Source organism: Sphingobium sp. AP49, assembly GCF_000281715.2.
GTDB lineage: Bacteria > Pseudomonadota > Alphaproteobacteria > Sphingomonadales > Sphingomonadaceae > Sphingobium.
Genome location: NZ_CP124576.1, coordinates 3,021,544 through 3,077,281 on the forward strand (window position 1 = coordinate 3,021,544; position 55,738 = coordinate 3,077,281).

At 65.0% G+C, this 55,738-nt stretch carries 57 protein-coding genes (2 of these 57 running past the window's edge); 24 read left to right on the plus strand and 33 right to left on the minus strand.

Going from position 1 to position 55,738, the window contains the following annotated elements; genetic code table 11:
* Together PMI04_RS14390 and PMI04_RS14395 are read left to right on the plus strand one after the other, a co-directional pair.
* Nucleotides 1-620 carry the 3' portion of a tRNA (guanine(46)-N(7))-methyltransferase TrmB gene (locus tag PMI04_RS14390; protein WP_007706927.1) on the plus strand. Its footprint begins 76 nt before the window's first position, so only the last 620 of its 696 coding nucleotides appear in the window; the start codon falls outside the window, past its left edge; its stop codon occupies nt 618-620.
* Nucleotides 621-748: 128 nt separating this feature from the next.
* Nucleotides 749-1,957: an integrase family protein gene (locus tag PMI04_RS14395; RefSeq protein WP_007706928.1), complete on the plus strand. Its 1,209-nt coding sequence runs from the start codon at nt 749-751 to the stop codon at nt 1,955-1,957.
* Between the two features lie 73 nt (nt 1,958-2,030).
* On the opposite strand, the gene PMI04_RS14400 is transcribed toward PMI04_RS14395, so the two are convergent.
* The 3 genes from PMI04_RS14400 to PMI04_RS14410 all read right to left on the minus strand — a co-directional run bounded on the left by PMI04_RS14400 (nt 2,031) and on the right by PMI04_RS14410 (nt 4,740).
* Nucleotides 2,031-2,174 (minus strand): hypothetical protein, encoded by a 144-nt coding sequence (locus PMI04_RS14400; protein WP_157178090.1) that lies wholly within the window; start codon nt 2,172-2,174, stop codon nt 2,031-2,033.
* A gap of 125 nt (nt 2,175-2,299) precedes the next feature.
* Complete coding sequence (gene add / locus PMI04_RS14405) at nt 2,300-3,451, minus strand: adenosine deaminase (RefSeq protein ID WP_007706930.1); 1,152 nt, start codon at nt 3,449-3,451, stop codon at nt 2,300-2,302.
* The gene (locus PMI04_RS14410) at nt 3,451-4,740 is read right to left on the minus strand and encodes an NtaA/DmoA family FMN-dependent monooxygenase (protein WP_007706931.1); all 1,290 of its coding nucleotides are present in this window, start codon (nt 4,738-4,740) and stop codon (nt 3,451-3,453) included. Before PMI04_RS14410 ends, add begins: the two co-directional genes overlap by 1 nt.
* A 253-nt stretch (nt 4,741-4,993) precedes the next feature.
* Here PMI04_RS14410 and PMI04_RS14415 point away from each other — a divergent pair, with 253 nt between their 5' ends.
* Complete coding sequence (locus tag PMI04_RS14415; protein ID WP_007706932.1) at nt 4,994-5,827, plus strand: AraC family transcriptional regulator; 834 nt, start codon at nt 4,994-4,996, stop codon at nt 5,825-5,827.
* Nucleotides 5,828-6,019: 192 nt separating this feature from the next.
* Here PMI04_RS14415 and PMI04_RS14420 read toward each other — a convergent pair whose 3' ends face one another.
* The gene (locus tag PMI04_RS14420; RefSeq protein WP_007706934.1) at nt 6,020-7,141 is read right to left on the minus strand and encodes an NADH:flavin oxidoreductase; all 1,122 of its coding nucleotides are present in this window, start codon (nt 7,139-7,141) and stop codon (nt 6,020-6,022) included.
* Between the two features lie 102 nt (nt 7,142-7,243).
* On the opposite strand from PMI04_RS14420, the gene PMI04_RS14425 reads away from it, so the two are divergent.
* Both PMI04_RS14425 and PMI04_RS14430 read left to right on the plus strand, forming a co-directional pair.
* Nucleotides 7,244-7,654: a helix-turn-helix domain-containing protein gene (locus tag PMI04_RS14425; protein ID WP_007706940.1), complete on the plus strand. Its 411-nt coding sequence runs from the start codon at nt 7,244-7,246 to the stop codon at nt 7,652-7,654.
* Nucleotides 7,655-7,769: 115 nt separating this feature from the next.
* Nucleotides 7,770-9,197 carry an aldehyde dehydrogenase family protein gene (locus PMI04_RS14430; RefSeq protein ID WP_007706943.1) on the plus strand — a complete coding sequence of 476 codons (1,428 nt, stop codon included), beginning with the start codon at nt 7,770-7,772 and terminating at the stop codon, nt 9,195-9,197.
* Nucleotides 9,198-9,294: 97 nt separating this feature from the next.
* Here PMI04_RS14430 and PMI04_RS14435 read toward each other — a convergent pair whose 3' ends face one another.
* Nucleotides 9,295-10,191: an NAD(P)H-binding protein gene (locus PMI04_RS14435; RefSeq protein ID WP_037485685.1), complete on the minus strand. Its 897-nt coding sequence runs from the start codon at nt 10,189-10,191 to the stop codon at nt 9,295-9,297.
* Nucleotides 10,192-10,250: 59 nt separating this feature from the next.
* Here PMI04_RS14435 and PMI04_RS14440 point away from each other — a divergent pair, with 59 nt between their 5' ends.
* The 14 genes from PMI04_RS14440 (at nt 10,251) to PMI04_RS14505 (ending at nt 26,203) form a co-directional block, all read left to right on the plus strand.
* Nucleotides 10,251-10,838, plus strand: a complete 588-nt coding sequence (locus PMI04_RS14440; protein ID WP_007706949.1) for a TetR/AcrR family transcriptional regulator — start codon at nt 10,251-10,253, stop codon at nt 10,836-10,838.
* A 386-nt stretch (nt 10,839-11,224) separates the two neighbouring features.
* Nucleotides 11,225-11,686 (plus strand): nuclear transport factor 2 family protein, encoded by a 462-nt coding sequence (locus PMI04_RS14445; RefSeq protein ID WP_007706952.1) that lies wholly within the window; start codon nt 11,225-11,227, stop codon nt 11,684-11,686.
* A 398-nt stretch (nt 11,687-12,084) separates the two neighbouring features.
* Nucleotides 12,085-13,134, plus strand: a complete 1,050-nt coding sequence (locus PMI04_RS14450; protein ID WP_157178091.1) for an SEL1-like repeat protein — start codon at nt 12,085-12,087, stop codon at nt 13,132-13,134.
* Nucleotides 13,135-13,142: 8 nt separating this feature from the next.
* Nucleotides 13,143-15,485, plus strand: a complete 2,343-nt coding sequence (locus PMI04_RS14455) for a TonB-dependent siderophore receptor (RefSeq protein WP_007706959.1) — start codon at nt 13,143-13,145, stop codon at nt 15,483-15,485.
* Between the two features lie 7 nt (nt 15,486-15,492).
* Nucleotides 15,493-16,176 carry a Fe2+-dependent dioxygenase gene (locus PMI04_RS14460; RefSeq protein WP_007706968.1) on the plus strand — a complete coding sequence of 228 codons (684 nt, stop codon included), beginning with the start codon at nt 15,493-15,495 and terminating at the stop codon, nt 16,174-16,176.
* A gap of 158 nt (nt 16,177-16,334) precedes the next feature.
* On the plus strand, nt 16,335-16,994 hold the full coding sequence (locus PMI04_RS14465) for a TonB family protein (RefSeq protein WP_052028042.1): 660 nt from the start codon (nt 16,335-16,337) through the stop codon (nt 16,992-16,994).
* Between the two features lie 212 nt (nt 16,995-17,206).
* On the plus strand, nt 17,207-17,959 hold the full coding sequence (locus PMI04_RS14470; protein WP_202947601.1) for a helix-turn-helix transcriptional regulator: 753 nt from the start codon (nt 17,207-17,209) through the stop codon (nt 17,957-17,959).
* A gap of 124 nt (nt 17,960-18,083) precedes the next feature.
* A complete protein-coding gene (locus tag PMI04_RS14475; protein ID WP_202947602.1) occupies nt 18,084-18,518 on the plus strand; it encodes a hypothetical protein in 435 nt (144 codons plus the stop codon).
* A 312-nt stretch (nt 18,519-18,830) separates the two neighbouring features.
* Nucleotides 18,831-19,253: a hypothetical protein gene (locus PMI04_RS14480; RefSeq protein ID WP_007706975.1), complete on the plus strand. Its 423-nt coding sequence runs from the start codon at nt 18,831-18,833 to the stop codon at nt 19,251-19,253.
* Complete coding sequence (locus PMI04_RS14485) at nt 19,246-20,325, plus strand: efflux RND transporter periplasmic adaptor subunit (protein WP_007706977.1); 1,080 nt, start codon at nt 19,246-19,248, stop codon at nt 20,323-20,325. The genes PMI04_RS14480 and PMI04_RS14485 overlap by 8 nt, the downstream gene beginning before the upstream one ends.
* Before the next feature lie 13 nt (nt 20,326-20,338).
* Nucleotides 20,339-23,428, plus strand: a complete 3,090-nt coding sequence (locus PMI04_RS14490; RefSeq protein WP_007706979.1) for an efflux RND transporter permease subunit — start codon at nt 20,339-20,341, stop codon at nt 23,426-23,428.
* Complete coding sequence (locus PMI04_RS14495; protein WP_007706981.1) at nt 23,421-24,932, plus strand: TolC family protein; 1,512 nt, start codon at nt 23,421-23,423, stop codon at nt 24,930-24,932. Before PMI04_RS14490 ends, PMI04_RS14495 begins: the two co-directional genes overlap by 8 nt.
* Nucleotides 24,933-24,940: 8 nt before the next feature.
* Nucleotides 24,941-25,849, plus strand: coding sequence for a LysR family transcriptional regulator (locus tag PMI04_RS14500; protein WP_081490994.1), 909 nt, complete (start codon nt 24,941-24,943; stop codon nt 25,847-25,849).
* 45 nt (nt 25,850-25,894) lie between these two features.
* Complete coding sequence (locus PMI04_RS14505) at nt 25,895-26,203, plus strand: hypothetical protein (protein WP_007706986.1); 309 nt, start codon at nt 25,895-25,897, stop codon at nt 26,201-26,203.
* 15 nt (nt 26,204-26,218) lie between these two features.
* Here PMI04_RS14505 and PMI04_RS14510 read toward each other — a convergent pair whose 3' ends face one another.
* The 24 genes from PMI04_RS14510 to PMI04_RS14625 form a co-directional block, all read right to left on the minus strand.
* A complete protein-coding gene (locus PMI04_RS14510; RefSeq protein WP_007706988.1) occupies nt 26,219-26,443 on the minus strand; it encodes a DUF2274 domain-containing protein in 225 nt (74 codons plus the stop codon).
* A complete protein-coding gene (locus tag PMI04_RS14515; protein ID WP_007706993.1) occupies nt 26,440-27,660 on the minus strand; it encodes a TrbI/VirB10 family protein in 1,221 nt (406 codons plus the stop codon). The genes PMI04_RS14510 and PMI04_RS14515 overlap by 4 nt, the downstream gene beginning before the upstream one ends.
* Entirely contained in the window at nt 27,657-28,673 is a 1,017-nt protein-coding gene (trbG, locus tag PMI04_RS14520) for a P-type conjugative transfer protein TrbG (protein WP_007706996.1), read from the minus strand. The genes PMI04_RS14515 and trbG overlap by 4 nt, the downstream gene beginning before the upstream one ends.
* Nucleotides 28,670-29,353, minus strand: a complete 684-nt coding sequence (gene trbF / locus PMI04_RS14525) for a conjugal transfer protein TrbF (RefSeq protein WP_007706999.1) — start codon at nt 29,351-29,353, stop codon at nt 28,670-28,672. Before trbF ends, trbG begins: the two co-directional genes overlap by 4 nt.
* A 3-nt stretch (nt 29,354-29,356) precedes the next feature.
* A complete protein-coding gene (trbL, locus tag PMI04_RS14530; RefSeq protein WP_283184789.1) occupies nt 29,357-30,667 on the minus strand; it encodes a P-type conjugative transfer protein TrbL in 1,311 nt (436 codons plus the stop codon).
* Between the two features lies 1 nt (nt 30,668).
* Nucleotides 30,669-30,971, minus strand: a complete 303-nt coding sequence (gene trbK-alt, locus PMI04_RS14535; protein WP_007708498.1) for a putative entry exclusion protein TrbK-alt — start codon at nt 30,969-30,971, stop codon at nt 30,669-30,671.
* Between the two features lie 5 nt (nt 30,972-30,976).
* Complete coding sequence (gene trbJ, locus PMI04_RS14540) at nt 30,977-31,735, minus strand: P-type conjugative transfer protein TrbJ (RefSeq protein ID WP_007708496.1); 759 nt, start codon at nt 31,733-31,735, stop codon at nt 30,977-30,979.
* Nucleotides 31,732-34,221 carry a conjugal transfer protein TrbE gene (trbE, locus tag PMI04_RS14545; RefSeq protein ID WP_007708495.1) on the minus strand — a complete coding sequence of 830 codons (2,490 nt, stop codon included), beginning with the start codon at nt 34,219-34,221 and terminating at the stop codon, nt 31,732-31,734. The genes trbJ and trbE overlap by 4 nt, the downstream gene beginning before the upstream one ends.
* Nucleotides 34,218-34,499 (minus strand): VirB3 family type IV secretion system protein, encoded by a 282-nt coding sequence (locus PMI04_RS14550; RefSeq protein WP_007708494.1) that lies wholly within the window; start codon nt 34,497-34,499, stop codon nt 34,218-34,220. The genes trbE and PMI04_RS14550 overlap by 4 nt, the downstream gene beginning before the upstream one ends.
* Nucleotides 34,496-34,831, minus strand: a complete 336-nt coding sequence (locus tag PMI04_RS14555; RefSeq protein WP_007708493.1) for a TrbC/VirB2 family protein — start codon at nt 34,829-34,831, stop codon at nt 34,496-34,498. The genes PMI04_RS14550 and PMI04_RS14555 overlap by 4 nt, the downstream gene beginning before the upstream one ends.
* Nucleotides 34,828-35,814: a P-type conjugative transfer ATPase TrbB gene (trbB, locus tag PMI04_RS14560; protein WP_007708492.1), complete on the minus strand. Its 987-nt coding sequence runs from the start codon at nt 35,812-35,814 to the stop codon at nt 34,828-34,830. Before trbB ends, PMI04_RS14555 begins: the two co-directional genes overlap by 4 nt.
* A 300-nt stretch (nt 35,815-36,114) precedes the next feature.
* Complete coding sequence (locus PMI04_RS14565) at nt 36,115-36,582, minus strand: GNAT family N-acetyltransferase (protein WP_037486060.1); 468 nt, start codon at nt 36,580-36,582, stop codon at nt 36,115-36,117.
* Between the two features lie 12 nt (nt 36,583-36,594).
* Nucleotides 36,595-37,278: an O-methyltransferase gene (locus PMI04_RS14570; RefSeq protein ID WP_238535899.1), complete on the minus strand. Its 684-nt coding sequence runs from the start codon at nt 37,276-37,278 to the stop codon at nt 36,595-36,597.
* 128 nt (nt 37,279-37,406) lie between these two features.
* Nucleotides 37,407-37,832, minus strand: a complete 426-nt coding sequence (locus tag PMI04_RS14575; RefSeq protein WP_007708489.1) for a CopG family transcriptional regulator — start codon at nt 37,830-37,832, stop codon at nt 37,407-37,409.
* A gap of 9 nt (nt 37,833-37,841) precedes the next feature.
* Nucleotides 37,842-39,815 carry a conjugal transfer protein TraG gene (locus tag PMI04_RS14580; RefSeq protein ID WP_007708488.1) on the minus strand — a complete coding sequence of 658 codons (1,974 nt, stop codon included), beginning with the start codon at nt 39,813-39,815 and terminating at the stop codon, nt 37,842-37,844.
* Nucleotides 39,816-39,830: 15 nt separating this feature from the next.
* Entirely contained in the window at nt 39,831-41,591 is a 1,761-nt protein-coding gene (locus tag PMI04_RS14585) for a DUF3363 domain-containing protein (protein WP_037486058.1), read from the minus strand.
* A 238-nt stretch (nt 41,592-41,829) separates the two neighbouring features.
* The gene (locus tag PMI04_RS14590; RefSeq protein WP_202947607.1) at nt 41,830-42,522 is read right to left on the minus strand and encodes a lytic transglycosylase domain-containing protein; all 693 of its coding nucleotides are present in this window, start codon (nt 42,520-42,522) and stop codon (nt 41,830-41,832) included.
* Nucleotides 42,523-42,745: 223 nt separating this feature from the next.
* Nucleotides 42,746-43,084: a DUF736 domain-containing protein gene (locus tag PMI04_RS14595; RefSeq protein ID WP_037486067.1), complete on the minus strand. Its 339-nt coding sequence runs from the start codon at nt 43,082-43,084 to the stop codon at nt 42,746-42,748.
* Nucleotides 43,085-43,116: 32 nt separating this feature from the next.
* A complete protein-coding gene (locus tag PMI04_RS14600; protein WP_007708479.1) occupies nt 43,117-43,662 on the minus strand; it encodes a S26 family signal peptidase in 546 nt (181 codons plus the stop codon).
* The gene (locus tag PMI04_RS14605) at nt 43,659-44,165 is read right to left on the minus strand and encodes a DUF2840 domain-containing protein (protein WP_007708477.1); all 507 of its coding nucleotides are present in this window, start codon (nt 44,163-44,165) and stop codon (nt 43,659-43,661) included. Before PMI04_RS14605 ends, PMI04_RS14600 begins: the two co-directional genes overlap by 4 nt.
* Nucleotides 44,162-44,428: a helix-turn-helix domain-containing protein gene (locus PMI04_RS14610; protein ID WP_283184790.1), complete on the minus strand. Its 267-nt coding sequence runs from the start codon at nt 44,426-44,428 to the stop codon at nt 44,162-44,164. Before PMI04_RS14610 ends, PMI04_RS14605 begins: the two co-directional genes overlap by 4 nt.
* A 130-nt stretch (nt 44,429-44,558) precedes the next feature.
* Entirely contained in the window at nt 44,559-45,008 is a 450-nt protein-coding gene (locus PMI04_RS14615; protein ID WP_238535995.1) for a DUF2285 domain-containing protein, read from the minus strand.
* 112 nt (nt 45,009-45,120) lie between these two features.
* Nucleotides 45,121-45,342: a DUF6499 domain-containing protein gene (locus PMI04_RS14620; protein ID WP_007713717.1), complete on the minus strand. Its 222-nt coding sequence runs from the start codon at nt 45,340-45,342 to the stop codon at nt 45,121-45,123.
* Nucleotides 45,343-45,489: 147 nt separating this feature from the next.
* Nucleotides 45,490-45,762 carry a DUF2285 domain-containing protein gene (locus PMI04_RS14625; RefSeq protein WP_007713719.1) on the minus strand — a complete coding sequence of 91 codons (273 nt, stop codon included), beginning with the start codon at nt 45,760-45,762 and terminating at the stop codon, nt 45,490-45,492.
* Between the two features lie 169 nt (nt 45,763-45,931).
* Here PMI04_RS14625 and PMI04_RS14630 point away from each other — a divergent pair, with 169 nt between their 5' ends.
* Nucleotides 45,932-46,174 carry a helix-turn-helix transcriptional regulator gene (locus PMI04_RS14630; RefSeq protein ID WP_007713722.1) on the plus strand — a complete coding sequence of 81 codons (243 nt, stop codon included), beginning with the start codon at nt 45,932-45,934 and terminating at the stop codon, nt 46,172-46,174.
* Nucleotides 46,175-46,315: 141 nt separating this feature from the next.
* Here PMI04_RS14630 and PMI04_RS14635 read toward each other — a convergent pair whose 3' ends face one another.
* The 3 genes from PMI04_RS14635 to PMI04_RS14645 all read right to left on the minus strand — a co-directional run bounded on the left by PMI04_RS14635 (nt 46,316) and on the right by PMI04_RS14645 (nt 50,438).
* Entirely contained in the window at nt 46,316-47,161 is an 846-nt protein-coding gene (locus PMI04_RS14635) for a DUF932 domain-containing protein (RefSeq protein ID WP_007713724.1), read from the minus strand.
* Nucleotides 47,162-47,454: 293 nt separating this feature from the next.
* A complete protein-coding gene (locus PMI04_RS14640) occupies nt 47,455-47,754 on the minus strand; it encodes a DUF736 domain-containing protein (protein WP_007713727.1) in 300 nt (99 codons plus the stop codon).
* Nucleotides 47,755-48,410: 656 nt separating this feature from the next.
* Nucleotides 48,411-50,438 carry a ParB/RepB/Spo0J family partition protein gene (locus tag PMI04_RS14645; RefSeq protein ID WP_007713729.1) on the minus strand — a complete coding sequence of 676 codons (2,028 nt, stop codon included), beginning with the start codon at nt 50,436-50,438 and terminating at the stop codon, nt 48,411-48,413.
* A 579-nt stretch (nt 50,439-51,017) separates the two neighbouring features.
* Between PMI04_RS14645 and PMI04_RS14650 the strand changes: the two genes are divergently transcribed.
* The 4 genes from PMI04_RS14650 (at nt 51,018) to PMI04_RS14665 (ending at nt 54,720) form a co-directional block, all read left to right on the plus strand.
* Nucleotides 51,018-51,626, plus strand: coding sequence for a type IV toxin-antitoxin system AbiEi family antitoxin domain-containing protein (locus tag PMI04_RS14650; RefSeq protein WP_007706639.1), 609 nt, complete (start codon nt 51,018-51,020; stop codon nt 51,624-51,626).
* Nucleotides 51,623-52,537 (plus strand): nucleotidyl transferase AbiEii/AbiGii toxin family protein, encoded by a 915-nt coding sequence (locus PMI04_RS14655; RefSeq protein WP_007706637.1) that lies wholly within the window; start codon nt 51,623-51,625, stop codon nt 52,535-52,537. The genes PMI04_RS14650 and PMI04_RS14655 overlap by 4 nt, the downstream gene beginning before the upstream one ends.
* 113 nt (nt 52,538-52,650) lie before the next feature.
* A complete protein-coding gene (locus PMI04_RS14660; RefSeq protein WP_007706625.1) occupies nt 52,651-53,433 on the plus strand; it encodes a phage Gp37/Gp68 family protein in 783 nt (260 codons plus the stop codon).
* 33 nt (nt 53,434-53,466) lie between these two features.
* Nucleotides 53,467-54,720: a three-Cys-motif partner protein TcmP gene (locus tag PMI04_RS14665; protein WP_007706622.1), complete on the plus strand. Its 1,254-nt coding sequence runs from the start codon at nt 53,467-53,469 to the stop codon at nt 54,718-54,720.
* 287 nt (nt 54,721-55,007) lie between these two features.
* Here the strand turns inward: PMI04_RS14665 and PMI04_RS14670 are convergent, their stop codons facing one another.
* Nucleotides 55,008-55,738, minus strand: partial view of an HNH endonuclease signature motif containing protein gene (locus PMI04_RS14670; protein WP_007706619.1) — the 3' portion only. The gene runs 136 nt beyond the window's last position; only the last 731 of its 867 coding nucleotides appear in the window; the start codon falls outside the window, past its right edge — the gene reads right to left on this strand; its stop codon occupies nt 55,008-55,010.

Below are 55,738 nucleotides of genomic sequence, written 5' to 3' on the forward strand. Positions count from 1 at the left end.
AGGGGCAGCAGGAACTGGTCGACACGCTGCTGCCTGCCGTATCGGTGCCCGAAGAAGGTCCGGTCACGGCAGCCGACCTGTTCGGCTACGACCGCCCGCTCCATTTCGAGATCGGCTTCGGCGGCGGCGAGCATCTGGCCTATCGCGCCGACATGCTGCCCGACCATGGCTTCATCGGCTGTGAACCCTTTCTCAACGGCGTGGTCCAGGCGCTCGGCCATATCCGCGACGGCGCGCTCGGCAATGTCCGCCTGCACATGGGCGATGCCCTCGATGTGCTGTCGCGCATCCCCGACGGATCGCTCAGCTTCGTCTATCTGCTCCATCCCGATCCCTGGCCCAAGGCGCGCCATGCCAAGCGCCGGATGATGAACCCCGGCCCGGTCGCCATGATCGCGAAGAAGCTCAAGCCCGGCGGCGAGTTCCGTTTCGGCACCGATCATCCCGTCTATCTGCGCTGGGCGCTGATGGTGATGAACGGCCATCCCGATTTCGACTGGCTGGCCAGCGAGCCACAGGATTTCCTCACCCGGCCGGGCGGCTGGCCCCAGACCCGCTACGAGGCCAAGGCCCGCAGCCTGGGCCATGAGGTCTGGTACTTCCGCTACCGGCGGATTTAGATCAGTAGCTTGCCGAACAGAATGATTATTTTTCAGTGTGTTATTCCGAAACGCGCCGCCACCTGCCGCCGCCCGTTTCCGTTCCGGTGATTGCCCGGTGATTACTTTTTTGGTACATGAGGTTCGTCATGGCGACCGGAAAAATCACCAAGCGAACCCTCGACGCTCTCCAGGCAGGCGCTGTTACCGGCTTCCTTTGGGATGACGAACTGAAGGGGTTCGGAGCGAAGATCACCGCGGGCGGCTCTGCGTCCTATGTAGTCCAGTATCGGATGGGTGGCCGCGAGGCGAAGACGCGTCGCTACACGATCGGCGGTCATGGCTCGCCATGGACGCCTTTCACTGCGCGCGAGGAGGCGACGAGACTTCTCCGCCTCGTCGCCCAAGGGATCGATCCCGTCGAATCGGACAAGCAGCGGCGGCGCGAGGCTGTCGATCTTGCCTTTTCCAATTACGCCGACCGTTTCGCGGCGGACTGCAAAGGAAAAGGTTGGTCGACGCTCGTAACTCGATCACTTCACCTACACGTCAAGCCCGTCTTGCGGGACAAAGCGCTTCCGACAATCACGCGCATTGATGTGGTGGCCGTGTTCGATCGCATGCCGGCTGACCAAGCCGCCAATCGTCGCAACGTGTTTGCCGTGCTGAGGCGCCTGTTCCGATGGGCGGTGAGCCGCGGCGATATCGACAGAAGCCCGATGGAGGGCATGGAAACGCCGAAAGCGGTTAAGGCTCGCGAGCGCTGGCTGAGTGACAGCGAGTTGGCGAGGGTCTGGATTCAGGCCGCCGAATGCCATCGGTGCTTCGGCCCCATCGTTCGGCTCCTTATCGTTACTGGTCAGCGGCGAGAAGAGATCGGTGGTCTACATTGGCATGAATTGGACCGTTCGGAACGTGAGATGCGGCTGTCCGGTGATCGGACGAAGAACGGCGAGCCGACGACCATACCCCTCAATGACCTCGCGGTGTCCGAACTCGACAAAGTGGCCGGGCGCGAAAAGTGGCCAACTCGCGGCAGAGTTTTTCCAACGGCGACTGGGGCCGCGTTTACGGCCTATCATAAGGGCAAGACGAAGCTCGATAAGCTGCTTTCAAAGGATGGCGGCACACCGATGCCGCCTTGGCGCCTCCACGACCTCAGGCGAAGTTTGGCAACTGGGTTCCAGAGATTGGGCGTTCGGTTTGAGGTGACCGAAGCGGTTCTCAATCACGTCGGCGGCTCGCGATCTGGAGTGGCAGGCATCTACCAACGCCATGATTGGAAGCCGGAAAAGCGAGAAGCATTGATAACTTGGAATGGCCATCTTTCCAAAGCCATCGAAGAGACGGCCGCCTAGTTTTACTCGGGTTCCATTCAATCCCTGCAAAGGTTCGAATCTTTCTTGCCCCGCTAACCTCGCCGATTTCGCTCTATGATCCGATCTTGCCGCCGATCACCGCATAACGCCGTGCGGTGTAGCGAACCGCCGTTTCCACGCTATTGCCCGATACCTGCGCAACCCAAACGGCGATCAAGCAGGCCTCGATCAGCATACGCCGATCCGGTACGGACATGATCGGTTGCATCGCAATCGATCATAATTGATTTCACGTGTTTGCCGGCAAGGCGGTACGAAATGGCGACCTCAGCGTAAAACTTCTCGAACCGCCGCAGCCTAACATTCTCGGTGGAGGGGGGATCAGCGCACTCCTGCAGGCCTCTTGGCGAGATCGAGATCGGATTGCCTTAAATAGCGCTTTAGCCGAAGCGCGTATGCGCGCCGTTGGGCGGGCTCGATCCATGAGATGGCAAAGCTGTTGCGAGCAAGCTGGGCCAGATGAGCGCGATCCATGCCGGTGGTCTGTTGCACGCGTAACATGAGATCACCCACGTAGAGACTGCGCTTCATTCCCGGATCATCGGAATTCACCGTGACCAGCAAGCCTTTGTCCAACAGCCGGGCGATCGCGCCTGCCCGGTATTCCATCCGACCGGGAATGTCCGCGTAGAACAGGGTCGCGGCACCAGTCAGGCCGATCTTGCGACGGCGCACTTCTTCAACGAGCGCTGGATCGTTCAGAACGTTGAGGCCGTGGTCGATCCTTTCAACCCCCAGCAGCTTGATGACGCTCCAGTGATGCGCCACCGTATTTGGCTGATCCACATCGCAGTGCGAGGTGAGGTGCAGGCCCAACTCGCGGGCGCGCGCGTAGACGGCCTGGAACTTCGCCGGAAAGTCGTCGACCTCCGGATTGTCAAGCCCGACGCCGATTATCAGCGAACCTAACCAGGGTCTGCTCTCTTCCAGAACCTGCGCCGCCTGATCAGCTGGGCGGTCGCGCAGGAACGAGAGGATGAAGCGGGCGTCCAGTCCCAATTCGCGGCTGGCATCCTCGCGGGCGCGGGCAAGGCCCCCGTAGAGTGTGGCCAGCGAGACGCCGCGTGCCTGATGGAGCTGAGGGTCGACGTAGACCTCCGCATGGACGACGCCCTGTGAACGGGCCTTGCGGAAATAGGCTAAAGCGACGTCGTGGAAATCACGCTCGGTCTGCATGACGCCGACCAGTTCCTCGTAGATCTGGATGAAACTGCTCAGATCGTTCGCATCGCGCAGGCGGGAGCGCACATCCTCCGGGGTGGCGTAGCGGGTGGCGATGCCGTTGCGCCGCGCCATTTCGAGGTAAAGCTCAGGCTCCATCGTCCCTTCGAGGTGGACGTGCAGTTCCGCCTTGGGCAATCCCATGATGAAGGCGCGGTCGGCGCTTTCGCCTGTCTCGTCGGCAGCGAGGGTGGGCCGCGGCGCGATAACCAGGAGCGACAGGACCACAGCGGCAAGCCATCCGCGCACCATCAGAATTCTCCCAGATGGCTGCGCAGCGTGGTGCCGGCATAGCGTGAACGGACCTGGCCGCGCTGCTGGAGCACGGGCACCAGATCGTCGACTATCCGTCCGACGATCGCGGGGGTCAGCGGGCCGGCGATGAGGAAACCGTCGCCGCCGACCTCTTCCATAACGGCCGCCATCTCGTCGGCCACTTGCGCGGCGGTGCCGACCATGGGCGTATCGGGCGTCTGGCGTGCCATGCGCAGCGCCATCTCCCGGATCGTCGCGCCGCCGCTGCGCAGCCAGTCGAGCGTGCCGCGGCTGCCGTTCGTGTTCACTTCGGCGGGCAGCGGCTCGTCGAGATCGTAAACTGCGAGGTCGATGCCGGTAATCGCACTGATCTGGGCTACCCACGCCTCGACCCTGTTGGCGGGCATGTCGGCCATGGCGGCGCGCACTTCTCGGGCCTCGGCTTCGTCGCGGCAGATATGGGGAAACGCAACAGCCATGACTTTGACCTCTTCGGGATCGCGTCCTTCTTCCGCCGCGAGGCGCCGAATTTCATCACGGAATGCCTTGATGGCGGGGGGATAGTTGACGGGCGTGAGCACGATATCAGCATGCCGCGCCGCGAACCGGCGGCCCTTTGGGGACGCGCCGGCCTGGGCAAGGACGGGCCTTCCCTGCGGCGAGGGTGGAACGTTCAGCGGCCCCTTCACCGAATAGTAGGCGCCGGAGAAGTCCACTTCGTGCACTTTGGTATGGTCGGCGAACACGCCGCTGGCCGTGTCCGCGACGACGGCTCCGGGCTCCCATGAGTCCCACAGGCGCTTGCACAGCCGGACGTATTCGTCGGCGATGTCGTAGCGCTCGTCATGTTCCGGCAGGCCGGCCATGCCGAAGTTGAGAGCCGCCCGCTCGCTGGACGACGTGACCACGTTCCAGCCGACACGCCCGCCGGTCAGCAGGTCCAATGTCTGCACCTGACGTGCCAGCAGGAACGGCGGGTAGAAGCTGGTGGTCAGCGTGGGAATGATGCCGATGCGCGAGGTCGCTGCCGCCATCAGCCCGGCCATGACAGCAGGGTCGAACTTGGGCGCGTGGATAGCTTCGCGCAAATACACCTCGCGGCTTGCCCCGTAGGTATCGGGAATAGCGCTGAGGTCTTCGAGGAGGATGAAATCGAAGCAGGCCTCCTCCAGCCTTTTCGCCATGTCCTGGTGGAGATGGGGGTCGGCCCAGCCATAATTCGGGTCGAACTCGGCCGATCCCCATCCCTGCACCGCTTCGTAAAGAAACCAACCCAGATGAAACATCGCAATCCTCTTATGCCTAGGGGCCCACTTCGTGAAATTCCTGTCCTTCCATGTTATCGGGCGACACCCAGCAGCAGAATGCCTAGGGGTCATCCGACTTGCCCCAGGTTCCGGCCCCGCGAAAAATCCCGCGTCGGGGGGCTCGCTATTCTTCGCAACGGATCGTTCGAGATTTACGGCTGGACAATAAGCATGTCTGTCCGCGATGCGCATGGTTCCGCCCCGACTGGCCTGATGAACGGCGAGGAGTGTCATGGATCTGTTCGTCCAGCGTAATAGGTTCGCCTTCCACGAAGGGTATAGCGATGGTGACCCATACCGCGCGTCCTACCGAGCCCGGCGCGCGGAAGTCTCCATCATCCTGGAAGGGGCCGTATTGTTCGTCGAGGACGGCCGGCCGCGGACGGTCGAGGCACCGGCGCTGACGTGCCAGACCTACGAGCGCGAACTCGAAGTCATCCCGGCAGTCGGCAGGCGCACCCGCACGATGTGGTGCCACTTTCCGCCGCATCGCCTGAGCGCGGCCGACTGGAACTTCCTGCGCGGCCTCCCTTCGACGATGCCGATAGTGGAGAGTCTCAGTGCGATGTTCCGCGGGGCGACACCGTTGCTCCAGTCGATCGGCGAAGCAAGCGCCGGCCAGGCCCAGGTCGAGGCGGCCAGCGATGGCCGCACGATGGTGCGCGACGCGCTTGGAGCAGCGATCTTCGCCGAATACATCCGCTGCGCGTCCGAAATGGGAAATGCGAGAAAGGCTTTGCCCCAAGCCGTTCGGGACGTTCGGTACGCCATCGACGAGCGCTATGGCGAGACGTGGGATCTTGATCGCCTCGCGACCGTCGCGCAGCTCAATCCGAAATACCTGATCGCGCTGTTTCGGCGCCACCTCGACGAAACGCCGATTGCGTACCTGTGGCGCAAGCGCGCTGAGTCCGGCCATTCGATGCTGCGCCAGACCCGCCTGAGTGTAGAGGAGATCGCCTTTCAGTGCGGGTATCAGAGCGTCGCGCACTTCTCCCGCACGATCAAGCAGCGCTACGGCGCGCCGCCCCGCGATATCCGCGCCGGTACGTCGCCCGACGGCTAGGTAGTCACGCCCCAGGATTTTGCGAAGGCGTCCAGCCGTGCCAGGTAGGGGCGGCGCTCCTCCGGCGAAATCCACGCTGCGTTAAGACCACAGGTATTCGTTGCTAGCTCGACGAACGCTTGAATCCGCACAGAGAATGGTGGCCAAAGCTGTAGCGGGCGGAGATGCTCACCTCCGCCCGCCATGCCTGCATTACACCAGTTCGGCGAGCGAAGCGGCATCGAACCCCTTCAAGGCCGCATGATCGCCTTGTTCCACCTTTGCCGCCCATAGTGGGTCGCTCAGCAGCACGCGGCCCACAGCAATCAGGTCGAACTCGTCCCGCTCCATGCGCTCGACAAGACGATCTAGACTGGCCGAAGTCGAATCCTTGCCAACGAAGGCGCTGCTGGTGACGTCGTTGTCGAGGCCCACCGACCCCACGCCGATCGTTGCGGCGCCCGTGACCTTCTTGGCCCAGCCCGCGCCATTGAGGCCGTTCTCACCGTCGATCTCCGGGAACTCCGGCTCCCAGAAGCGGCGCTGCGAGACGTGCAGGACATCGACGCCCGCCTCGACCAGCGGCCGCAGCCAGTTTTCCATTTCGGCCGGCGTAGCGGCGAGGCGTACAGTGAGATCCTGCTGCTTCCACTGGCTGACCCGCATGATGATCGGGAAATCAGGCCCCACTGCTTCGCGCACCGCGCCCACGATTTCGACCGCAAAGCGCGAACGGTCCTTGATCGTCAGCCCGCCGTAACGGTCGGTGCGCTGATTGGTGCCCGCCCAGAAGAACTGATCGATGAGATAGCCGTGGGCGCCGTGGATCTCGACCGTGTCGAACCCGAGCCGCTTGGCGTCCGCTGCCGCCTTGGCAAAGGCCACGACCGTATCGGCGATGTCTTCCTCGCTCATGGCGATGCCGCGCGGATCGCCCGGGGAATCGAGACCGGACGGGCTCTCGACCGGTGCGTCTGGCTCCCAGCCATTGATGTAGCGCGCCGCCCCAGTGTGCCAGATTTGCGGGCCCATGCGGCCCCCCGCATCATGGACAGCCTCGATGACATTCTTCCATCCGGCCAGCGCCTGATCACCGTGAAACAACGGGATACCCGCATCGTTGCGCGATGCCGGACGGTCGACCACCGTCCCCTCCGACAGGATCAGCCCAACATGGCCTTGCGCCCGCCGGCGATAATAGGCGGCGCTATCTGATCCGGGAATGCCTTCCGGAGAGAACAGGCGCGTCATCGGCGCCATGACGATGCGGTTCTTCAATTCGAGTGACCGGACAGAGAAAGGACGGAACAAGCTGCTGGTATCGGGATGAGGCATGACATTGACTCCATTTCGAACTATGAAGCACTTAAGTATATCTTGTAGACCTAGCGTCAATCAGGCACCTCAAGTCGCCTTGGTATATCGAAGGAAACCAGCATGCTTGAAATCGAACCCCTCTGCTTCTCGTCCGAATGCCCAAGCCGGGCATTGTTCGATCAGATTGCTGACAAATGGTCGATGATGGTGATCGCCGTGCTCGACGACGGGCCGCAGCGGTTCAACGCCATCCGTCGCCGGCTGCAGGGCGTCACGCAGAAGGCGCTGACCCAGAGCCTTCGCCGGATGGAGCGCAACGGCCTGATCGCGCGCGAGGTTATCTCGCTCTCGCCGGTCGCGGTGCAGTATCAGATCACGCCGCTGGGGCGCACCTTGCAGCAGCCGTTCCGGGCGCTGCACGAATGGACGCTGGAGAAGCTGCCAGAGGTCGATGCTGCAAGGCAAGCCTTCGATGCGATGAATGGCCGACAGATGCCGCAGGATGGCGAGCGAGCCAGAGCGGCTGCATAGGCTGGGATGGCCGGTCTGGTATCTCCGGCCCTACCAGCGCACTTCAAAGTGCCTGATTGACGCCAGGTTTACAAGTTATACCTAAAGCTCCATCAACAACTGATGGAGCTTTTCTATGCGTGACAATCTTCAATTCTACATCGCCGGTTCGTGGGTACAGCCTGCAAGCGACTCGGTGGTGGACGTCATCAACCCGGCGGACGAAACCGTCGTCGGCCGGGTCGCTTTGGGCGATGTCAGCGACGTCGATAAAGCCGTCACCGCTGCTCGCAAGGCGTTCGAGACCTATTCGCAGACCTCGGTCGAGGAGCGCATCGCGCTTTTTGATCGGATCATCGCCGCTTATGAAAAGCGCGCGGGCGACCTCGCGCTGGCCGTGACCGAGGAAATGGGTGCCCCGCAATGGCTGTCCGAGCAGTTGCAGGTCACCTCTGGCCTCGCCCATTTTCAGATAGCGCGCGCTTCGCTTGCGTCCTACCGCTTCGATGAGCCGCTCGGCACGAGCGAAGTCGTGCGCGAGCCCATCGGCGTCTGCGCGCTGATTACCCCGTGGAATTGGCCGCTAAACCTCATTGGCGCCAAGGTCGCGCCGGCGCTGGCCGCTGGATGCACCATGGTGCTGAAGCCTTCCGAGATCGCGCCCTTCTCCGGCACGATCCTGGCCGAGATCCTGCATGAGGCTGGCGTGCCAAAGGGTGTCTTCAATCTTGTGCATGGCAATGGCCAGGTCGTCGGCAACGCCCTCACCAGCCATCCGGAGGTCGATCTCGTGTCCTTCACCGGTTCTACCGCTGCCGGGATCGAGGTCGCACGTAGCGGCGCCCTGACCGTCAAGCGGGTGCACCAGGAACTGGGCGGAAAATCGCCAAATATCATCCTGCGTAGCACCGATCTTGCTTCAGCGGTCGAAGGCGGCGTGGCGCAGATGATGCTGAATAGCGGCCAGTCGTGCAGCGCGCCGTCACGCATGCTGGTGCATGTCGATCAACTCGCCGAAGCGATCGACTATGCCCGTGCGGCCGCCGCAACCTGGTCGGTCGGAGACCCGTCTTCCAACGCAAAGATGGGGCCGGTGGCGTCGGAGGCGCAGTGGAACAAGATCCAGCGCCTTATCCAGTCCGGGCTCGACGAAGGCGCAACGCTGGTCACCGGTGGCCTGGGCCGTCCCGATGGTCTCGATAAAGGCTATTACGTACGGCCCACCGTCCTTGCCAATGTGCGCAACGACATGACCGTGGCGCGTGAGGAAATCTTCGGTCCGGTGCTGGTGATCATCGCTTATTCCGACGAGGAGGAAGCTGTGAGGATCGCCAATGACACGATCTATGGGCTTGCTGCCTATGTTCAGGGCGAGCGGAACGAGGCCGAAGCCACCGCACGCCGCCTGCGTGCCGGGCAAGTCTACCTCAATAACGTCAGCCTGGATCTGGCTGCCCCATTCGGCGGCTACAAGCAGTCGGGCAACGGGCGTGAGTGGGGGCCGATGGCCATCGGCGAATTCCTCGAAATCAAGGCCATTATCGGCTTCCGTGACGCCGCCTGATGTCAGACACGCTCTGACATACATGACCGCGGGGCTGGATCAACCAGCCCCGCGGCAATCAATTAGTCTCCCATGCGGCGCATCGGACACATGGTAATCAGCCCTTCCGAAAGGCCGCGATGTTCTCGCTCAGCCATGCGCCAACCGATCGCGGTGCCTTGCCGGTCAGGTCTTCGAAGGTCGCCGTGGTTTCGGCCAGCACTGACTCCCTGAACAATCGGTCGATACCGAGCAGGACATCGGCAACCAGCTCGCTTATCCCTGCCTCCGTCAAAACCGCGCGCTGCTCGTCCGGCGTGCGGTGGTGATAAGTGACACTTCTGCCGAGGATATGTGAAAGTTCGTAGGCAACCTCCGGCATGCTGATCGCGGCAGGCCCAGTCAGATGATAGGCGCGCTGGGATCCCGCATGACTCGTATCGAGCAGCGCGATACGCGCCGTGTCCGCGACATCGCGCGTATCGATCAGATTGACGCAGCCGTTACCGGCAGCGCCACCCCACGTGCCCGCTGCGACGGGACCGGCTGCCCGCGCCAATATATCGACGAAGGAAGACGGGCGCAGGATCGTGTAGCCAATGTCATGATGCGCGAGATGCGCCTCGATCTGCATGTGCCAGTCAAAGGGATGCAGTCTCGATGCAGGACCCATCACCGACAGCTTCACGATGTGCGACACGCCCGCTGCGACCGCCGCATCGATCAGGGCGATCTCATTCTCCACCTGCTGCGCCGACGTGCCATGCGCCAGAAACAGCCGGTCGGCACCGCGCAGCGCGTCCGACAGGGAAGACGGCTTACCGAAATCCACCGCCGCCAGAGACAGGCCTTCTCGCAATCGGGCGGGATCGGCGTTGCGGGTCAGCGCCACGATATCGACGTCGTCGTCGCGCAAAGCTGAAATCAATGCGGTGCCGACGCGCCCGGTGGCTCCTGCGATCGCGATACGGGGCACTGTTCCCTCACTGGCCTCATTACTGGAAAGACTGGACATAGCGACCCATTGGCCTCATCTTGGAACGATCGGTCCAACATGTCAAGGCAAGGATCAAAGTGAGCGGAAAACCGCAATTCGACGACAATATGGTCATCAATGCTGCTATGGGTGTTTTCTGGCGGCGAGGGTTTGTCGCATCGTCGATGGACGAACTGACGACGGCAATGGGCCTGTCCCGGTCGAGCCTCTACAAGCGGTTCCGAGACAAGGGCGGTCTGTATCAGGAGGTGTTGGCCACCTACACGGATCGCGTCCTGCGGCGGATGGGCGATGTTCACGCGGACAGCCGGCGAGCACAGCTTGAGGCGATGCTGCTTGAGTTTGTTCGGGAGGATGTCGATACGGCAAAACCCGCTGGGTGCATGCTCGCCCGGGCCTGTGCCGAAATGATGGACCTACCGGAGAGTGGACAGGCCGTCGCCCTAGAAGGGCTGGCCGGGCAGCGAGCGATCCTCCGCGAGATACTCAGTGCTGCCGCCGCGAACGGAGAGCTTCGTTCGACCGCGGACATCGATGCGTTGGCCTGGCATTTTCTCGGGGTGCTGCAGGCGATCAGGAACTTGCCGCAGGCAGGCGCTACCGCAGCCGATCTGCGAAAGATGATTGCGGCGGCCATGACTGCATGGCCGCAGGAGAAAGGCTGAGCCATAGCCCACGCCCTGTCGAGCTGGTGGCAGCCATCAACCACCTTAGCGTCGCAGCCCCGATGTATCGCCCGATGTTAATTTCATCGCGATCAGCCCCGTGCCCAACGAGATTGTCTCATTCGGCAAGGGGGAGCTTCAATTGGCGGATGGCACACTTCGTCGGATGACGCCGGAATTGCCTGTGCGGCCCGAATATCTGGCGACATTGAGCGATATAATGACAGCATCGGTTAATCCCTATCTCCACGGTCCTGATAAGCCACGCCGATCGCATCGATACCGCTGTCGTCGACCCGCTTCAGACGAGGTCGGCAACAAGCTGAAACTCTGGACAGGGCTTACCATCGATGGCGGCTCTTCGATCGTAGGATAAGGAGATGACGATGACGGAACGTACCAGCCTGCCGACACCGCTTAAGATACTCTTCGGCAATATCTCGGCAAAGAACAGCCCTGCGCATATCCGCTGGGCGCTTAAGGAATATGGGGATTTAATGTCCCAGGGGAATGCGCAGGGCATCGTCGATCTGTTCGCGCCCGATGGCGTTCTTCTCGACCCCGTGGGTTCCCAGGAGCGGCGTGGCAAGGATTTGTTTGATTTCTACCAAGGGTCATTCGACGCGATGGGCGGGTTCATCGAAATGCGTCTCGATGGCGAGGTGCGCATCGCGGGTGACTATGGCGCGGCAGCTTACATCGCGCGGATGACTATCGACGGGCAGGACGTGATGGTCGAGACGCTTGACGTGATGAAGTTCGATGAGAACGGCAAGTTCGCTTCGACGCATGCATATTGGGGACCGCCGAACGTCAAGGCCGGCCGTAAGCCCGAAAAGCTGCGATGAAGGCGCCGATCATCAGGCTGTTGGGCGTCTGGCGGCACGAACAAGAATCTGAGGTTGTGAATTAGGTCATCGTCAACGCAAAGAAGCCTTCCGGTCAGATCGTAACGGGCGCCCGGCAGGCATATCGGCGACAGATTTTCGGCTCAAGACGATCGGCATCGTGTTGACCGCCAAAGCCTGCCGGGCACCCGCCAGGGCGCCTCGAGTGAACGATCGTGTTGGGCGCCCCGCGCCCTAGCCACAGTCGGATTGGCGGCATTGTGAGATATAATGGCGGTATCGCGCAATCGCTATCTCTACGCCGCAGTTATGACAACTATTGCGAGGCAATAGCAGAGTGCTTGCCTCGCAATAGGGGGCTTTTGAATGCCGCGTGATGCCTTTGCTGCCATAGCCCGATGCCGGGCCGCCGGTCCTGCAGAACGAGCAAGCAGAGAGGGCGCCGAATGAGCACCTTCATGCCAGTTGCACGCATTCTGTTCAAGCGGCTGACGCTCGACACAGATCGCTTGCAGGCACGCCTTGCCCGCAATCCACGCGAGGCGGCTCATGCTATCGGGGACGCCGCCAAGCGCAGTTCCGTCGCCGCCCAGCTCGTGCTTGGTCAGATCCTGCTCGATGGACGCGGTACTCCCCGCAACCCGGAGGCCGCGCTGACATGGTTCGCACGCGCCGCCCACAGCGGCAATGCCGAAGCCCGCAACATGGTTGGGCGCTGCCATGAGAAGGGTTGGGGCGTGCCCCAGAATTATGTCGAAGCCGCCCGCCATTTCGAGAAAGCGACTCAGCTCGGCCATGTTTGGGCTAAGGTCAACCTTGCCCAAATCCTGATGCGGCTCGGCGATCCAGCGGACCGGCCTCGGGCCTTCAACCTTCTCCGCGAGGCTGCCCACGCTGGCAATCTCAAGGCGATCAATTCGGTCGCACGCTTTCTGGAGGAAGGCTGGGTCGGTCCCGCCGATCCGGCCGGTGCCGCGCGGTTATACCGGATCGCCGCCGCGAAAGGCGACCATTGGGCACAATTCAACCTCGCGACCCTGCTGATGCGGGCTGACGAGCGCGAGCGAGCCATCATCCTGTTCACCCAAGCGATCCTTGCCAGCGATACTGGGTTCCGTCGCCGGATCGCACCGCTGCTGCTGGAGCATCCCGACCTCGATCTGCGACGGCTCGGGCTCGATGCGCTCGCGCGCTGTGCCGTTGCTGGCGATGCCGATGACCAATATCGCTACGCAATCGCGCTCAAAGGCGGCGCTGCCGGCGTTCCAGATCCCCGCCAGGCCGCCCCGTGGTTCCGCCGGGCAGCCGACCAAGGCCATGCCGAGGCGATTGTCCGCTGCCGCCGGATGGCGGTGATACGCGACACCTTGCGCCGCCAGATCCGGAGCATTCTGCATCCGGGGGCCAGTCGCATTCCGGCGACGCCCCTCCTCCAGCCTCTGAGGTGAATCGACCAATGACGACCCAAGCTCCATCCCGCGCCCCTGCTGGCCCTCTCCGTCCGGTCATAGCGGCATCCAGCCTGTCGGCGAGCCTCGCCACCGGCCTGATGCTGCTCGGGGCGGGTAAGGCGGAGGCGCAGGAGACGCCCCAACCCAAATCGGCCGACGAGCCGATCCAGCTCGGTCCCGTGAGGGTCAACGCGGATGACGAGGGCGACGCCGGGCCGAATGTGCTGAGCCACCGAACGCAAATTGACCGCCTGCCGGACGACATCCAGGGCACGCCGCAGACGATCACCGTGATCCCTCAGGTTATCATCCAGCAGCAGCAGGCCACGACGCTCGATCAGGTGCTCAAATATGTGCCCGGCGTCACGGTGGCGACCGGCGAAGGGGGCGGCGGCATGAACGGCGACGCCTTTCGCATCCGCGGCTTCGATGCCAAGGGCGACATCTATATCGATGGCCTGAGGGATTTCGGCGCCTATGTGCGCGACGATTTCGCGACCGAAAATGTCCAGGTGTTCAAAGGCTCATCCTCGGAAGCTTTCGGCAATGGCACTACCGGCGGCGCGATCAACCTGCAGAGCAAGGTTGCGCATCTCGGCGACAGCTATGGCGTGCAGGTGACGGCGGGCAGTGGGCCGCAGGGGCGCATGGTCGCCGATGTGAACAAACAGCTGAATGCCACGACGGCGCTGCGCGTCGTTGGCATGTGGCATGACCAGGACATCGTCGACCGCGATCATGTCTATTCGAAGCGTTGGGGCGTGCTGGGATCGCTCGGCCTGGGCCTCGGCACCGATCAGACGCTGACGATCACCTACATGCACCAGCACGGCAATCGCCGACCCGACATGGGCGCACCGATCCCCATGCGATCGGACGGCCAGACATCCTATCCAGTCACCGAATATGGCGCGCCCCGATCGAACTTCTACGGCAAGGAAACCGACAAGGACATCACCAACGTCAATATCCTAACGCTACGCTATCACAAGGAGATCGGCGACTGGCTGACGATCTCCAACGACACCCGTTATGCGCGCTACACTCGCCGCATGGTGTTCACGCCAACCATGTGCGACGATGGCGTCAATTCCTTTTTCTACGATCCTACCGGCGCCCTTGGCGGCGCATCCTATCGCTGCGCGAGCGATGCCGTCGCCGGCAATCTGAACACCGCTTATGGTGTCTGGCCGGTGTATGGGGTCACGCAGAAAAGCAATGGCGGGGAGAATATTACCACGGCGACCGCGCGCTTCAACACGGGCGCGCTACGGCACGAACTGGTGGCCGGGGTGGACGTCTATTATCAGCACAACATATTCGGCAGTCTTGATGGAAACATGGCGCGTGCCGGTGGCACGCTGCTCAATCCGCGCTTCGAAAATCCTGCAGGGTTTGAAATCAGCGGGCCGAGCACCAACCGGACGCGCGCCCGGAGCTGGAACATCGGGCTGTTCGCCAGCGATCATGTCTGGCTGACCGATCAACTCTCTATCCTCGCCGGCCTGCGCTGGGACAGCTACCATGCGAAATCCGCAAGCTGGGACGCGACCACCAACGGTTTCGGCGCGTGGACCGAGAGCACCACCCATTTCCTCAGCCCGAAGGCCTCGCTGATCTGGGAGCCGACGCCCCATCAGAGCTATTATGTGAGCTACGCTCGCTCGTTCACGCCAGCCGGCGCAAACCCGACTTTTCAGGGCATCGTATCACCAAGTCAGCCGAACCTGGACCCCGACAAGAACCGCACGTTCGAGATCGGCGGCAAGTGGGGCTTCCTCAATGACCGGCTCGGGGCGACAGCGGCGCTGTTCCGCACCATCAAGAACCGTGGAAGCTACAGTGATCCGGTCACCGGCGCCTCGTTCACCGCCGGCGAGAAGGACCGCGTCCAGGGGATCGAGCTGAGCCTTACCGGCGCCATCACCCCGGCCTGGGACGTTCAGGCGTCCTATACCTATATGGACAGCAAGATCCTCGCCTTCACGCCGACGCTGTTCGATCGCGGCGACGCCACAGGAAACCGCGTGCCCTATGTCTCGAAACATGGCGTGGCGGTGTGGACCAGCTACGACGTCGCGCCATTGATTCCAGACCTGCCCGGCAAGCTGCTGGTCGGCGGCGGCATCAACTATCGCAGCCGCTACTTCGCCGATCCATCCATGGCCTATGCCATCCCGGCGGCGACCACATTCGATGGCCTGCTCTCCTATGAGGTCGACCGCTACCGGCTTGCCCTTAACGTTACCAACCTCACCAACAAACTCAGCTACAGTTCCGCCTTCTATTTTCGTGCGGAAGTTGCCGCGGGCCGGACCTTCGCTGTTACCGGCAGCGCGAAATTCTGACGCCACCATGCTCGTCGAAATCCCCAACGTGCTCACGGCCGACGAGCTGGCCGAGGTCAAGCGCCTGATCGAGGCGGCGGAGCTGGTCGATGGTCGGGTGACGGCCGGCGAGCTGGCGGCGCGGGCCAAGCATAATCTCCAACTTCCGCAGGATGCGCCGGAAGCGAGGCAAGCGGGCGAGATCATCCTGAAGGCGCTGGGTCGAAACGCATTGTTCAACAGCGCGGCTCTCCCGTTTCGTGTGCTACCGCCGCTGTTCAACCGTTACGACGCCGGCATGCGGTTCGAGACCCATGTTGACGGTGCAGTGCGCGCGGTGCCAGGCGCCGGCATTCGCATGCGGGCCGACGTTTCCTCGACGCTCTTCCTGAGCGATCCCACGGATTATGACGGCGGCGAACTGGTCGTCGAGCATGGTTATGGAACCAGCGCCATCAAGCTCGCGGCGGGATCGATGATCGTCTACCCGGCCGGCAGCCTGCACAAGGTTACGCAGATCACGCGCGGCGCGCGCTGGTGCGCCTTTTTCTGGACGCAGTCCATGCTCAAGGATGAAGGCCTGCGGACCCTGCTGTATGACCTCGACATGGCGATCATCGAGGTTCGTCAGCAGCTTGGCGCCGACACGCGCGGCACGCTCGCCCTCACCGGCGTCTACCATAATCTGCTCCGCCGCGCGGCAGAGCTATGAGCTTCGGCCTGGATGCCCGCGATTGCGCTTCCCCGGCAGTCGATATCCGGACGGATCGAGAGGTCGCACCCGTTGCCGGGCCATTGGATACGCCCGTTCTGCCCGCAAGAAGCCTAAGCTATGCCCCTGATCCTCGGAGCAGGCTCCTGGGGTTTGCGATGACCGGCGCCGTGTATGTAGCGGCGCTGATCGCTTTCCTATTGTATCGCCCGACCGCCATCGCCGTAATATCCCCCGCCCGGCCACTGGTCGTGACACTTCTGCCGCTCGCGCCACCGTCCGTCACCGCGCGTGAACGCGAGCCGCTCTCTAGAGCGATGCCGCAGAAAAAAGCCCAGTCCCAGCCTGTTGCCAAGGCTTCGGCTTCGCCTCCGATGGTCCGATCCCTGCCCGCACCTGTGTCGCCCGCCGCCGCGCCGACTGTATTTTTGCCGGCTCCTCCGATCGCGGATACGCCCTTGGCGCCTCCGCCTTCTCTCGCACAGGCGAGGGCCGAGCCGCCAATCTTCAGGGAGGCTGCGGAAAACGGGAAGGACAGCTGGGAGGGTCGTGTCCTCGCCCGCCTCCAGCGTTTCAAGCGATACCCGTCGACCGCGCGTGGCCGGCGCGAACAGGGCGTGGTGATGATCTGCTTCCGGCTCGATCGCCAGGGTCGAGCACTGTCTTCTTCGATCGCGCGGAGTTCGGGCAGTGCGATCCTCGATGCAGAAGCGCTGGCGACACTCGCGCGTGCCGACCCGCTGCCGCCGATCCCGGCGAATCGCCCGGACGAAATCGAGTTGGTCGTTCCGATCGAGTTCACGTTGCACTCTCGCTAACACCGCTGCAGACGGCATTATCGATAGTTTCAGACAATCTATTGCTTTATCCCGCCACCTATGTGCGAACTGCTCGCAAATAGCTGAACCCGTTGGCACTTTCATTTGGGGACATTGGATCAGGGATTTGAGAGCAGAAGAAGATGGCCGAAGCAGATTCCAACGCGGTGTTCGATCCCCATGAAGTGCCGCGTGACGTGTCGGCGGTCGGCATGGAACTCGTCACCGGCGGCTTCGAAAGCCAGCCGCATGCCCATCGCAAGGCACAACTCATATTGACCGCGCGGGGCATGGTCACGTGCGACGTTGCCAAGGGGCTGTGGATGGTGCCGCCCCAATGTGCACTGTGGATACCTGGCGATATGGAGCATAGTGTTCGCGCTGTTGGTGATGTCGAACTCTATGTCCTATTTGTCGATCCGGACATCGCAAAGGGGCTTCCGTCCGAATGCTGCACGATCGCGATGTCGTCCCTGCTGCGCGAACTGGTGTTCGCAGTCTCGCACCTGCCCGCGCTCTACGATAACGACGGGCCTCCTGGCCGCCTGATCCAGACTATGCTCGACCAGCTTTCCATCGCGCCTGTCGAGCAACTGCACCTACCGCTGCCAACCGATCCACGCCTGCGCAGGATCGCCGATGAACTGGCCGCCGACCCGTCGGATCGCGCCACGATCGGCCAATGGGCGCGACGGGCGGCGATGAGCGAGCGGACATTGTTTCGCTTGATCCTGCGCGAGACGGGAATGAGCTTCGGCCGTTGGCGGCAACAGTTCCAGATCATGTTGGCGCTCGAGCGTCTCGCCACCGGCGAGGCGGTACAAACCGTCGCCATGGACCTTGGCTATGAGAGCGCCAGCGCCTTTATCACGATGTTCAAGAAAGCGCTCGGCCAGCCACCGGGCAAATATCTTACATCGCGCCGCGGCCATTCCCCGGCCCTCAGCGGGATGCGCGGCAACTGAACCCAACACACTATCGCCTCTGCCCGAAGGTCACTTTTGGCGGTGCCGCGAAACATCTTGGCCGATTGCTGCGATGACAGGGACGCTCTGCATCTCCAAAATCCGGCGCATCGGGACGACCGGGATGCTGTCGTTCGACACGCATCGGACGGAGCACATCATGATCGAGCACAAACAAACGAAGGTCGCCCTGCTATGGCTCACAACCGCAGTCGGCGCGGTGATGTTCGTGACCCTGCAATCGTTCGCTTATCTGAACGACTTCATCAGGGGCCATGGGGCGATGCCGGCGGTAACCTTCGATCAAACGATGCTGTGGGCCGTTTTTATTTTCTACGGAGCTTGGCTCTTGCCTCCGCTACTTGCGCTGGCCGGGAGACGTAGCCTCCATTGGGCTGGGCTGCTGCTGGGTAGCGCGCTAGCGGCCCTTAACACCTTGGGCGGCATTTTCGATGGTATGCGGGACGGTGGCCCCATAGCCTTCCTCGCAGTGGTGTGCATCGCGCTGCCCGGGACTTGCGCGGTCACTGCTTCGTGGCATCGGCTGCGCGCCGTTTAGGAGTGCCGAGCGACCGGCCGGTCCCCGCATCGGCGGATATGTCCCCGAGGGGCACCCGCGAGCACAAGGCTTTTGGGAGGCTGGCGACATGTTGATTAGTCGCGCTCGGTATTGATCGCGCGCGGTGGCGAAGGGCTTCTTCGAGCCTGGTTAGTGGGCCGACTTTGCAGCAGGAGATCGAATGCACCGCAAGCGTCGGCAGCGAGGCTTCTTTGGCGGGATTGAAGGATAACTTGCCCGACCCTCGTAATTCATATGCCGCCATCGACCTTATGAGAAGACAACGAACAGTTTTCGATGAGGTCGAAGCCGATGTTGCTCGAAGATACCGAATTCCCGATCGTGCGTATGCACTACAACAGGGTTGGCACCCGGGACGACCCTTCCGGCTTTGCCACTTTCGACCGGCTGCTTAACCGGAACCAGCCGTTTGTCCTCATGGGCCTAGGCGGCTCGGACGAGGCGCATGAACACAGCCCCTCCCAGCGCAAGGAAATCGCGCTCTGGATGAAGCGTAACCGGGAGCCCCTGCATCGACTGGTCAGGGCGATGGTCTATGTCGAACCGCATGCGGCCAAGAGGTTTGTCGCGCGCGCGCAGGCGATCGTGTTCGGCAAGGCATGGGGTTTCCCGATGGTCGTCAGGTCATCCGAGCAGGAGGCGAGAAATGCCGCTGAGCGGCTGCTCATGGGTGAGGCTGCCGAGACAATCGCGGAAGAGCAGCCCGATGCGTAAGGCGCTGATCGGGACCGCAGGCGCGCTGGTACTACTCATGGTGGCGCTGGTGGCGTGGCGTACCGTACGCAATTCGGCACCACCCCCGGCCGCCCCGCCGCCGCTGCCCGTGGCGGCGCAGGGGATCGACTATCGCAGCGTGCCGGATGAACTTCAGGCGGTCGGCTCGCTGCGGGGCGTCCGCGCGGTAACGCTGGCCGCCGAAACCGCCGGGCGCGTCACTGCGATCCGCTTCGAGGCGGGCAGCCATGTCCAGCAGGGCACACCGATCGTGATGCTGTTCGACGCCCCCGAGCGTGCCGACCTTGCAGCCGCCGAGGCAAGGGCGGCGTTCGCGCGCATCCAGCTCCAGCGTTCGAAAGAGCTTTCGCCGTCCGGCGCCGAGCCGCGCGAGCTGCTTCAGCAACGACAGGCCGAGTATGATCAGGCCCAGGCGGCGGTCCGTCAGATCGAGGCGCGCCTGATCCAGAAAGCGGTGCGCGCACCGTTCGCAGGCGAGACCGGCATTCGACAGGTCAATCTGGGCCAGTATCTCAATCCCGGCGACGCTATCGCCACGCTGACGGCACTCGACAAGCTTTACGTCGACTTCACCCTGCCGCAGAGCGATCTGGCGAAACTGAATGTCGGTGCGACGGTGGCCGTCACCAGTGACGCATGGCCCGATCGCCAGTTCAGCGCACATATTACCGCTATCGAGCCTATCGTCGGCAGCGACACGCGCAACGTCTCGGTCCAGGCTACGCTCGCCAATCCCGATCACGCGCTGCGGCCGGGCATGTATGTGACGGCACACGTTTTGCTCCCCAGCCGCACCGCGATCATTGTCCCGGCAACGGCAATCCAGACCTCGGCATCGGGGGGTACGGCGGTGGTCGTTCGCGGCCCCAATGCACGGCGCGAAGGCAAGGCGCAGTTCGTTCCCGTGCAGCTTGGTCGGCGGATCGGCGACGATGTGATCGTCGAACAGGGCCTGACGCCGGGCGATGTCGTGGTGACGGCGGGCCAGCTCCGCATCCAGCCAGACGCGACCGTGCGGGTTTCGCCCCCGCCCGCTCCCACTCCGCGCTGAATCGGATCGCCAGATGCACTCCACCGACCTGTTCATCCGCCGCCCGATCCTGTCGCTCGTCGTCAGCATGCTCATCCTGCTCGTCGGCGTCAGCGCGACCTTCTCGCTGCCGGTCCGGCAATATCCCTATCTGGAGAACGCCACGATCACCGTGTCGACCAGTTTCCCCGGCGCGACCCAGGACGTGATGCAGGGTTTCGTCACGACGCCGATCGCGCAGTCGATCGCGACTGCGAGCGGCATCGAATATCTGACCTCGACCTCGAAGCAGGGCAGCAGCACGGTGAAGGCGCGGCTGGTCCTCAACGCGGATGCCGACCGGGCGATGACCGAAGTGCTCGCCAAGGTGCAGCAGGTCAAGTATCGGCTCCCGGCGGGCACGACCGACCCGGTCATCACCAAGGCGAGCGAGGGCGGCACCGCCGCCCAATATGTCGCTTTCTACAGCAAGACGCTGTCGATCCAGCAGATCACCGATTTCGTCACCCGCGTCGCCCAGCCGCTGTTCACCAGCATCCCCGGCGTCGCCTCCGCGGAAGTGTCCGGCGGCCGGGCGCTGGCGATGCGCATCTGGATCGACCCGGTGAAGCTGGCCGCGCGCGGCCTGTCGGCCAGCGACATCTCCGCCGCGCTCAAGGCGAACAATGTCCAGGCGGCGCCGGGCCAGCTCAAGGGGCAGCTCACCGTCACGAACATCACCGCCGACACCGATGTCCGCAGCCTCGACGATTTCCGCCAGATGGTCATCAAGACCGGCGCGGAAGGGGCCGGCCTCGTCCGGCTGGGCGATGTCGCGACGCTGGAGCTGGGCGGCCAGAATTACGACAGCGCTTCCTTTGCGGATGGCACCCCCGCCGTCTTCCTCGCCCTGGAGCAAAGCCCGGACGGCAACCCGCTGGAGATCGTGAAGGCCGCGCAGGGCATGGTGCCCAAGCTGCGCGAGATGGCCCCGCCCGGCCTCACCATTTCGCCCAACTATGATGTGGCGAAGTTCGTCAACGCCTCGATCGACGAGGTGATACACTCGCTGATCGAGGCGATCGTGATCGTCATCGTCGTCATCTTCCTGTTCCTGGGATCGGTGCGCGCGGTGATCATCCCGGTCGTCACCATCCCGCTCTCGCTGGTCGGCACGGCTGCACTGATGCTCGCCTGCGGCTTCTCGCTCAACCTCCTGACCCTGCTGGCGATGGTGCTCGCCATCGGCCTGGTCGTCGACGACGCGATCGTGGTGGTGGAAAATATCCACCGCCATATCGAGGAGGGACTGTCGCCCGTCAAAGCGGCGATGGTCGGCGCGCGCGAGATCATCGCGCCGGTGATCGCGATGACCATCACGCTGGCCGCCGTCTATGCCCCGATCGGGCTGATGGGCGGCCTCACCGGAGCGCTGTTCCGTGAGTTCGCCTTCACGCTGGCCGGATCGGTGCTGGTGTCCGGCGTGATCGCGCTGACGCTGTCGCCGATGATGAGTTCGCTGCTGCTGCGTTCCAAGCAGAGCGAGTCCCGCCTGGCCAAGGCGATCGAGCACCGGATGGGGAAGCTCACCGCCGCCTATGGCGGGCTGCTCGCAAAGACGCTCGCCGCGCGCGGGGCGGTGTTGCTGGTGGGCGTGGTGGTTCTGGCGGGCATCGTCATCCTGTTCAGCGGCACGCGGCACGAGCTGGCGCCGACCGAGGACCAGGGCGCGGTGATCATCGCAACCCGCGCGCCGCAATATGCCGGCGTCGGCTACACCGCCCATTATGCGGCGATGGTGCAGAAGCTGTTCAGGGGACTGCCCGAATATGACAACAGCTTCATTCATGTAAACGATGGCGGCGGCGGCACCCACACCAGTTTCGGCGGCGTCATCCTCAAGGACTGGACGGAGCGGAAGCGCTCCGGCGACGACATCCAGCAGGTGTTGCAGGCCGCCGGCGGGGCGATCGACGGGGAGACCGTGACCGCCTTCCAGCTTCCGCCCCTGCCGGGCGGCGGCGGCGGCCTGCCTGTCCAGATGGTCGTGCGGTCGGCCGGCGACGTCCGCTCGCTCTATGACGCGACCGAGAAGCTGAAGGCGGCGGCCTGGGCGAGCGGGCTGTTCCTGTTCGTCGACAGCGACCTCGCCTTCGACAGTGAGGCGGCGCACATCACCGTCGACCGCAGCAAGGCCAACGACATGGGGGTGACGATGGAGGCGATCGCCGACACGCTCGCGGTCCTCGTCGGCGAGAATTACGTCAACCGCTTCAACTTCCACGACCGCTCCTATGACGTGATCCCGCAGGTCGCGGGCGTCGACCGGGTGACGCCCGACGATCTCGGCCGCTTCTATGTGAAGACCCGTTCCGGCGCGCTCGTTCCGCTTTCGACCGTCACGAAGATCGAGATGCAGCCGCAGGCGAACCAGTTGACGCAGTTCAACCAGATGAACTCGGTCACGCTCGAAGCCTTGCCCGCTCCCGGCGTCACCATGGGCCAGGCGGTCGCCTTCCTCGAATCCCAGCCGCTGCCGACGGGGATGAACATCGACTGGCTCAGCGACAGCCGCCAGTTCGTCCAGGAGGGCAACCGGCTCGTCGTCTCCTTCGGCTTCGCGCTCATCGTGATCTTCCTCGTCCTCGCCGCGCAGTTCGAGAGCCTGCGCGATCCGCTGGTGATCCTCGTCACCGTGCCGCTGGCGGTGTGCGGCGCGCTGGTGCCGCTGTGGCTCGGCTACGGCACGCTCAACATCTACACCCAGATCGGGCTGGTGACGCTGATCGGCCTGATCTCCAAGCACGGCATCCTGATGGTGACGTTCGCCAACCAGATCCAGCAGGAGGAAGGCCTGGGCCGCATCGAGGCGATCGAGAAGGCCGCCGCCGTCCGCATGCGGCCGGTGCTGATGACCACCGCCGCGATGGTAGCCGGCCTCGTGCCGCTGCTGTTCGCGGGCGGCGCCGGCGCGGCCAGCCGGTTCGCGATCGGCCTCGTGGTCGTCACCGGCATGCTGGTTGGCACGCTGTTCACCCTGTTCGTGCTGCCGACGGTCTACAGCTTCCTGGCCGTCAACCACCGCGCCGTGGCGGAGAGCGACCGGGCGCGCGACCTCGCCGCGATGGAGACGGCCGATGCGTAGGATGACCCGCAAGCCCATTCGGTTCGCGCCGCTGCTTGTCGCCGGCCTGCTTGCCGGCTGCATGTCCGGCCCGAACTATCGGCCGCCCGCATCCGCAACCGTCCCGCCCGCCACAGGGCCGTTCGTCAGCCAGGCGTCCGGCGTCACCCCTGCGGCGGAACCGCCGGCGGACTGGTGGCGGCTCTACGACGATCCGGCGCTCGATACGCTGATCGAAGCCGCGCTCGCCGCCAACACCGACCTGCGCGCTGCCGACGCCAACCTGCGCCGCGCCCGCGCGCTACTCTCCGAGGCGCGCGCAGGCCGCTACCCCTCGACCACGACAAGCGACGGCGCGACCTGGGGCCGTGGGCAGACCAGCCAGGGCGGCTCGTTCGGCAGCAGTGACGAGCAATGGACCGAACAGGCGGGTTTCGCCGCTGCGTGGGAGGTCGATCTGTTCGGCCGTGTCGGCCGCGCGATCGAGGCCGCGCGCGCGGATACGGCAGCGGTCGCCGCCGCGCGGGATGCGATTCGCGTGACGGTCGTCGCGGAAACCACACGAACCTGGTCGCAAGCCTGCGCGCTCGGGGAATCGCTTGCGGTCGCCCGTTCGTCGCTCTTATTGACACAGGACAGCTACAGGGTCGTCGAGGCCCAGCAGCGCGCGGGGTCCGCGTCCACCCTCGATCTCGAACGCGCCGGCACGGCGGTCGCGCAGGCGCGCGCCGCGATCGCGCCGACCGAGGCACAGCGCCGCGCCGCGCTGTTCGAGTTGGCGGCCCTCATCGGCCGCACGCCGTCCGAAGTGCCGGCGGCGGCGTCCGGCTGCACGCGCGCGCCTGAGCTACGCCGTCCGATCCCGATCGGCGACGGCGCCGCGCTGCTGCGCCGGCGGCCCGATGTCCGGCGGGCGGAACGCACGCTCGGGGCCGACACCGCGCGGATCGGCTTGGCGATCGCTGATCTCTACCCGCGCATCAGCCTTGGCGGCGCGGCGAATTACCTGCACAGCGCCAAGGGCAATGACGGCCCGGCGCTGTCCTTCTCGCTCGGGCCGCTGATAAGCTGGAGTTTCCCCAACATCGCCGTCGCCCGCTCGCGGGTTCGGCAGGCGCGCGCCACCGCCGAGGTGGATCTCGCCGGATTCGACGGGGTCGTGCTAACCGCGCTCAAGGAGACCGAGCAAGCGCTGTCCACCTATGCCGCCGCGCTGGACGAGCGATCCGCACTCGCCGAAGCGCGGGACCGGGCGGAGCGCGCCTTCCGGCTTGCCGACCTTCGCTACCGTGCCGGGTCGATCAGCTATCTCGACCAGATCGTCGCGCAGACCAGCCTCACCGATGCCAGTGCAAAGCTCGCCGACGCCAACCTCCGGGTCGCATCCGATCGCGTCGATGTCTTCAAGGCTCTCGGCGGCGGCTGGGAGGACCCGGACGTGCCTCTGACACGGAGCAAGACATCTTACAGTCTTGGTGCGCCTTTGGGAAAGGCGACGCGACATCTGAATCGTTCAGCGCAGTAGATTGCAAAATGCCCTTTGACATCCGTCAACTTCGCTATGCGATCGCGGCAGCAGATCATGGCAGCTTTTACCGAGCAGCACGCGCCCTCGATATCGAGCAATCGACACTCAGCCGGAACATATCCAAGCTAGAGCGGGCTATCGGAATGCGAGTTTTTGAGCGGTCACGTGCTGGCGTCAAGACGACTCTAGCCGGAAATGCATTCATTCGCGGCGCCAAGCCGATGGTGGCCGCCGCGGACAAACTTGCGGCGATGATGCGAGCGGCTGGGCAAGGTCGAGCGGGCGGCCTTATGCTAGGGCACAACAGCTCGGTCTCCGCCGGCAATCTGCGGGCGACGCTGATGAGCTGGTGCGACGCATATCCGGACGTGGAGGTTGCGTGTGTAGAAGCCGATCGGAGTGTTCTACTCGCCGGCCTGGATACCGGGGAAATCGACATCGCTATTCTCATGGGCACGACCGGCCATAACGGATTACGCTGCAAGCCGTTGTGGAGCGAGCAGATGCTAGTTGCGCTGCCCGCGACCCATCCGTTCGCGGAACGTGACGTGGTTCACTGGACGGATCTTCGAGGCCAGCGTTTCCTGTTGCCTGCCGCCGATCCTGGCCCGGAGATAAGGGATATGCTGCTCGGGCGCGTCGCGATCACGGGCAGTAAGCTCGACATCCGAATGCAGCAGGCGAGCCGCGAAACAGTGTTAAGCGTTCTTGCCAGTTGTTCGGGTGTGAGCATCGTCTGCGAAGGTTCGACCGGTGCGCACTACCCCGATGTCGTCTATCGGCCGATACACGGCGAACAGGGGCCGGCGCTGACCGGCTATTCCGGTTGGTGGCGCGACGACAACGGCAATCCGGCACTGCGGCGCTTCCTTGGATTCATCCGGACGCATTATGCGCTGTCTTTTGATTTATAGAAGCAACTTTAGCATCTTAGGAGAATAACGGCTGGAGTTTTCGCAATGTCGGAATGCAAGACAATCATTGTCTTACTCGCCACCTTGGCGATCGGTTTTGCGGGAGGGTTTGTCCTCCGGCCGGTCATCGCACCGACGCCGCAAAAAGTCGCTATCGCTAGCCGGTCGCTCACCGCAGCGGCGCTGAACAAGGCGCGCGGCACACAGTACTTCGTGGCGCATGTCGACGAGGCGCGGCAAGTTGTGGCCGGATGCCGCAACGGCTCGGTCCGCGGCGGCGAATGTGCCACCGCCGAAGAGGCGATAATTAAGGTTGAGGCTCAGGAGCGCCGCAAGCGGTTCTTGGGTAACTGACGGGAACGCACGGGCTCAGCCTTTGGCAGCGCCGCGACGCCGCGAAAATCCCCGATCGCTCGCCATGAACTTCGCTAACATGGGCGAGACGAGCTTTTCAGGTGCCATAGCGTCCCCGCCGGTCTCAGCCGCGAGCGCTGCGGCATAGGCGACAAGATCGCGGTGGACAGCGGCGCGCAATTCGACCGTCAGCTTGACGGGCCGGTCGTCGGCCAATGGCCCCAGCTTCAACTTGGTCATGGCGTTCCTCCGATGGGTTCGAGCACGAGGTCACGAGTCAGAATCACGCGAAGCGGATGGCCTGGCCGGATGGCGAGCGTCGGCTCCACGTTAAGCTGCCGCCGCACGATCTGCTGGCCGGACTGGTTGATGGTGTCCTGCGAGCCGCGCCGCAGCGCACGGGTCAGGTCGTCTTCACTGTCCGCGCCAAGCTCGGCACCTACGCCGAGCAATGTCGATACGGCCGCCGCCTTGAGCAGATTGCCCCAATGCTGGTTCACGCGGTCCTGTAGCCCCGCTAACCCCGCGCCGTCGGCGCCGGGCTGGCGCTCGAGAACGATCGAGCGGCCGTCCGGCATGATGAGCCGATCCCAGGCGAGCAGCACGCGGGTCTGTCCGGCGGCGATCTCGCTGTCATACTCGCCGATGAGCCGCGCGCCCTGCGGAACAAGTAGGATGCGCCCCGTCGGGCTGTCATAGACATTGGCCGTCACCTGCGCGGTGATCTGGCCGGGCAGGTCCGAACGGACGCCGGTGATGAGCGCAGCCGGGATGATACTGCCGGCCAGCACGATGTTGGGCGATGCCGGCGCTGTTAGCCGCTCGACGCTGACCGTGCGTTGGTTGGACGCCCGCGCCATGAATGCGCGCTTGCCGGCCTGGTCGCCTTGCGCCGCCTGCTGGTCCGGTTCCTGCGCTGAAGGCGCCGGCAAGCCCGGCGTCGAGACCGGCTCCGCACCCGCACGCGGGCCGCCGCTGCCGAGAAAGACCGAGCTGGTGCGGGCCGCATCGCGTTCCTGCGCCGCGCGCTGCCGGGCGGCTTCCGCCGCCTGCGCGCGCGGATCGGGCGGGCCGGGCTGCGCGCCGATCGGCGGCACGGGGATGTCCTCGCCACGCTGCTGCGCCGACACGATCGGACGGCCGAGGTCGCCGGGAAGCGGCGGGCCAAGCCGTGGCGCCTGTGCGTAATCGCGCGGGCCGGACGTGATGGTCTCGGCCGTGGCGCGGCTGTCGGTGTTGTAGAGTTCCTGCGCGGCCCGATCGCCTGTCGGCCGCAGCGCATAAATCAGCGAACCGCCGATGCCGAGACCGGCGGCAATCCCGACGACGGCGAGCGCCTTGCGGGAGAGCCGCATGACGCGGGGCGGATCGCCGCGAAGCTGGAACGCGGCGGGATCGGGGCGAGCGGCCTGCGACTCCGGCCGCGCTTCGGCTGGCGCATCGTGGCTATCGGTCACGGCCGCCCCCTCCGTCCGTCGTCGCGCACGATGCGGACGCGCTGTTCGGTGCGGCGGTCGCCCAGGCGCAGCTCGGCGGCGGCGAACAGGCGATCGACCACCATGTAGCGGCCTTGCACACGGTAGTTGACCAGCTCCGCGTCACCCCGCGCACCGGTCACGAATAGCGGCGGCATCTCGCCTTGCAAGATCCCGGCGGGAAACTCGATGAACACCTGCCGTCCGTCGTCGAACGCCCGGTTTGGCGTCCACGGCACGCGGTCGCCTTCGATCCGGTAGCGGAAATTGAGCGCCGTCACGTCCACGCCTGTCGCGGCCGGCGCAGCGGCAGCCGCAGCCGCGTTGCGGCCTTGCAAGGCGATGAGCTGGTCCTGCGGATAGGTCCAGGACACGGACGCCATGTAGGTCGCCGGCGTGGCGCGCAGCTCCACATGGTAGGTGCGCCGGTCGGTGTTGATGACGAGGTTGGTGGCGAGGTCCGGCCGGGTCGGTTTCACCAAGATATGCACGCGCGCGGTCGCGCCGCCACCGCTCACCGTGTCGCCGATGATCCACCGCACCGTGTCGCCAGCAGCGACCGGCCCCGGCCCTACGAGCTGCTCGCCTTCCTGCAAGGCGATGTCGGTAATCTGGCCGGGCGCGGTATAGACCTGATAGAGCGCACCATCAGTCCACGGATATTGCTGAATAGCGTTGAGGAAGCCGTCGCGCACAGGCTGGATGCGCGCGGCGTCGTTGGCGCTGCCGACACGGCGGCGCGGATCGGCGGGCTCTGGCGGCCGCGCGTTCTCCGTCACCGGCTTCAACTGGCCGGGCAGCGGCAGTGGTTCTGGGATGGTCACGATCTCGACCGCGCGCGGTGGCTCGGCCGCGGGCGTCGCGACGATCGCCGGGGGCGGATCGTCAAAAGCGATCACGGGCGGCCTGGCCGACGTGGTGGCGCAGCCGGCGAGCGCGGATGCGGAAACGAACAGCGCGGCCGTGGCCGCGAGGCGGATGGGTATGCCAGTCATTGCGACAGCTCCTTCGACCAGTTGAGGGCATTGACGAAAACACCGAGCGGATTCTTGCGCAGGGCGTCAGGAGTGCGCGGCGGCTGGACGACGATGGTGAGCATCGCGGACCAGCGTTCGGTGGCGGCGAGGCTGCCGTCCTGATAGCGGCGCTCGATCCAGGCGATGCGGAAGCTGTCGGGCGAGGCGCGGATGACGCTCGACACCTCCACCGCGATCTGCACCCTTCCGACATTGGCGAACGGGTCGTTGGCACGCGCATAGTCGTTGAGCGCGAGCGCACCGCGATCGGTCGTGAAATCGTAGGCCCGCAGCCAGTTCTGACGGACGATCACCGAATCGGCCGGGATCGCGCGGACCTGCTCGATGAAGCGAGCGAGATGGAACGCGACCTGCGGGTCGGTGGGACGGTAGCCGGCCTCGGCCGGCGCAACCGCCTGGGCTTCGCCAAGCCGATCGACCTGCACTACCCAGGGCACGATATGGCCGCGCGCCGACTGCCAGATGAGGCCACCGGCGAGCCCGCCCGATAGCGCCAGCGTGCCGAAGAAGGCGAGCCGCCAGTTCTTCGCCTGCACGCGCGCGGAGCCGATGCGGTCGTCCCATGCCTGCGCCGCGCGCTGATAGGGTGTGGCCGGCTCGGGCGTCTGGCCGTAGCGGATGCTCGGTCGCTTGAACATGGATCAATCCTTCTGGCTGGTGTCGACGGACGCGCCGCTGCCGCCGCCATCGCCGGAGCGCAGCGTGTGGGCGGCGATGGTCGCGCCGTGGGTCATGGTCTGGCGGCTCTTCATCGCGGATGCCCAGGCGGGCGCGCCGGCCGGTGCATCCGGTGACGGCGTGGAGCTGCCGCCCGAAATGGTCCCGCCCGTTGCGGTGACGGCGGCGCGGCCGCCTGAGCGATAGCTTTCCTTGAGCGAGGCGGCCGCCTTGCGGAGCGGTGACATGGCCGCACCGGCCGCCGCCTGGCCGACGCCGGCAGCACCGCCGGCCACCGCGGACGCGCCGGACCTGCCGGCCGAACCGAGCGCATAGGCGCTGTTGGCTGCGCCCGAGGTGAACGCGGCGCCTCGCGCCGCGCCGCCGACCGCGCCCGCCGCTGCGCCGGCGCCGAGGCGGGCGGCAGCGGCGCCACCGACAAGCGCGCCGCCGGATGCGAGCACGGTTCCCGCTGCAGCGCCTGCGCCAAGCGCCGGGCCGCCTGAGACGATGCCGTTGGCGATCGACGGGCCGAAGACGCCGAGGCCGAGAAGGCAGAGAGAAGCGAGCGCGACGGCCATCGCGTCCTCGATGCTGGGCTGCGCGCCGCCGAAACCGGCGCGAAACTCGTCGAACAAAGTCGAGCCGATGCCGACGATGACAGCAAGCACCAGCACCTTGATGCCCGACGAGATCACCAGCCCCAGCACGCGCTCGGCCATGAAGGCGGTCTTGCCGAACAGGCCGAACGGGATGAGGACGAAGCCGGCGAGTGTCGCCAGCTTGAACTCGATCAGCGTCACAAAGAGCTGGATCGCCAGAATGAAGAAGGCGAGGATGACGAGCACCCAAGCGATCAGCAGCACCGCGATCTGGATGAAGTTTTCGAAGAATGCGACCCAGCCCATCAAGTCTGAAATGGATTCTAGGATCGGCTGACCCGCCTCCAGCCCGACTTGCGCGACGCGGCCCGGCTGGAGCAGTTCGGCGGCTGTAAAGCCGGTGCCCGACGCTTTGAGGCCGAGCCCGGCGAAGCTCTCGAAGACGATGCGTGCCAGGCTGTTCCAGTTGCCGATGATGTAGGCGAAGACGCCTACGAACAGCGTCTTCTTGACGAGGCGGGCGATGATGTCGTCGCCTTCACCCCACGTCCAGAACAGCGCAGCCAGGGTCACGTCGATGACTATCAGGGTGGTGGCGATGAACGCCACCTCGCCGCCGAGCAGGCCGAACCCGCTGTCGATGTAGCGGGTGAAGACATCCAGAAAGCGATCGACGACGCCGGTGCCGCCCATGTCAGTTCTCCTGTGCCGAAGAGTCTTCAGCGATGCGGGCGGCGGCGCGCGCGCCGGGCGCGAGGAACCGGCGACGGTTCTCGGCCCAGGCGCGCAGGCAGTCGGGATCGCTTACCCCGGCCGCGCCGATCGACTGGCAGCGGCGCAGCTCGATCAGCAGCGGGTCCGTCGCCGAGGTGTCGGCGACGGCCGCCGGCGCCGCGCGCGCGGGTTCGGGTGCGCGGCTCATCTCGATCGCCGTCATCGTGATGGCGATGGCGATGAAAATGACGGCGCCGATGCGCGCGAGGAACTTGCTGTCCATGACGATCAGTCGTGGAACATGCGGGCGTTGCCCGGCTGATAGCCGGTAGACCGCGTCAGGAAGCGGCGGAGCCGTTCGCGGCTCTCAGCTTCGACGGCGGCGTTGCGCGCCGAGTCCAGCGCCTGCGCGCGGCCCTGCGCGGCGAGCAGCGCCGTCAGGTCCGCGAGCTGCTGCGATTGCAGCGCGAGAAGCTGGTTGCCCGCCTGCGCCGCCTGAAGCGCACCCGTCGCCGACTGGCTGGACGTGACCAAACCGTCCATCGTCGTGCGCGCGCCGTCGATGTTGCCAACGACGCCGGCCTGAACGCGCAGCGCGTCCTCGAACGCCCCGACGCTATCCTCCCAGCGCGCGTTAGCGTTGGCGACCATCTGCGCATGGGTGCCGGTGAGCGCAGCGCCCTTGTAGCGGCCGTCGAACACCTGCTGGACGTTCTGCACGTCGTAGGCGATCCGCTGCGCCTCGCCGAGAAGCTGCTGGGTGCGCTGCACCTGCTGCTGCAACTGCTGGAGCGAGCTGAACGGCAGCGAGGCCAGGTTGCGCGCCTCGTTGATGAGGCTGGTCGCCTGCTGCTGGATTTGCTGAATCTGGTTGTTGACCTGCTGGAGCGACCGCGCGGCCGTCAGCACGTTCTGCGCATAGTTGGTGGGGTCATAGACGATCCCGCCGAACTGAGCGTGCGCCGGCGTGGCGGCGGTGATGCCGATCATGCCCGACGTGACAATGGCGCCGGCCAGCATGGCGCGGCGCAGGATATAGATTTTCATGGGGTCGTGTCCTTCAAGGCAAGGTCGAGCTGGCCGGCATCTTCCCGGCGACCGGCCAGCGGATCGGGTTGGGGTTCGGGAAGAAGCTCGACCGCCCAGGCCAAGCCGCGATGGCGCAGCCATTCGGCGGCGAAGCGCTCGCGGCCGTGGGTCTCGACCAGCTCGGCGATGCGGAGCTGATCGGTCTTGGAAGAGGCGGCCGTGAAGGCCAACGCGACCTCGCCCAGCCCCAGCTCGAACAGCCGGTTGCCGCGCCGCGACTGGCAGTAATAGTCGCGCTTGGGCGTGGCCCGGCTGAGGATTTCGATCTGGCGGGCGTTGAGGCCGAACCGTTGGTAGATGGCGGCGATCTGCGGCTCGGCCGCGCGCTCGTTCGGCAGGAAGATGCGCGTCGGGCAGCTCTCGATGATGGCCGGCGCGATGCTCGAGGTCTCGATGTCGGCGAGGCTCTGCGTGGCGAACACCACGCTGGCGTTCTTCTTCCGCAAAGTTTTCAGCCATTCGCGGAGCTGCGCGGCGAAGGCGGGGCTGTCTAGGACCAGCCAGCCCTCGTCGATGATGATGAGCGTTGGCGAGCCCTCCAGCCGGCCCTCGATCCGGTGGAACAGGTAAGACAGCACCGCGGCAGCCGATCCGGCGCCGACCAGACCCTCGGTCTCGAACGCCTGCACCGACGCTTCGCCGAGCCGTTCGGCCTCGGCATCGAGCAGCCGGCCCCACGGTCCGCCAAGGCAATAGGAGGCGAGCGCCTGCTTGAGCTGCTGGCTCTGGAGCAGCACCGCGAGCCCGGTCAGCGTGCGTTCCGGGACGGGCGCACTGGCAAGCGAGCCGAGCGCCGACCACAGATGCTCCTTGGCCTGTGGATCGACCGCGACGCCTTCGGACGCGAGGATCGCCGCCAGCCATTCGGCCGCCCAGGCGCGCTCGGCCGGATCGTCGATGCGGGCGAGCGGCTGGAGTTGGACGCCATCGCCCGCCTCCTCGGCGAGCATCCCGCCGAGATCCTGCCAGTCGCCGCCCATGCCGATCGCGGCAGCGCGGATGCTGCCGCCGAAATCGAAGGCGAAGACTTGGGCCCGTTCGTAGCGGCGGAACTGCATCGCCATGAGGGCGAGCAGCACCGATTTGCCGGCGCCGGTCGGCCCGACGATCAGTGTGTGGCCGACGTCGCCGACGTGAAGGGAAAACCGGAACGGGGTCGAGCCTTCGGTCATGCCATAGAGCAAGGGGGGCGCACCGAAATGCTCGTCCCGTTCCGGCCCCGCCCATACCGCTGACAGGGGGATCAGGTGGGCGAGATTGATGGTGGAAATCGGGGGTTGGCGGACATTGGCGTAAACATGGCCGGGAAGACTCCCCAGCCACGCCTCGATCGCGTTCATACCCTCGGGGATCACGGTGAAGTCGCGGCCCTGGATGACCTTCTCGACCAGCCCCAGCTTCTCGGCGGCGATAGCGGGATCGCGGTCCCATACCGTCACCGTCGCGGTGACATAGGCCATGCCGGCATAGTCGGCGCCCAGCTCCTGCAGGGCGGTGTCGGCGTCGGCCGCCTTGTTCGAGGCGTCGCTGTCCATCAGGACCGACGCTTCGTTGGTCATCACCTCCTTCAAGATCGCGGCGATGGACTTGCGCTTGGCGAACCACTGGCGGCGGATGCGGCTCAGCAGCTTGGTGGCGTCGGTTTTGTCGAGCATGATCGCGCGGGTTGCCCAGCGATATTCGAAAGCCAGCCGGTTCAGCTCGTCGAGCAAGCCGGGGAACGTGACGCTGGGAAAACCGACGATGGTGAGCGTGCGGAGATGATGATCGCCTAGCTTCGGTTCGAGCCCGCCGGTCAGCGGCTCGTCGGCCAAAAGCGCGTCGAGGTGCATCGGCGTTTCCGGCACGCGGACGCGCTGGCGGCGCGTCGAAACCGTGCTGTGCAGATAGGTCAGCGTCTCGGCGTCATCGAGCCAGCGGACCTCGGGCACGAAGCCTTCAACCAGGTTGAGCACCCGGTCGCTGCGGTCTGTGAAGCCCTTAAGCAGCTCCCACGGATCGACGCCGCTGGTGGAACGGCCCTCGTAGAGCCAGCCTTCCGCGCGAGCCGCTTCCTCGGCAGCTGGCATCCACAGCAGGGTGAGGAAATAGCGGCTCTCGAAATGCGCGCCCTCCTCGCGGAACTGTTCGCGGCGCTCGAACTCGACCAGCGACGACACGGGATCGGGAAAGTGGTCTTCCGGATAGTCGAGCGCGGGCGTGCGCTGCGCCTCGACGAAGATCGCCCAGCCGGAGCCGAGCCGGCGAAGCGAGTTGTTCAACCTCGCGGTCGTGACGACCAGCTCGGTCTGCGTCGCGCTGTCGAGATCGGGGCCGCGGAACCGCGCGGTGCGCTGGAAGGAACCGTCCTTGTTCAGCACCACGCCTTCGCCGACCAGCGCGGCCCAGGGCAGGAAGTCGGGCAGGTTCGCAGCTTTGCTGCGATATTCGCGCAAGCTCATCATGGCCGCATCCATGTTGGGTAGCGGAGGTGACGCCGGGCCACGTCCACGAATTGCGGGTCGCGGCGGGCGGCCCATACGGACAGCCCGTGGCCGACGGCCCAGATGACCAGGCCGGCGATCCACAGGCGCAGGCCGAGGCCGACCGCGCCCGCCAGCGTCCCGTTGACGATGGCGAGCGAGCGCGGGGCGCCGCCGAGCAATATCTGCTCGGTCAACGCCCGGTGGACCGGGGCGAAATAGCCCGTGATCGGTTCGCCATGATCGGCCGCGCCGTTCATGCGATCAGCGCTCCACCGCCGAACGAGAAGAACGACAGGAAGAAGCTCGACGCGGCGAACGCGATAGAAAGGCCGAACACGATCTGGATCAGCCGGCGCGAGCCGCCCGACGTGTCGCCGAACGCCAGCGTCAGGCCGGTCACGATGATAATGATGACGGCGATGATCTTCGCTACCGGCCCTTCGATGCTTTCGAGGATCGACTGGAGCGGCGCTTCCCACGGCATCGACGAGCCGCCGGCATGGGCCGGAACGGAGAAGGTCAGCGCGATCACGCTGGCGGTGGCGGTGAGCATGGCGCGGCGTGCGCCATGCCGAAGGGCATGGATCATGGCAGGTCTCCGGCTTGGGGGGTGGTGAGCGGTGCGAGGCGGTAGTCGCCAGTTGCGGGGTCGAGCCCATCGACGCGGGCCAGCTCGGTCAGGCGGCGTCCGTGCGCGTCGCGGACCAGCACGGCGATCATGTCGATGGTCTCGGCGATTAGCGCGCGCGGGACCGTGACGACCGCCTCCTGGATGAGCTGCTCCATTCGGCGCAGCGCGCCGAGCGCAGTGCCGGCGTGGATCGTGCCGACCCCGCCGGGATGGCCGGTGCCCCAGGCTTTGATGAGGTCGAGCGCCTCGGCGCCGCGCACCTCGCCGATGGGAATGCGGTCGGGGCGCAGACGCAGCGACGAGCGGACCAGCTCGGACAGCGACACCACGCCATCCTTGGTCCGCATGGCGACAAGGTTAGGCGCGGCGCATTGCAGCTCGCGCGTATCTTCGATCAGGACGATGCGGTCGGTGGTCTTGGCGACTTCCGCCAATAGCGCGTTGACCAACGTGGTCTTGCCCGCGCCGGTGCCGCCCGCGACGAGGATGTTGGCGCGGCTCTCGACGCCGTGGTGCAACGCCTCAGCTTCGGCCGCCGACATGATCCCCGAAGCCGCGTAGTCGTCGAGCGTGAACACGGCGACAGCGGGCTTGCGGATCGCGAAGGCCGGCGCGGCGACGACGGGCGGCAGCAACCCCTCGAACCGCTCACCTCCTTCCGGCAGCTCGGCCGAGACGCGCGGAGATCGGGCGTGAACCTCGATGCCGACATGGTGCGCGACTAGGCGGACGATGCGCTCGCCGTCGGCAGCGCTCAGCAGCTCACCCGTATTGCTGATGCCTTCGCCGAGCCGATCGAGCCACAGCCGGCCGTCCGGGTTCAGCATCACTTCGATGACGGCCGGATCGTCGAGCCAAGCCGCGATCGACGCGCCCAGCGCCGTGCGCAGCATCCGCGCGCTGCGTGTCTTGGCTTCGGATCGGATTGGCTGGACGGTCAAGGATCGGCCCCTGGATTGGGCCGGGCGAACCGCCGCCCGGCGTCAGGAGCACATCAAGAGAGACAGAAACTCAGCCGACGCAACAGTCAGTCGAAGGCGTAGTAGTAGCGGCGGCAAATACGTGCCGGCGGCGATGATGACTTATCGACCGTCTGCCATTCGCCTCCATCATACCGGGAGTGGTAACGTCGAATCAAAGTCCAGCGACGGAACTGCGGGTCGATTCGGAACGGCAGATGGAGCAGAAATTGGTGGTTTTCACGCCGGACCAACAAGGAAGCTGACATTCGAATTCTTGTGTCAGGCTATCCATTTTGACATACGGTAATCGTGAATCATCACACCGTTGATCGCGAATTCGTTTCGAGCTTCGAGAATGAAGCCGCGACGTTCAAAGAGACGGCGAGCGCCTTCGCTAGCCTCAACGAACAATAGCTTGATGCCTGCTTTTCTCGCGACAGTTTCTATCGCGGCGCAAATTCCTAACCCCACACCCACTCCGATCATATCAGGGCGGCAGTAAAGATGGTCCATGTGTCCGTCTGGTTCTAAATTGCCATAACCGACGGGTCGGCCGTCATTGTCTATCGCGACTAAGATTGTTCGATCTTGAGCTTGTTGCAAATACCTCTGGGGATCGGGCTTCGATGGGCTCCAAGCCCAAACCTGTTCGGCAGAATAGTCGCGAATACCAGCCTCATGGACGGATGCGTGAAACAGGGTTGCGAGCGAATCAGCGTCAAGGGGTTCAAACAGACGAATAAGCATGAAAAGCTTCGATCACTCGCGAACTATCGCCAGTGAAAATCCATCCCAACCCTTTTCACCGACGGTCTGAATCGCCGTTGCATCAAGGCGAGGCTCGCTCGCAATAATCTCAAGGAACTCGCGGACGCCCTTAACATTCGCGTCGTCACTGGCCGGATCGGCGACCGCTCCCCCACGGACCACGTTATCGCCGACGATGATGGTGCCGGGGCGGGAGAGCTGAAGCGCCCAACGAATGTAATGCGGATTGTTGGGTTTGTCCGCATCAATAAAGATCATGTCGAAGGGGGCAGCCAGCGTCGGCAGAATATCAAGCGCCTTACCGACATGGAGATCAATCACGTCGTTCAAACCGGCACGCTCGATGTTCCGGCGCGCTGCACCGGCATGCGTTTCGTTGAATTCTATCGTCACGACCTTACCGCCAGGAGGCAGCGCGCGGGCCATCCAAATCGTGCTGTAAGCGCCGAGCGTTCCGATCTCCAATATCCGTTTGGCGCCAACCATGCGAGCGAATAGGCCGAGCATCTTTCCCTGAGTGGCGGAGACGTCATGCGCGGGCAGGCCACTCGCGTCATTTTCTTTCAAGGTTGCGCGAAGGTGGTCATCCGTGGGAGCGAGCAGATCGGCAAAATATTCATCGACCTTTGACCAGCGTGTGGAATCGGCTGACGGATAATCCGGAATGCGCATCATATCTCCCTGCCATTCGAGTGTAACCAAGGGCCGCTAAGACGGCTATTGAGTAATGCTAAACCCGTATTGAACGTCGCCTGCTGGACGGTTTCCTGCGAGCGATCTTCAACCCGGTCCGAACTCTTTCATCATTCTGCGTTGCCGATGGGCTTCGGCCAGACATCCTCGGGAATTTCATCGAACAGGCTCTTGCCGCTGGCGTATCGCCGACCGAGCGTCTCGATGAAACCCTCGTAGCGCTTGCGCCCCTTCACCTGCGCAGCCGCCTGATCCTCATCCGGCAGCGGCGGCGTCACGGACAGCCAGAAGCGGACGAACAACGCGAGCGCCTCGGTCGAAAGGCCCGTGTTGCGTTCAAGCCGCTGGACCTGACGCGACAGACGGTCGAGCCGTCGCGCAAAAGCGGCCTCCATCCGGTCGGCGCCGTCCGGCGACAGGTAGGACGCCACGGCAGCCTCCACGATCGCCGAGCGTGATATGCGCCGCCGGATCGCCAGTTCGTCAACCTGTTTGGCGAGCGCGGGCGGGAAGTAGACGTTGAGCCGGGTCCGCATGGCGGCCTCCTACAGTTCGATGCCGTCGCCCGGATCGAGCGACGCCTGACGCGCAATGCCCTGCATCCGGCGGCGCACGGCCGCCTGCCGGGCCGCGTCGTCCTGCTCGTCATCGACGATCGAAAACTCCTGCGCGGGCGGCGCGGTCGTCTCGGGCACAATGGCGACATGCTCGGGCAGCTCGGGCTCTCGGCGCAGGCCGCCATTGGCCGCATCTTCCGCATCGCGGACAATGCGCGCGACCTGCTTCGGATCGGCCGTCGCCTGCCGCCCTGTCCAATCGTCGGAGCGGATCGCGGCGGTGACGGACGTGGGCGGCGCTGCGACCCGCTCGGCGAGCCGCCGGTCCTGAAAATAGCGAGCCTTTTTCGCCCGGATCGGATGGACGCCCGCCACCATGACGATCTCGTCGTAGGGCGGGAGCTGCATCACTTCGCCGGGGGTGAGGAGCTGCCGGGCGGTCTCCGACCGCGACACCATCAAATGCCCGAGCCACGGCGACAGGCGATGCCCGGCATAGTTCTTCATCGCCCGCATCTCGGTCGCGGTGCCGAGCGCATCGGACACGCGCTTGGCGGTGCGCTCGTCGTTGGTGGCGAAGCTCACGCGGACATGGCAGTTGTCGAGGATTGCGTTGTTCGGGCCGTAAGCCTTCTCAATCTGATTGAGCGACTGCGCGATCAGGAACGCTTTCAGTCCGTAGCCCGCCATGAACGCCAAGGCGGACTCGAAGAAGTCGAGGCGGCCGAGCGCGGGAAACTCGTCCAACATTAGCAATACGCGATGGCGATTGCCCTTCGGGGTCAGCTCCTCGGTCAGCCGGCGCCCGATCTGGTTGAGGATGAGGCGGATCAGCGGTTTGGTCCGCGAGATGTCGCTGGGCGGCACGACCAGATACAGCGTTGCCGGCCGATCGCCCTCGACCAGATCCGATATGCGCCACTGGCAGGCCCGCGTGACCTGCGCCACGACGGGATCGCGGTATAGGCCGAGGAACGACATGGCCGTGCTGAGCACGCCTGACCGCTCGTTGTCGGATTTGTTCAGCAGCTCGCGCGCGGCGCTGGCGACGACGGGATGCACACCTGCTTCGCCTAAGTGCGGCGTAGCCATCATCGCCGCCAGCGTCTGCTCGATCGTGCGCGCCGGGTCGGACAGGAATCCGGCGACGCCGGCCAGGGTCTTGTCCGCCTCGGCATAGAGGACGTGGAGGATCGCGCCGACCAGCAAGCTATGGCTCGTTTTTTCCCAGTGGTTTCGGCGCTCCAGCGAGCCTTCGGGATCGACCAGAACGTCGGCGACATTCTGCACGTCGCGCACTTCCCATTGGCCCCGCCGCACCTCCAGCAACGGGTTGTAGGCGGCCGACTCGGCATTGGTCGGATCGAACAGCAGCACGCGGCCGTGCCGCGCGCGAAAACCGGCGGTCAGCGTCCAGTTCTCGCCCTTGATGTCGTGGACGATCGCCGATGCTGGCCAAGTCAGCAGCGACGGCACGACCAGGCCGACGCCCTTGCCGCTTCGCGTCGGGGCGAAGCACAGCACATGCTCGGGACCGTCGTGGCGGAGATAGTCGCGGGCGAGCCTGCCGAGCACGACTCCGTTTGGCCCCAGCAACCCGGCCGCATGAACTTCGCGCTCGGTCGCCCAGCGCGCCGAGCCGTAAGTCTCGGCGTTCTTCAGCTCGCGCGCGCGCCACACCGACATGCCGATGGCGGCGGCGATCGACACGAACCCGCCCGACGCGGCGATATAGGCGCCTGTCAGGAATATGTTGGGCGCATAGGCGTCGAAGCTGAACCACCACCAGAAGAAGGCGGGCGGCGGATAGACGCGCCAGCCGAACGCCACGAACCACGGCCGCCCCAGCTCGGGCTGGTAGGCGAGCGCGGCGGCGGTCCACTGCGTCGCGCCCCACACCCCAGCGAGCACGATCAGGAACACGATGATGATCTGGCCCCAGAGTATCTTGGTCGCGGACATGGATGTCTCCTGTTTTCAGATGCCGAGGCCGCGCTTGCGGCTCAGCGTCCAGTCGATGCCGCCGCCGGCGCGGACGACTCCCGACACCTGACGGCCAAGCTGCTGTTCGAGGGTGCTGGCCCACGGCACGAGCCGGAAGCCGAGCCCGTCGTCGATCATGGCGAAGCGGCCGGACGCGAGCGTGAGGCGCTGGCGCACGACGCCGGCGATCTTTTCGCCGGTGACGGCGGGTCGATAGGCAAGCCCGGTCTCGCCCGCGATCTTCGCGGCAACCGCGTCCAACTCGCGCTTACGGAGCGTGTCGAGCATCCCGCGCTCGAACACCGTCCGCTCGCCGAAGCGGCGGGCCAGCCCTTCCTTGACGAGATGGTCGGTGCGCGCGTCCATCGCGCGCCGCACCTCCGCGCCGAACCCGCCATCGGCGACGCTTGCGCCGCGCTCGATCAGCCTGTGGTCCAGCCAGGTCGCGCCGGGCGCTTTGACCTGCGCGGCGAGGTCGAGATCCGATCGCGTGGCGAGCAGGAGGGTCGGCCTCTCTTCGCCAGGCCGGTCGACGCCGCGCAGCTCGACGATGGCGCCGAGCTTGGGGCTATGCTCCAGCGCCTCGATGCCGGGCAGCCGGACATGGTGGGTGCGGCCGTCCGTGCCGTCGATCACGACATAGGCCGCGCCATACAGCTCGTCATGCAAACCCTTGTCGATCAGCCGACCCGCGATCGGCTTCTGGGGCGCGCTAGTGACGACGGCGTAGCTGTCGAGCGGCCGGTCCTGACCATGCTCACGCAGCGCCGCGCCGATCGTGCGAATGATGTCGCCGCGCGTGCCCAGCTCGCGCAGCTTCGCCGCCGCACCTTCCGCGACCGCCCACTGGCCGGTATCCCCTTCGGCTGCGAGCCCCATCGTTTCCAGATGCTGCAACCGCCCGACCATCAGGCGGCGGAGCCGCGGATCGTCGGGGCCGGGCCGCTCGGGGCGCAGGTCGATCACGCCCAGCTCGTCGGCGGAATGCTGGATCTCAGAATCGAGCCGAGTCCAGCGTTCCGCCGTCACCTCGCGGTCGAGCGCGCGCTGCACCTCATTCTCGGGCTTCGGCCCTAGTTCGGCGAAGGCCAGGTCTTGCGCGCGCGAGCGGAGATTGTGGCTGATGTAGTCGCGGGAGATGACGAGATCGGCACCCTGATCGGTAACGCCGCGCACGAGCAAGTGGACATGCGGATTGTCGGTGTTCCAGTGATCGACCGCGACCCAATCGAGCCGCGTACCCAGGTCCGCCTCCATCTGCCGCATCAGGTCGCGGGTGTATTCGCGCAGGTCGGTCAGCTCGGCGGCATCCTCCGGCGATATGATGACGCGGAAATGGTGCCGGTCATCCTTGCACCGCTCGGTGAAACCGCGATCGTCTGCGTTGTCGCCGGCCGCGTCGAACATCCGCGTCGGCGAGCCGTCGCGGGTGACGCCTTCGCGCTTCAAATAAGCGACGTGCGCGGATAGCGGCGCCGAGCGCCGGCCGCCCCGGCTGCGGGTGGTCACGGGCAGCATCTTGACCATCACGCGCCGGCCCGAGCCGAACAGGCGGCTGCGGGCGAAAGCGGTGCGTCCCCGGCCGAAGGTCGATTGCGCGCCCCGGCGCGCCCCGCTGGCGCCGCCACGTCGGCCGCCGCTATGGATCGCGGCGACGCGGAGCACCTCGGCGACCAGACCACGGGCATTGCGGCCCTGCGCCTTGCTGCGCTTGGCCTTGCCCGGCCGGACGCGGAACTCGCCGTCATCGCTCACGGCCGGGGCGCTTTCGGCCGCAAACGGCCTGTGGTGCCGTTGGAGCCGTTGTGTTTGCTGGATTTTTCCTTCCGCGCGGCACGCGCGCCGACCGACGCCCCCGCGTGAAGCCACGGAAAAGCCTCGGCTTTTTGGCTGAACGGGGCGCTGCTTATATCTTGCCCTCGTCTGTCCCTGCCGTTTTCCTTCTCCCCAGCCACTCTTCTGCTTCGGACGGATGAAGGGAGCGACAGGCCGATCATTGCGGTCGGCCCGCGCGGGCGCGGGGCACGAACAGCGTATCACGCGCTACATTCGGCGACGGATCGGTCGTGCGACCGCCGTCAGATTCTACACTGCCCGAGGGCGTTTCCGGCGCGGGTTCGCCGCTGCCGGACTGCACGCCAACTGCATCTGATGCGCCGCTCCCCGTGCGGACAAACAACGCGGCGCGACGCCAGGCGAACGGATCAGGCGGCACGCTTAACGCCACCTGCACAGCGCCCGATCCGCCAGTGATCGGCGCGAGCTGCGCAAGATAGCCGACCGTCTCAGCGGGCAGCGGACGGCCGCGCGACACGAAGTCGTCGTAGCGGCCCGGTCCCACATTATAGGCTGCCAACATCGCGCTGGCGTTACCGTATCGGTCGTGCATCTCGCGCAGGTAGGCCGTGCCCGCCATGATGTTGTCGCGCAGGTCGAACGGATCGGGACCGAGGCCGTAGCGAGCGCGCAGCGCCGCCCAGGTCGCAGGCATGATCTGCATCAAGCCCATCGCCCCGGCGCGCGAGACGGCGCGGGAATCGCCGCCGCTCTCGACGCGCATCACCGCCCATATCCACGCTTCGGGGATACCGAACCGGCGTGCGGCCTCGGCGACATGACCGGAGTAAGGATGGACGGCCGCCGATCGCGCGGCCGGCATATCCTGTGCCATCGCCGGAGCAGACATAGCGCCGCCGGACAGCAGGACGACGGCAACGGCGATCGCCGATCCAACTCCGCTCCGCCGCCAGCCTGCCAGCGTGCTCGCTGCGGTAAAGGGTGCGCGCGAAGCGCCGGCCCTTGGCCGCCCTTGACCTTCGCTGCGCGCCCCGGCCGGCCTGCAACCGAGCGGGACGAAGGGATGAGACGGCCTATCCGCGAACAAAGGGATGATAGCGAAGCGCACGGGCTCAGTCCTGCTCGCGCGACTTCGGCTGGCGGTTCCAGCGCAGCGACCAAGCCGACTTGTCGCTGCCGTTCTGGAACAGCGCGGCGCGGATCGGCTGAGGGAAGCTGGGATCGTCGATGCGCAGCGAGACGTAATCCCCGGCGCGCTCGCCGCTCTCGTTCCAGCCGGCGCCGATCTCCGGGCCTTCACCATCGTCGCCGCGGTGGACGCGCCAGTCGGGCGCGTTGTCGGCATCGCTCAGCTCGGCCGGAACGATCGAGATTCGTATGTCGAGCGTCGCCGTCTCGATAATGCCTTCGTAGCCGTTGGCGGTGCGGAAGAAGCTGCCGATCTGCATGATGATCTCCTTTGGGTTGGCAGTTGAAAAGCGGGTCAGCGCCAGGTGAGCGGCGCGGTCGGGGAGTCGCGGGTCAGGATCGGGACGGCGCCGCCAAGCACGGCCGAGGTGGGCAGCGGACCGAAATAGCGCCCATCCATGCTGTCCGCGTGTTCGGGGTTGAGCATCAGCAGCTCGCCGGCGCGAAGCGTGCGGCACCCCTGCCAGACCGGCAGCGGACGGCCCCGGCCGTCACGCTGCCGGGCGACGACGACGGGCCGCCCATCGACGCTCACTACTGCGTTGATGCGGCACACGCTCTGCCCCGGCCGTGCCGCGACATGCTTCAACAGCGGCACGCGCTCGCCGAGATAGCCGCGCTCCGCCAGCCAGCGCGCCAGGGTCGGTGGCGGCGTCACGGCGACCAATGCACCGTTCGGCGGATCGGGAAGCGGCTCGATCCGGTAGACCCCGATCGGCGCGCTCGCGCTGGCGTTCCAGACTATGCGCGGGAGCGGATCGAATACCGCCACGGCGAGGAACGACGCGCCGAACAGCGACGCGGCGGAGGCCGTCGCAATGGCCCATCCACGGCGGGTCATCGCTCGATCTCACGGCGTTTGAGCCACGCGCGATGGCGCTCCATCGTATAGGGGCGCGGCGGTTGACCGGCGGCGATGCGGTTGTGGACGTGCCGCCAATGATCCGGCGCGGCGTCGCACGGATCGACGCCGGCCGCCTCGGTCGCGTCGATCGCGGCGAGCACTTGGCTGACCTTGGGCCAGCCCTCGATCTTGAGCAGGATGTCGCCGCCCGGCCGCACGAACGGCAGCGTTGTGAACGGCTCGTTCGCGCGGACTGCGCGCACGATGTCGATGCGCGAACTGACTGTGCCATAGTCGTTGGCCGCCCAGCGGACGAACGCGAAGATCGCGCCGGGACGGAAGCGAACGATGCGGCGGCGGCGATCGACGATCTCGTCCACGGCGACGCGGCCGAACCTGATCCAGTGCTCGACCCGCTTCTCGATCCAGGTCAGTTCGACGCGCGTCGTGCCGTCCTCTGACGGCTGGCGGTGGCGCATGGGTGCTGGCGGGATAGTCATCGCCGGCTCCGGGCGATGGCTGAATCCGCGCGCGGCATGAGGTCGTCCTGCCCCGGATCGGAAGTCGAATGCTTGATGCCGATGTCGGCCCAGGCGCGCAGGTCATCGACCGAATAGACGACGCGGCCGCCGATACGGCGGTAGGCCGGGCCGGTCCCGAAATAGCGGTGCTTCTCCAGGGTGCGCCCGGAGAGGCCGAGAAACCGCGCGGCTTCCGGCGTGCGCAGGAAGCGGGGCGGCAGATTGGTGGTCGTATCGGACAAGTGACGGCTCCTGCGGACGGTGGCGGCAGGAGGCGTAATTGTCAGAATCAGCGCGGCCGGGTGGGGTATGAAGATGTGCGGCTGCACGGATGCGATCACCCCCCTGCGGGGCGTCGCCGGAGCGGGACCGTCAGCGGATACGGAGCAGTTTGCGGTAATCGCCATTCATCATCGCGATGCCGTCGCGGACCAAGCGCACCACGAACGAGCGCGAGGCCGACATTTTCCAGTCACTCGCCGATAGCCGGGCGGCTTCGTCGCGCCCCAGCGCCGTCGCGATCTGGCGATAGGTCGCGCCGTCGTGGCGCAGGTCGAGCGCGCGGAGGATCAGGTCCAAGCGCGCCAGCCGGTAGGCAGTGAGCGGCCAGCCACGCGGCAGCGGACCCGCCCGGCGGCCGAGCAGACGGCGATGGAATCGCAACAGGCTGGCGATGCGCGTGAGGAAATCCTTGTCGAGCGGGATGACGGCGGCGAGCGGCCGGCCGGGAGTTGCATCGCGCAGCCACAGCCGATGCTCGCCGGCCGCATCGGCGACCACGATGTGACGACCTTCGATCCCGGCCTGATCGGCGAGGAGCAAGCCGAGCGTGCGCGGATCGACCGGGGCGGCGGTCTCGAATCCCTCCGGCGTGGCGTCCAGAATGACCGTGACGGCGGTCAGCTCCGGGCGCCAGACGACCGGATCTGACAGATCATCCGGTGCCGTGGCGAAAGGATAACCCCCAGCGCCGCGCGAACGCCGCCTCGGCGGCGTTCTTTGCGACGGCGCCGTCTGCGATGCGCTGCTGCATCTGCGTATGTTCGGCGCGGTAGGTGCGGTTTCTCCGCAGGAACTCGGCGGCTAGATCGGCGCGACCGAGCGCGTCCGACAGATTGCCGTCGCGTCGCTCGCGCCGACGGTGCGGCGTCGGCATGGCTTCCTCCTAACCGCGCTGTACGCGGATTCAAGGAAGTGCAGCATCCTCAATAGGATAGGTGCGTGATAGCGCGAAGGGAGCACACAACCATGCCGCGCGAGCGCCATGGAAAGCTGTGAGATCGATCCAAATCGGAGTTAAATCTTAACGCTTTAGCGAGGGCCGGCAGCCAAGCAGATGGGCATAACCGACCTCCGTCATCCAGCGCGCACGGGCCAGGTGGGTATCGTGCATCGTCCTTGCCCGTTGCGGTTCGACGGTTGCGTCCACACCGAGGATGGCGGCAGTCGTCTCGCGCCAATCGGCCCCGTCATCGTCCGCGTCGAGCAGCCGCAAATAGGCAATGAGGTGGCTTTCGTCATACGCCGTGAGCCACGATACCTCCGGCGCGCGATCTGCGAATTGGCTGGTGCTCATGGCGCCCCCGACATGTTTGCCGTTAACCAGTTTAGCTCAAATTACAGAACCGGATACGCGCAAGTCCTGCATCGTTAGACGCACCCTCCGCAGTGACCGATGGCGCGTTCCAGCCGATACAACTTATATGGGATAAACCCGATGAGATGTATCGTCCAGTTTCCTGCGCATGGATATGCGCCGCCTAGTGGGATTGAACTTCGCCAAGCTGAGGAAGGATAAGGGCTTTACCCAAGAGCGCTTTGCCGAGACGTCCGGTTTTACCCAACAATATGTCAGCGATCTGGAGCGCGGCCGGCGCAATCCGACCGTCGTCACTTTGTTTCACTTGGCGTCAGCGCTCGGCGTCACACCTGCCGATCTTGTCGCCGAGATCGATCCGCCCGAGCCTGACTTGCTTCGCAGAACTTGAGCGCGAGCCGGGCGGTAGCCCGGCGAGCGCGATTGCGGCCGCGCGACCTTGGGACGCGCGACCGCCGCCGATCAAGCGCAGCGGATCGGCGCGAAAATGCGAAGCCGCAGGGCCGGAACTCCGGCCCTGCGGTAGTTATCGTCAGGCCGCTTTGAGGCGCTGCATCCCTTCGGCCAGCGTCCAGAGCGCGCGGTTGAGCGTCACATTCTGGTCGATGCCGTTGATCGCGCGGGTCTGCGCGCGGCGGATACGGCCCTCGGCATTGCGCTTACGGCCCTGTAACCCGCCACGAACCACATTCTCCTGAATGACGTTGAAGGTGGTCCACAGGCTGCGGTCCACATCCTCGCGGCGGCGCGGCTCGATGATCTGCTCGGGCCGAACCGGGCTTTCGTCGTCGCCATAGCGCGCAACGAGGCTAACCTCGCCAAGCAAGCGCTGCTCATCCGGCGAAAGCTGGATCGCCTTCATCGACTCGCTGGCGTCGATCAGCCGGGGGAAGTCCTCGGCAACAGTGTAAACGCCTTCGATGATGTCGTGTTGGATATTGCCCTTGTGCGGCACGCGGACTTCCTCGAACCGCTCGCCCGCGATCATGCTGTTGGTGCAAACGAAACGCAGCATCCCGGCGAACATCTGATAGGCGCTGGTCCCGTCATGGCTGTTGACGATGATGACTTCGGCGGCCTCGGGCTTTCCGATGCCGTCATCGCGGCGCAGGCGGAGCATATGCTTGGCGTGGCCGTGACGGCTGCCATCGCGCGGGACGGACTGCACGGCGAAGAACGGGAACCATCCTTCCCGGCGCAACCCCTCCACAATGTCGATGGTGGGGACATAAACATAGCGCTCGGAACGGCTGTCGTGCGCTTCGCGGGCGAAGATGGACGGGACGTGGCGATACAGCGCCTCGTTGTCGAGCGCCTCGCGTCCGCTGATCTGATGGGCGTTGCGGCCGAACCGGGTGGCCAGATGGTGGATGCTCATGGGTCTTTCCTTCCGTGGGCTTGGGTTTCCGCGCAGCGGAGCGCCGCGCTGAAACCCTGCCCGTCGGCGAGACCGGGGGTGCAACCGGAGTGGGCGGCTTCGCGGGGAACCGGCTGCACGGAACGCGCAGCGTGGAGGAAGCTGGGCGGAAGCCGCTCCGAAGGGCGCTGGGGGCAGCGCCCCAAGCACCTCCGACAACATGCCGGGCCGACTGGCCCGTCCGCTTTTGATAAACGGCGAAACAAACACACGAATGCGCCCCGCTCCGATGGAGCGGGGCGCCGTGTCGGGGCTCAGCGGGACCAGATCAGCGCGTATTCGCCGGCGGTCTCGGTCTCGGACAGGGTGGCGTAGATCGGGGCCGGAAAGGTGGGATCGTCCAGCTTGACCGAGATGTAGTCGCGGTTCTCGCGGCTGGTCTTCTTCCATCCCGCGCCGCACTCGACCGTGCCGACCGCGAGGCGGTAGTCGGGAGCCTTATCGCTCTCCTTGTCGACTGGCCGGAGGGTGGCCTTGGCGTTGAGGGTGAGCGTCTTGATGGTTCCGGTGAAGGAGCCGTTGGCCGCTTGGGTGAAGGTGCCGATGGTCGCCATGTCAAAGTTCCTTTCGTTCTCGGGCCACGACTGCCGCGGCCTCGATGGCGATCGGTGAAGCGGGGATGATCGGACGCGCACCGCTTGCGGCCGGAGCGCAGCGGAGGATGGCGCCGCGCGGCTTTTTTGCTTCGCGATGCAAAGCCGAAGGCGGCGGAAAAAAGCCGCGCGGCGGTGTTGCTGCAGGCCGAGCAAGGCGAAGCCGGCCCCGGTTAGATCAAGCCAATCGAGAGGCCGCGCGGTCATACCGAAGCCGAAACTAGACGTGTTGGCGCACCTCGCGACCTGACAGGCGGAAAATGGCTGCTGTGCTGAACCGCGCGATCAGCAAACGACCCGGCAACCAAGACGATCATTGGATGACGGGCGCAACCGATGTCTCGCAACCTCGACAGACATACGTCGAATGCGACGCGGGATTTGCAACCACCGAACGCCAATATCGTCGTCGCGTCCCCCCGCCTCCACGGCCTGACAAGGTCAATCGGAGAAACGGTCGCCAAGATGCTGCTCGTCGATCCGGCACCCGTGTTGCGCCCCCTTGGAAGGGTCTTGCGTTGGCAAAACGAAAGCGGCCGCGCCCCAACGGGCGCGGCCGCGATTTTGCCGGTCGAAATGGAAGGCCGGGACCGCTCGCGCGGCCCCGCCCAATGCCGCTATTCGGCGGCGACGGCAAAGGACGCTTCGCCGTCCTCCGCTTCGGTATAGGGAGCCTCCGCTTCGGACGGCTGCTCCACTTCCGCCTTCGGCGTCCGCAGCACGGTGGGAAGCCAGCCGCTACCGGTCAGAAGCTGCTCAGCGGTCTGCGCCATGTCCGGCTTCTTCATGTCGGCGATGCGGCGGGCGGCATCGTCGGACACGCCTTCGGACACAGCTTGGAGGATATGCGCCTTGGTGACGCGGCCAAGATAGCTGTCCACCGTAGGCGTCCAGTCCTTCGCCACGTCCAGCGTCAGCGCGCGCGCCAGCCGGTCGGCGGTCTGCAACGACCGGGGCTTGCGATCCCACGGCAACCGCAGCGCATTGACGGTGTGGGCAGCGCAATGTGCCAGCAGCGCGGTTCGCTTCTCGTCTGGCAGCCCGACGATGAAACTCCACAGGTCCGCTACGTCGCGTGGCATCCGCTCGGCCCATGCCTCGTGTTGCTCGCTCGCTCGCGCCGCCAATGGGGTGTCCTCGATCCCGTCTGCGTGGCTTCCCAAAGGGGTCGCGGTCGGGCGGACCTCAAGGCAACCGGCCTCCGCAAAGCTATAGAACAGTTGCGCGGTGAGCGTGTGGGTGAGTGCGATCAACGCGATGCCGGGCTGATCGGCCAGCGCCACCCGCAAGGCGAGGGTTCGGTGGGCGGACAGGTCGCGAATGAGGCTATCGGAAATCGGCTTGCCCGGTTCCTCGTCCTCCTCGATCTCCTGCACGTCCTCGTCGCCGTCCTCCGGTTGCTCGTCCTCCCCCACCTCCGGGGCAGTCACATCGCCTTCGGCTTCCGGCTCGGGCTGCGGGTCCGCCAGCGCTTCGTCCTCGAGACGAACGAAACCGCGCTGGAGACGGGGAACGCCGTCATGGTTCAGCACCACGAACACGCCGCCATGCGCGATCACATTGGCATCGTAGGCGGAGCGCTTGTCGGAGATGGCGTCGATCTCGTCGGAAATCGCCTCCAGCTTCTCGGCCACGTCCTCGGGCATCTCGTCATAGGACGAATAACCCTCGGCCAGTTCGTCATGCTCGGTGGACAGCGCCTCCAACCGGGCCTTGTCCTCGTCGGACAGGGCGACGGACTGCGGATAGAAGCGCCGCATCCCGTGGGTGTGGGGATAGTCGATATGGGCCTCGGCCCACTTCCAGCCCTCAGCCTGAACCTCGCCCGCGATCTCGCGCAGCTTCTCGACGGCGAGCATGTCGAGCAAGCCCGCATCCTCGAAGAACCCGCCCCGATCCTCGCTGAACAGGTCACGGATGATATTGCCGCCCGCCTCGACATAGGCGTCGGCCCCGACGAACACCGCGCGCCGGTCGGTGGCGGGCACGTTGGCGGCGGTTATGTCGCGTCGGATGATCCACGGCTCGCGGTTGTGATGCAGGTTGGCGAACACCGCCTCTTGCCGGGCATGGTCCTCGGTGATGGCGAAGGCCATAAGCTGGTCGAGCGTAAGGCCGTCCTCACGGTAGACCTGCAACAGCTTGGGCGAGACAGCGCCCAAGCGAAGCCGCTGCTTCACCACGCCCGCCGACACGCCGAACCGCGCGCCGATTTCTTGCGCGCCCCAACCCTTGTCGTTGGAAAGCTCCGCAAACCGCTCGAACTGATCGGCAGGGTGCATCGGGGTCCGCGTCACATTCTCGTCCAGACTGATCTCGGACGGATCGTTGGCGGTATCGAGCCAGCAGCGCACGGCTTCCGACTTCCTTATCTGCTTGCGCTTGGCGCGCAGGAGCATCGCCAGCCTGCGGCCCTCGCCAGCGGTGACGAGATAGCAGCCGGTCGGCGTCCCGTCCTCCTTCGTCTCGGGTTCGATGACAAGGTTCTGGATCAGCCCCTTATGCTGGATCGATGCGGCAAGCGCCTCGATCGCGGCTTCCCCATGCGGCACCTTGCGGGCATTGTTGGGGGACTTTTTCAGCTTGTTCAGCGGCACGAAAATCTCGACGCCACTGACGGCTTCGGTCTGAACGGTATCGGTCATCTTACTGCTCCTTGGCTTGGGTTTCGCGCAGCGAAGCGCCGCGCTGAAACCCTGCCCGTCGGCGAGACCGGGGGTGCAACCGGAGTGGGCGGCTTCGCGGGGAACCGGCTGCACGGAACGCGTAGCGTGGAGGAAGCTGGGCGGAAGCCGCTTCGAAGGGCGCCGGGGGCAGAGCCCTAAGCAACCGCGCCGCGTCAGCGGTGCCCCCAACAAAAGCACCCTTGCGGCGACCGGCCCGGCGCGGCGGCGTGCGCGCGGGCCTGTGGGCCAGCCGCCGCCGCGCCTTCCGGACAAAGCAAGAGTGCAACGCGGTCATCAAAACGCGCGCATCCCTGACCGGCTTCGCAGAAGCTGGCAGTGTGCGCTCCGTTGATTCCGCGTGCCATCCGGGGCGTTGCGGGGCCCCGCCCCGCAGAAGGGGTACGGCCAGACCTCGGCTGGCCGTCAGGGGAAGGCTTTCCCCTCCCAGCAACAGTCTGCTTTCATACGTTTGGACAGAAACTCAGATTCAGCGTCCCGCGGGAGTGATACATAAACTTGGTCATTGCATGTAAATACCTAGGACTTATATCAAGCCGCATGGAACCGACGACTCATCGAGAACGGGCCCTGGAGGTCGTCCGGCACCGCGGCATTGCGCGCGGACGCGACTTCGACGCGGCCGGCGTGACGCGGGCGACCCTGCAAAGGCTGCGTGACGAAGGCGTCCTCCAGCAGGTCGGCCGCGGGCTCTACAAACTGGCCGACGCGAACGTCGACAGTTCAACGAGCCTGGCCGAGGCCGTCCGCATCCAGCCGCGCGGCGTCATCTGCCTGCTGTCGGCGCTGCAGTTCCATGAGCTGACCACGCAGACCCCCCATGCGGTGTGGATGATGCTCGGCCAAAAGGATTGGGCGCCGGTCAATCCGTCCGTGGCGCTGAAGATCGTTCGCGCGAGCGGCGAAGCGCTGACAGCGGGCGTCGAGACACACGTCATCGACGGCGTTCCGGTGCCCATCACCGTACCGGCCAAGACCGTCGCCGACTGCTTCAAGCACCGCAACAAGATCGGTATCGACGTGGCGGTCGAGGCCCTGCGCGATTTCATGAAGTCCCGGCCCCGGCCGGACCTCAATGCGATCTACCGTTATGCTGAGCTCGATCGGGTCCAATCGGTGATCCGGCCCTATCTCGAAGCCATGACATGAGCCGGCCGCCGAAGAACATGGCGATCTCGGTGCGCGACCGGCTGACGGCGCGTGCCCGCGAGCGTCGGGAAAACGCACAGCTGCTGATGACCCGCTACGTCATCGAACGTCTGCTCTTTCGCCTGAGCCTGTCGCCACATCGCGAGCGGTTCGTGCTCAAGGGCGCGATGCTGTTCAGCCTGTGGGCGGCAGCGCCTTATCGCGCCACCGGCGACCTCGATCTGCTGGGCATAGGCGAAAACGCGCCCGAGCAGCTCGCGGCGGTTTTTCAGGAAATCCTCGCGGTCGCGGTCGATGACGACGGCATCGTGTTCCGGCCCGAAACCCTGCGCGCGGCCGCGGCCCGTGCCGAGGATGAATATGCCGGCGTCCGCATCGACTTCGTCGCCGAACTCGCGGGCGCGCGCCTGCCGATGCACGTCGATATCGGCTATGGCGATGCGATCACGCCGGGCGCGATCGAGATCGAGTATCCGTCGCTGCTCGGCCAGCCCACCGCACATCTTCGGGCCTATCCGCCCGAGACGGTCGTGGCCGAGAAATTCCAGGCCATGGTCGCGCTCGGTATGCTGAACACGCGCCTCAAGGATTTCTACGACATCTGGGCGATCGCGGGATCGTTCGCGTTCGATGGCGCCGTGCTGTCGCGCGCCATCCAGGCCACCTTCGATCGCCGCCAAACCCCTTTGCCTGGCGAGACGCCCCCGGCGCTCACACCCGCCTTCGCTGACGAGAAACAGGCGGAATGGACAGCGTTCCTGCGGCGGACCGAAATCGCGCTGGCGCCAGAACCGTTCGCGGCGATCCAGGCTCAAGTCGCGACGCTGGTGATGCCGCCGGTACTGGCGCTCGGCCAAGGCGCCGCCTTTGCCGGTGACTGGCCCAGCGGTGGTCCTTGGAAGGAGAGGTAACGATATGCACGTCGATAGCTCGAAATGTTCCCAATCTGTTCTATTCGGGATAGTAAGGCGGAAGCGGACGATTCAAATACGGGCCGGAGCCCGGATGCTACAGAGGGAAGGGCATGGCTGAAACGCAGATTGAATGGACAGATTCCACCTGGAATCCGGTGGCTGGCTGCTCGATCGTCAGCGCCGGTTGTACGAACTGCTACGCGATGGAGATGGCGAAGCGGCTCGAAGCGATGCGCATGGAGAAATATGCCGGACTGACCCGGCAAAGTGGCAAGCGCACTATCTGGAGCGGCGTCGTCCGGGAAGATCCGGCTTCGCTCGGCATCCCCCGTCGTTGGAAGAAATCGCGGAAGATATTCGTCAATTCGATGAGCGACCTGTTCCATGAACAGGTGAGCGATGCCTTCATCCTCGAAGTGTGGCGTGTCATGCGCGAGACGCCGCACCATAATTACCAGATCCTCACCAAACGGCCTGAGCGCATGGCGTCTATCATCTCGACACAAATCAAGGATGTCCTGCCAAATGTGTGGCTGGGGACCAGTATCGAAGATGCCGACGTCGTGGACAGGATCGATCATCTTCGAACGGTGCCGGCAGCCATTCGCTTCCTGTCGTTCGAACCACTGATCGGTCCAGTTGGGGATGTCGATCTGTCCGACATCCATTGGGCTATCGTGGGTGGCGAGAGCGGCCGAGCGGCTCGGCCGATCCGCGAAGCATGGATCGATCAGATCCATGACCAGTGCGCGGAATACGAAACCGCTTTTTTCTTCAAGCAGTGGGGAACGTGGGGCAAAGACAATAAGCGCCGGTCGAAGAAAGCCAACGGTCGAGAATATCGCGGGCAGACCTGGGATGAAATGCCGTCCGCCTTTGCGGGCACCGTATAATCACAAGGGGAACGGCGTTGGTAAGGGGGCAGGATGGCGGAAAAGCCGTATGAGTGGGCTGATGGTGCGACGCTGGAGGATCATTCGCGACGCAAGCACAAGATACTTCGGGAGTATTTCGCCGAATATCTGACTGTCCGCTGCAAACTTCCACAGCAGGAACGGTTCCGCCTGGCGATCGTCGATGGGTTCGCTGGGGGCGGTCGTTATCAGTGCGGCACCGCCGGCTCGCCTTTGATCTTCGTTGAGGAATTGAAGCGGGCGATCGAGACGGTCAATATCCAGCGCGCGGCGCAGGGCATCGGGCTTATCGAGATCGAATGCCTGCTGATCCTGAACGATCATAACCGAGATGCGATTGAGGCGCTGAAGGCGAACATCGCGCCGTTGCAAGCGGAGATCGTGGAGAATGTCCCGAAGCTTCATCTGCGCATCGCGTATCTGACCGAGGCGTTCGAGGTCGTTTATCCGCAGATGAAAGCACTGCTCGATCAGGGTCGTTACCGCAACGTCCTCTTCAACCTGGACCAGTGCGGCCACAGCCATGTTCAGCGTCAAACGCTGCTCGACATCATGCGCTCCTATCACTCGGTCGAGATTTTCTACACCTTCGCGATCGAGGCCCTGGTGTCGTTTCTGCAGAAGTCGGACCCGGTCCAGCTCGCAGCCCAGCTCCGCCCCTTCGACATCGATGCCACCAATCTGGGCACGCTCAATGGTGCGATGAGCAAGAGCAATTGGCTCGGCGCAGCCGAGCGACTGGTGTTCGAAACCTTCCGGACCTGCGCACCCTTCGTCAGCCCATTCTCGATCAACAATCCGGATGGATGGCGATATTGGCTGATCCACTTCGGCAATTTCTACCGAGCGCGTCAGGTCTATAACAACATCCTGCACGAGAACAGCAGTGCCCAGGCGCATTTCGGCCGGTCGGGCCTCAACATGTTGAGCTATGACCCGAGCCACGAAGATGGGTCGCTATACCTCTTTGATCTCTCCGGCCGCGAAGCCGCGAAGACACAGCTTCTGACGGATATTCCCAAGCTCATCTCTGGGTCCGGCGATGTCATTGGCGTGGGCGATTTTTACGAGAGCATCTACAACACGACGCCGGCCCATACGGATGACGTGCATAGCGCGATTATCGAGAATCCCGACGTTGAGGTCATAACGCCCGCGGGGGGTGAGCGTCGCAAGGCGAACACCATTGCCATAGGGGATATGCTCAAGCTCAAGCCCCAAGCGAGCTTCTATCCAATGTTCCTCAGGGCAGAGCCGCGGAAATGAGAAGGCGCGGGCGAGCCGCGCGTTGCGCCCCCGGCGCGGCGGGCCTAAAGGGAAGCGACGCCCACCCCATCTCGGGAAGTGAAACGACCGCCAACGCTATCGGAAGGGCGCAGCCCTGGTCCGATCTCTGGAGATGTGGAAAGTCTCAAATCCGCCGAGGCGGATTTACAAATCGAGGGGCGTTGCGGGGTGTCCCGCTGAAGGGGTACGGCCAGACTCAGGCTTGCCGTCAGGGGAAGGCCTTCCCTCCCGTCGATATCTCACAATTTGGTGAGCTACGGTCCGCGTTATGCCTCAGCGACAATTGCAATGAAGCGGAGCCTGAGTGAGGCGGCGTCCTCTCCATAATGTGCTTCGCGATGATCGTTTGGGCAAAGCGCAATGACATTGTCGACACGATCCGATTCACCTTCGTGCAACGGCACAATGTGGTGCGTCTCAAGATAGACCGCGCCGTCGGCGCGGCGGAAGCCAGGTTGATCACAGTATTCGCAGCGACCGCAGGCGCGTTTCAGCACGGCTTCACGGACTTTAGGATCGCGGTCAAAGACAAACCCGGTTTGCTCGTGCCGGACGGCGGGACCGCCAATATCCGCATCAATCGAGAACTGATCCACAAAGCTGGGCGCCGCCGCGCCGCGCACCAGCACATGCGCGCCCGTCGCAACATCGTAAGCGGCGATCGACCACGGCTCGGGGTCGAGAGCGCGCAGTTCCACCTTGGACGCCTCGGCCTCGGCATCGTCGCGATCTCGCCGGACACCGGCGTTGAGAATGACGCGGACCGCAAGATTGTCCTGCAATGCGGTCTGGAGCGCTGCGTCAAGCCTTCGAGCGCGGACACCCCAGGGGCTGCCGCGACCACGCGCGAACTGGGTTTCCGCGTCCTCGCGGAAATTGCCGCGATGGACGATGCAGCCGTCGGCCTGCTCCTCGAGCAGGACATGCCAGAGGTTGAGAACGATGGCCGCGCCGGGTTCGACGAAGACCCATTCGTAGCAATATTTTGGATTGGTGG

What these genes read in the sequence shown, in the direction of transcription:
- PMI04_RS14395 (WP_007706928.1), top strand. Translation starts at nt 749, where the DNA reads ATGGCGACCGGAAAAATCACCAAGCGAACCCTCGACGCTCTCCAGGCA.
- PMI04_RS14400 (WP_157178090.1), bottom strand. Translation starts at nt 2,174, where the DNA reads ATGTCCGTACCGGATCGGCGTATGCTGATCGAGGCCTGCTTGATCGCC.
- add (WP_007706930.1), bottom strand. Translation starts at nt 3,451, where the DNA reads ATGGTGCGCGGATGGCTTGCCGCTGTGGTCCTGTCGCTCCTGGTTATC.
- PMI04_RS14410 (WP_007706931.1), bottom strand. Translation starts at nt 4,740, where the DNA reads ATGTTTCATCTGGGTTGGTTTCTTTACGAAGCGGTGCAGGGATGGGGA.
- PMI04_RS14415 (WP_007706932.1), top strand. Translation starts at nt 4,994, where the DNA reads ATGGATCTGTTCGTCCAGCGTAATAGGTTCGCCTTCCACGAAGGGTAT.
- PMI04_RS14420 (WP_007706934.1), bottom strand. Translation starts at nt 7,141, where the DNA reads ATGCCTCATCCCGATACCAGCAGCTTGTTCCGTCCTTTCTCTGTCCGG.
- PMI04_RS14425 (WP_007706940.1), top strand. Translation starts at nt 7,244, where the DNA reads ATGCTTGAAATCGAACCCCTCTGCTTCTCGTCCGAATGCCCAAGCCGG.
- PMI04_RS14430 (WP_007706943.1), top strand. Translation starts at nt 7,770, where the DNA reads ATGCGTGACAATCTTCAATTCTACATCGCCGGTTCGTGGGTACAGCCT.
- PMI04_RS14435 (WP_037485685.1), bottom strand. Translation starts at nt 10,191, where the DNA reads ATGTCCAGTCTTTCCAGTAATGAGGCCAGTGAGGGAACAGTGCCCCGT.
- PMI04_RS14445 (WP_007706952.1), top strand. Translation starts at nt 11,225, where the DNA reads ATGACGGAACGTACCAGCCTGCCGACACCGCTTAAGATACTCTTCGGC.
- PMI04_RS14450 (WP_157178091.1), top strand. Translation starts at nt 12,085, where the DNA reads ATGCCGGGCCGCCGGTCCTGCAGAACGAGCAAGCAGAGAGGGCGCCGA.
- PMI04_RS14455 (WP_007706959.1), top strand. Translation starts at nt 13,143, where the DNA reads ATGACGACCCAAGCTCCATCCCGCGCCCCTGCTGGCCCTCTCCGTCCG.
- PMI04_RS14460 (WP_007706968.1), top strand. Translation starts at nt 15,493, where the DNA reads ATGCTCGTCGAAATCCCCAACGTGCTCACGGCCGACGAGCTGGCCGAG.
- PMI04_RS14465 (WP_052028042.1), top strand. Translation starts at nt 16,335, where the DNA reads ATGACCGGCGCCGTGTATGTAGCGGCGCTGATCGCTTTCCTATTGTAT.
- PMI04_RS14470 (WP_202947601.1), top strand. Translation starts at nt 17,207, where the DNA reads ATGGAACTCGTCACCGGCGGCTTCGAAAGCCAGCCGCATGCCCATCGC.
- PMI04_RS14475 (WP_202947602.1), top strand. Translation starts at nt 18,084, where the DNA reads ATGCTGTCGTTCGACACGCATCGGACGGAGCACATCATGATCGAGCAC.
- PMI04_RS14480 (WP_007706975.1), top strand. Translation starts at nt 18,831, where the DNA reads ATGTTGCTCGAAGATACCGAATTCCCGATCGTGCGTATGCACTACAAC.
- PMI04_RS14485 (WP_007706977.1), top strand. Translation starts at nt 19,246, where the DNA reads ATGCGTAAGGCGCTGATCGGGACCGCAGGCGCGCTGGTACTACTCATG.
- PMI04_RS14490 (WP_007706979.1), top strand. Translation starts at nt 20,339, where the DNA reads ATGCACTCCACCGACCTGTTCATCCGCCGCCCGATCCTGTCGCTCGTC.
- PMI04_RS14495 (WP_007706981.1), top strand. Translation starts at nt 23,421, where the DNA reads ATGCGTAGGATGACCCGCAAGCCCATTCGGTTCGCGCCGCTGCTTGTC.
- PMI04_RS14500 (WP_081490994.1), top strand. Translation starts at nt 24,941, where the DNA reads ATGCCCTTTGACATCCGTCAACTTCGCTATGCGATCGCGGCAGCAGAT.
- PMI04_RS14505 (WP_007706986.1), top strand. Translation starts at nt 25,895, where the DNA reads ATGTCGGAATGCAAGACAATCATTGTCTTACTCGCCACCTTGGCGATC.
- PMI04_RS14510 (WP_007706988.1), bottom strand. Translation starts at nt 26,443, where the DNA reads ATGACCAAGTTGAAGCTGGGGCCATTGGCCGACGACCGGCCCGTCAAG.
- trbG (WP_007706996.1), bottom strand. Translation starts at nt 28,673, where the DNA reads ATGACTGGCATACCCATCCGCCTCGCGGCCACGGCCGCGCTGTTCGTT.
- trbF (WP_007706999.1), bottom strand. Translation starts at nt 29,353, where the DNA reads ATGTTCAAGCGACCGAGCATCCGCTACGGCCAGACGCCCGAGCCGGCC.
- trbL (WP_283184789.1), bottom strand. Translation starts at nt 30,667, where the DNA reads ATGGGCGGCACCGGCGTCGTCGATCGCTTTCTGGATGTCTTCACCCGC.
- trbK-alt (WP_007708498.1), bottom strand. Translation starts at nt 30,971, where the DNA reads ATGGACAGCAAGTTCCTCGCGCGCATCGGCGCCGTCATTTTCATCGCC.
- trbJ (WP_007708496.1), bottom strand. Translation starts at nt 31,735, where the DNA reads ATGAAAATCTATATCCTGCGCCGCGCCATGCTGGCCGGCGCCATTGTC.
- trbE (WP_007708495.1), bottom strand. Translation starts at nt 34,221, where the DNA reads ATGATGAGCTTGCGCGAATATCGCAGCAAAGCTGCGAACCTGCCCGAC.
- PMI04_RS14550 (WP_007708494.1), bottom strand. Translation starts at nt 34,499, where the DNA reads ATGAACGGCGCGGCCGATCATGGCGAACCGATCACGGGCTATTTCGCC.
- PMI04_RS14555 (WP_007708493.1), bottom strand. Translation starts at nt 34,831, where the DNA reads ATGATCCATGCCCTTCGGCATGGCGCACGCCGCGCCATGCTCACCGCC.
- PMI04_RS14565 (WP_037486060.1), bottom strand. Translation starts at nt 36,582, where the DNA reads ATGCTTATTCGTCTGTTTGAACCCCTTGACGCTGATTCGCTCGCAACC.
- PMI04_RS14570 (WP_238535899.1), bottom strand. Translation starts at nt 37,278, where the DNA reads ATGATGCGCATTCCGGATTATCCGTCAGCCGATTCCACACGCTGGTCA.
- PMI04_RS14575 (WP_007708489.1), bottom strand. Translation starts at nt 37,832, where the DNA reads ATGCGGACCCGGCTCAACGTCTACTTCCCGCCCGCGCTCGCCAAACAG.
- PMI04_RS14580 (WP_007708488.1), bottom strand. Translation starts at nt 39,815, where the DNA reads ATGTCCGCGACCAAGATACTCTGGGGCCAGATCATCATCGTGTTCCTG.
- PMI04_RS14590 (WP_202947607.1), bottom strand. Translation starts at nt 42,522, where the DNA reads ATGTCTGCTCCGGCGATGGCACAGGATATGCCGGCCGCGCGATCGGCG.
- PMI04_RS14600 (WP_007708479.1), bottom strand. Translation starts at nt 43,662, where the DNA reads ATGACCCGCCGTGGATGGGCCATTGCGACGGCCTCCGCCGCGTCGCTG.
- PMI04_RS14605 (WP_007708477.1), bottom strand. Translation starts at nt 44,165, where the DNA reads ATGACTATCCCGCCAGCACCCATGCGCCACCGCCAGCCGTCAGAGGAC.
- PMI04_RS14620 (WP_007713717.1), bottom strand. Translation starts at nt 45,342, where the DNA reads ATGCCGACGCCGCACCGTCGGCGCGAGCGACGCGACGGCAATCTGTCG.
- PMI04_RS14625 (WP_007713719.1), bottom strand. Translation starts at nt 45,762, where the DNA reads ATGAGCACCAGCCAATTCGCAGATCGCGCGCCGGAGGTATCGTGGCTC.
- PMI04_RS14630 (WP_007713722.1), top strand. Translation starts at nt 45,932, where the DNA reads ATGGATATGCGCCGCCTAGTGGGATTGAACTTCGCCAAGCTGAGGAAG.
- PMI04_RS14635 (WP_007713724.1), bottom strand. Translation starts at nt 47,161, where the DNA reads ATGAGCATCCACCATCTGGCCACCCGGTTCGGCCGCAACGCCCATCAG.
- PMI04_RS14640 (WP_007713727.1), bottom strand. Translation starts at nt 47,754, where the DNA reads ATGGCGACCATCGGCACCTTCACCCAAGCGGCCAACGGCTCCTTCACC.
- PMI04_RS14645 (WP_007713729.1), bottom strand. Translation starts at nt 50,438, where the DNA reads ATGACCGATACCGTTCAGACCGAAGCCGTCAGTGGCGTCGAGATTTTC.
- PMI04_RS14650 (WP_007706639.1), top strand. Translation starts at nt 51,018, where the DNA reads ATGGAACCGACGACTCATCGAGAACGGGCCCTGGAGGTCGTCCGGCAC.
- PMI04_RS14655 (WP_007706637.1), top strand. Translation starts at nt 51,623, where the DNA reads ATGAGCCGGCCGCCGAAGAACATGGCGATCTCGGTGCGCGACCGGCTG.
- PMI04_RS14660 (WP_007706625.1), top strand. Translation starts at nt 52,651, where the DNA reads ATGGCTGAAACGCAGATTGAATGGACAGATTCCACCTGGAATCCGGTG.
- PMI04_RS14665 (WP_007706622.1), top strand. Translation starts at nt 53,467, where the DNA reads ATGGCGGAAAAGCCGTATGAGTGGGCTGATGGTGCGACGCTGGAGGAT.